Source organism: Streptomyces atratus (genome assembly GCF_040655115.1).
Taxonomy (GTDB): Bacteria; Actinomycetota; Actinomycetes; order Streptomycetales; family Streptomycetaceae; genus Streptomyces; species Streptomyces atratus_D.
The window spans coordinates 74560-132230 of sequence record NZ_JBFAJH010000013.1 but is presented as its reverse complement, the minus strand read 5'-3'; the positions used below and the strand labels follow the sequence as shown (position 1 = coordinate 132230).

General features: G+C 70.4%; 48 protein-coding genes, 2 tRNA genes, 3 pseudogenes and 1 riboswitch. Of the genes and pseudogenes, 33 read left to right on the top strand and 20 right to left on the bottom strand.

Annotated elements, in window-relative coordinates:
* Positions 1-213 precede the first annotated feature (213 nt).
* The 4 genes from AB0I23_RS17615 to AB0I23_RS17600 form a co-directional block, all read right to left on the bottom strand.
* Entirely contained in the window at positions 214-801 is a 588-nt protein-coding gene (locus AB0I23_RS17615) for a 50S ribosomal protein L25/general stress protein Ctc (protein ID WP_359110150.1), read from the bottom strand.
* Positions 802-984: 183 nt separating this feature from the next.
* Positions 985-1959 (bottom strand): ribose-phosphate diphosphokinase, encoded by a 975-nt coding sequence (locus AB0I23_RS17610; RefSeq protein ID WP_359110148.1) that lies wholly within the window; start codon positions 1957-1959, stop codon positions 985-987.
* Between the two features lie 120 nt (positions 1960-2079).
* Positions 2080-3513: a bifunctional UDP-N-acetylglucosamine diphosphorylase/glucosamine-1-phosphate N-acetyltransferase GlmU gene (gene glmU / locus AB0I23_RS17605; protein ID WP_359110146.1), complete on the bottom strand. Its 1434-nt coding sequence runs from the start codon at positions 3511-3513 to the stop codon at positions 2080-2082.
* Positions 3514-3676: 163 nt separating this feature from the next.
* A tRNA-Gln gene (locus AB0I23_RS17600) sits at positions 3677-3747 on the bottom strand.
* 163 nt (positions 3748-3910) lie between these two features.
* Here AB0I23_RS17600 and AB0I23_RS17595 point away from each other — a divergent pair.
* Positions 3911-5227: a sensor histidine kinase gene (locus AB0I23_RS17595; RefSeq protein ID WP_359110145.1), complete on the top strand. Its 1317-nt coding sequence runs from the start codon at positions 3911-3913 to the stop codon at positions 5225-5227.
* A gap of 67 nt (positions 5228-5294) precedes the next feature.
* Here the strand turns inward: AB0I23_RS17595 and AB0I23_RS17590 are convergent, their stop codons facing one another.
* Positions 5295-5831: an SUKH-3 domain-containing protein gene (locus AB0I23_RS17590; RefSeq protein ID WP_359110143.1), complete on the bottom strand. Its 537-nt coding sequence runs from the start codon at positions 5829-5831 to the stop codon at positions 5295-5297.
* Between the two features lie 10 nt (positions 5832-5841).
* On the bottom strand, positions 5842-6366 hold the full coding sequence (locus AB0I23_RS17585) for a YwqJ-related putative deaminase (protein ID WP_359110142.1): 525 nt from the start codon (positions 6364-6366) through the stop codon (positions 5842-5844).
* Between the two features lie 289 nt (positions 6367-6655).
* Here AB0I23_RS17585 and AB0I23_RS17580 point away from each other — a divergent pair, with 289 nt between their 5' ends.
* The 6 genes from AB0I23_RS17580 to AB0I23_RS17555 all read left to right on the top strand — a co-directional run bounded on the left by AB0I23_RS17580 (position 6656) and on the right by AB0I23_RS17555 (position 12908).
* Positions 6656-7633 (top strand): SMI1/KNR4 family protein, encoded by a 978-nt coding sequence (locus tag AB0I23_RS17580; RefSeq protein WP_359110140.1) that lies wholly within the window; start codon positions 6656-6658, stop codon positions 7631-7633.
* A 5-nt stretch (positions 7634-7638) separates the two neighbouring features.
* Positions 7639-10197: an SUKH-4 family immunity protein gene (locus tag AB0I23_RS17575; RefSeq protein ID WP_359110138.1), complete on the top strand. Its 2559-nt coding sequence runs from the start codon at positions 7639-7641 to the stop codon at positions 10195-10197.
* Positions 10198-10397: 200 nt separating this feature from the next.
* Positions 10398-11291: a cellulose-binding protein gene (locus AB0I23_RS17570; RefSeq protein WP_359110136.1), complete on the top strand. Its 894-nt coding sequence runs from the start codon at positions 10398-10400 to the stop codon at positions 11289-11291.
* A 701-nt stretch (positions 11292-11992) separates the two neighbouring features.
* Positions 11993-12262, top strand: coding sequence for a hypothetical protein (locus tag AB0I23_RS17565; RefSeq protein WP_359110134.1), 270 nt, complete (start codon positions 11993-11995; stop codon positions 12260-12262).
* Positions 12259-12669 carry a type II toxin-antitoxin system VapC family toxin gene (locus AB0I23_RS17560; protein ID WP_359110133.1) on the top strand — a complete coding sequence of 137 codons (411 nt, stop codon included), beginning with the start codon at positions 12259-12261 and terminating at the stop codon, positions 12667-12669. Before AB0I23_RS17565 ends, AB0I23_RS17560 begins: the two co-directional genes overlap by 4 nt.
* 32 nt (positions 12670-12701) lie before the next feature.
* A complete protein-coding gene (locus AB0I23_RS17555) occupies positions 12702-12908 on the top strand; it encodes a type I restriction enzyme endonuclease domain-containing protein (RefSeq protein ID WP_359110131.1) in 207 nt (68 codons plus the stop codon).
* Positions 12909-13010: 102 nt separating this feature from the next.
* On the opposite strand, the pseudogene AB0I23_RS17550 reads toward AB0I23_RS17555, so the two are convergent.
* The 4 genes and pseudogenes from AB0I23_RS17550 to AB0I23_RS17535 form a co-directional block, all read right to left on the bottom strand.
* Positions 13011-13237 (bottom strand): annotated as a pseudogene (locus tag AB0I23_RS17550) (DUF397 domain-containing protein).
* A 162-nt stretch (positions 13238-13399) separates the two neighbouring features.
* Positions 13400-15013: a cation acetate symporter gene (locus AB0I23_RS17545; protein ID WP_359110129.1), complete on the bottom strand. Its 1614-nt coding sequence runs from the start codon at positions 15011-15013 to the stop codon at positions 13400-13402.
* Positions 15010-15429 carry a DUF485 domain-containing protein gene (locus AB0I23_RS17540; protein ID WP_359110127.1) on the bottom strand — a complete coding sequence of 140 codons (420 nt, stop codon included), beginning with the start codon at positions 15427-15429 and terminating at the stop codon, positions 15010-15012. Before AB0I23_RS17540 ends, AB0I23_RS17545 begins: the two co-directional genes overlap by 4 nt.
* A gap of 144 nt (positions 15430-15573) precedes the next feature.
* Positions 15574-17190 (bottom strand): MFS transporter, encoded by a 1617-nt coding sequence (locus AB0I23_RS17535; RefSeq protein WP_436846952.1) that lies wholly within the window; start codon positions 17188-17190, stop codon positions 15574-15576.
* A 415-nt stretch (positions 17191-17605) separates the two neighbouring features.
* On the opposite strand from AB0I23_RS17535, the gene AB0I23_RS17530 reads away from it, so the two are divergent.
* From AB0I23_RS17530 to mfd, 3 genes are all read left to right on the top strand, one after another.
* The gene (locus tag AB0I23_RS17530; RefSeq protein ID WP_359110125.1) at positions 17606-18394 is read left to right on the top strand and encodes an ABC transporter ATP-binding protein; all 789 of its coding nucleotides are present in this window, start codon (positions 17606-17608) and stop codon (positions 18392-18394) included.
* Positions 18391-20976 (top strand): ABC transporter permease, encoded by a 2586-nt coding sequence (locus AB0I23_RS17525; protein WP_359110123.1) that lies wholly within the window; start codon positions 18391-18393, stop codon positions 20974-20976. The genes AB0I23_RS17530 and AB0I23_RS17525 overlap by 4 nt, the downstream gene beginning before the upstream one ends.
* Before the next feature lie 478 nt (positions 20977-21454).
* A complete protein-coding gene (gene mfd, locus AB0I23_RS17520; RefSeq protein ID WP_359110122.1) occupies positions 21455-24985 on the top strand; it encodes a transcription-repair coupling factor in 3531 nt (1176 codons plus the stop codon).
* On the opposite strand, the gene AB0I23_RS17515 is transcribed toward mfd, so the two are convergent.
* The gene (locus tag AB0I23_RS17515) at positions 24963-25196 is read right to left on the bottom strand and encodes a hypothetical protein (protein ID WP_436846951.1); all 234 of its coding nucleotides are present in this window, start codon (positions 25194-25196) and stop codon (positions 24963-24965) included. The genes mfd and AB0I23_RS17515 overlap by 23 nt on opposite strands.
* Positions 25197-25338: 142 nt before the next feature.
* Between AB0I23_RS17515 and AB0I23_RS17510 the strand changes: the two are divergent.
* The 3 genes and pseudogenes from AB0I23_RS17510 to AB0I23_RS17500 all read left to right on the top strand — a co-directional run.
* Positions 25339-25668, top strand: a pseudogene (locus tag AB0I23_RS17510) (HNH endonuclease); the annotation flags it as partial.
* A gap of 94 nt (positions 25669-25762) precedes the next feature.
* Positions 25763-26521, top strand: coding sequence for an HNH endonuclease family protein (locus AB0I23_RS17505; protein ID WP_359110120.1), 759 nt, complete (start codon positions 25763-25765; stop codon positions 26519-26521).
* A gap of 159 nt (positions 26522-26680) precedes the next feature.
* Positions 26681-27427: a GNAT family N-acetyltransferase gene (locus AB0I23_RS17500; protein WP_359110118.1), complete on the top strand. Its 747-nt coding sequence runs from the start codon at positions 26681-26683 to the stop codon at positions 27425-27427.
* A 41-nt stretch (positions 27428-27468) separates the two neighbouring features.
* On the opposite strand, the gene AB0I23_RS17495 is transcribed toward AB0I23_RS17500, so the two are convergent.
* On the bottom strand, positions 27469-28200 hold the full coding sequence (locus AB0I23_RS17495; protein WP_359110116.1) for a hypothetical protein: 732 nt from the start codon (positions 28198-28200) through the stop codon (positions 27469-27471).
* 48 nt (positions 28201-28248) lie between these two features.
* Positions 28249-29082, bottom strand: coding sequence for a DUF4190 domain-containing protein (locus AB0I23_RS17490; protein WP_359110114.1), 834 nt, complete (start codon positions 29080-29082; stop codon positions 28249-28251).
* A gap of 223 nt (positions 29083-29305) precedes the next feature.
* On the opposite strand from AB0I23_RS17490, the gene AB0I23_RS17485 reads away from it, so the two are divergent.
* A complete protein-coding gene (locus tag AB0I23_RS17485; RefSeq protein WP_359110113.1) occupies positions 29306-31492 on the top strand; it encodes an N-6 DNA methylase in 2187 nt (728 codons plus the stop codon).
* A gap of 58 nt (positions 31493-31550) precedes the next feature.
* Here AB0I23_RS17485 and AB0I23_RS41690 read toward each other — a convergent pair whose 3' ends face one another.
* Positions 31551-31649: a hypothetical protein gene (locus AB0I23_RS41690; protein ID WP_436846950.1), complete on the bottom strand. Its 99-nt coding sequence runs from the start codon at positions 31647-31649 to the stop codon at positions 31551-31553.
* Here AB0I23_RS41690 and AB0I23_RS17480 point away from each other — a divergent pair.
* From AB0I23_RS17480 to AB0I23_RS17470, 3 genes are all read left to right on the top strand, one after another.
* The gene (locus AB0I23_RS17480; RefSeq protein WP_359110111.1) at positions 31648-32277 is read left to right on the top strand and encodes a hypothetical protein; all 630 of its coding nucleotides are present in this window, start codon (positions 31648-31650) and stop codon (positions 32275-32277) included. The two genes, AB0I23_RS41690 and AB0I23_RS17480, sit on opposite strands and share 2 nt — an antisense overlap.
* A complete protein-coding gene (locus AB0I23_RS17475) occupies positions 32274-33806 on the top strand; it encodes a serine/threonine-protein kinase (RefSeq protein WP_359110109.1) in 1533 nt (510 codons plus the stop codon). The genes AB0I23_RS17480 and AB0I23_RS17475 overlap by 4 nt, the downstream gene beginning before the upstream one ends.
* 446 nt (positions 33807-34252) lie before the next feature.
* Positions 34253-35086: a glycoside hydrolase domain-containing protein gene (locus AB0I23_RS17470; protein ID WP_037694908.1), complete on the top strand. Its 834-nt coding sequence runs from the start codon at positions 34253-34255 to the stop codon at positions 35084-35086.
* Here the strand turns inward: AB0I23_RS17470 and AB0I23_RS17465 are convergent.
* Positions 35083-35307, bottom strand: a complete 225-nt coding sequence (locus AB0I23_RS17465; RefSeq protein WP_359110196.1) for a hypothetical protein — start codon at positions 35305-35307, stop codon at positions 35083-35085. The two genes, AB0I23_RS17470 and AB0I23_RS17465, sit on opposite strands and share 4 nt — an antisense overlap.
* Positions 35308-35542: 235 nt before the next feature.
* Positions 35543-36114: pseudogene (locus AB0I23_RS17460) on the bottom strand (YfhO family protein); the annotation flags it as partial.
* Between the two features lie 132 nt (positions 36115-36246).
* On the opposite strand from AB0I23_RS17460, the gene AB0I23_RS17455 reads away from it, so the two are divergent.
* From AB0I23_RS17455 to AB0I23_RS17395, 13 genes are all read left to right on the top strand, one after another.
* Positions 36247-37203 (top strand): glycosyltransferase family 2 protein, encoded by a 957-nt coding sequence (locus tag AB0I23_RS17455; protein WP_359110107.1) that lies wholly within the window; start codon positions 36247-36249, stop codon positions 37201-37203.
* Entirely contained in the window at positions 37200-37586 is a 387-nt protein-coding gene (locus AB0I23_RS17450; RefSeq protein WP_359110105.1) for a GtrA family protein, read from the top strand. The genes AB0I23_RS17455 and AB0I23_RS17450 overlap by 4 nt, the downstream gene beginning before the upstream one ends.
* A 180-nt stretch (positions 37587-37766) precedes the next feature.
* Positions 37767-38420 (top strand): SurA N-terminal domain-containing protein, encoded by a 654-nt coding sequence (locus AB0I23_RS17445; RefSeq protein WP_359110103.1) that lies wholly within the window; start codon positions 37767-37769, stop codon positions 38418-38420.
* A 33-nt stretch (positions 38421-38453) separates the two neighbouring features.
* Entirely contained in the window at positions 38454-39416 is a 963-nt protein-coding gene (locus AB0I23_RS17440; protein ID WP_359110101.1) for a nucleoside triphosphate pyrophosphohydrolase, read from the top strand.
* A gap of 9 nt (positions 39417-39425) precedes the next feature.
* Positions 39426-40715, top strand: coding sequence for a cytochrome P450 family protein (locus AB0I23_RS17435; RefSeq protein WP_359110099.1), 1290 nt, complete (start codon positions 39426-39428; stop codon positions 40713-40715).
* A gap of 105 nt (positions 40716-40820) precedes the next feature.
* Entirely contained in the window at positions 40821-41732 is a 912-nt protein-coding gene (locus tag AB0I23_RS17430; RefSeq protein ID WP_359110097.1) for a transglycosylase family protein, read from the top strand.
* Positions 41733-42032: 300 nt separating this feature from the next.
* Positions 42033-42204: riboswitch (cyclic di-AMP (ydaO/yuaA leader) on the top strand.
* Positions 42205-42207: 3 nt separating this feature from the next.
* On the top strand, positions 42208-42924 hold the full coding sequence (locus AB0I23_RS17425; protein WP_359110095.1) for a transglycosylase family protein: 717 nt from the start codon (positions 42208-42210) through the stop codon (positions 42922-42924).
* A gap of 300 nt (positions 42925-43224) precedes the next feature.
* Entirely contained in the window at positions 43225-44505 is a 1281-nt protein-coding gene (eno, locus tag AB0I23_RS17420) for a phosphopyruvate hydratase (protein WP_030926869.1), read from the top strand.
* A gap of 102 nt (positions 44506-44607) precedes the next feature.
* Positions 44608-45078 (top strand): FtsB family cell division protein, encoded by a 471-nt coding sequence (locus AB0I23_RS17415; RefSeq protein ID WP_359110094.1) that lies wholly within the window; start codon positions 44608-44610, stop codon positions 45076-45078.
* Between the two features lie 81 nt (positions 45079-45159).
* On the top strand, positions 45160-45768 hold the full coding sequence (locus AB0I23_RS17410) for a DUF501 domain-containing protein (RefSeq protein ID WP_359110092.1): 609 nt from the start codon (positions 45160-45162) through the stop codon (positions 45766-45768).
* 73 nt (positions 45769-45841) lie between these two features.
* Positions 45842-46783: a Ppx/GppA phosphatase family protein gene (locus AB0I23_RS17405; RefSeq protein WP_359110090.1), complete on the top strand. Its 942-nt coding sequence runs from the start codon at positions 45842-45844 to the stop codon at positions 46781-46783.
* 484 nt (positions 46784-47267) lie between these two features.
* Positions 47268-48653, top strand: a complete 1386-nt coding sequence (locus tag AB0I23_RS17400; RefSeq protein WP_359110088.1) for an NAD(P)/FAD-dependent oxidoreductase — start codon at positions 47268-47270, stop codon at positions 48651-48653.
* 292 nt (positions 48654-48945) lie between these two features.
* A complete protein-coding gene (locus AB0I23_RS17395; protein ID WP_359110086.1) occupies positions 48946-50250 on the top strand; it encodes a cyclopropane-fatty-acyl-phospholipid synthase family protein in 1305 nt (434 codons plus the stop codon).
* Between the two features lie 94 nt (positions 50251-50344).
* Here AB0I23_RS17395 and AB0I23_RS17390 read toward each other — a convergent pair whose 3' ends face one another.
* Positions 50345-52870 carry an ABC transporter permease gene (locus tag AB0I23_RS17390; protein ID WP_359110084.1) on the bottom strand — a complete coding sequence of 842 codons (2526 nt, stop codon included), beginning with the start codon at positions 52868-52870 and terminating at the stop codon, positions 50345-50347.
* A gap of 221 nt (positions 52871-53091) precedes the next feature.
* Positions 53092-53862 carry an ABC transporter ATP-binding protein gene (locus AB0I23_RS17385; RefSeq protein ID WP_037697867.1) on the bottom strand — a complete coding sequence of 257 codons (771 nt, stop codon included), beginning with the start codon at positions 53860-53862 and terminating at the stop codon, positions 53092-53094.
* A 687-nt stretch (positions 53863-54549) separates the two neighbouring features.
* On the opposite strand from AB0I23_RS17385, the gene AB0I23_RS17380 reads away from it, so the two are divergent.
* Positions 54550-54635: transfer RNA gene (locus tag AB0I23_RS17380), tRNA-Leu, on the top strand.
* A gap of 147 nt (positions 54636-54782) precedes the next feature.
* On the top strand, positions 54783-55670 hold the full coding sequence (locus tag AB0I23_RS17375; protein ID WP_359110082.1) for a Bax inhibitor-1/YccA family membrane protein: 888 nt from the start codon (positions 54783-54785) through the stop codon (positions 55668-55670).
* A 97-nt stretch (positions 55671-55767) separates the two neighbouring features.
* On the opposite strand, the gene AB0I23_RS17370 is transcribed toward AB0I23_RS17375, so the two are convergent.
* Entirely contained in the window at positions 55768-55995 is a 228-nt protein-coding gene (locus AB0I23_RS17370) for a DUF4287 domain-containing protein (RefSeq protein ID WP_037697864.1), read from the bottom strand.
* Positions 55996-56095: 100 nt separating this feature from the next.
* On the opposite strand from AB0I23_RS17370, the gene AB0I23_RS17365 reads away from it, so the two are divergent.
* Positions 56096-56413 (top strand): hypothetical protein, encoded by a 318-nt coding sequence (locus AB0I23_RS17365; RefSeq protein ID WP_359110080.1) that lies wholly within the window; start codon positions 56096-56098, stop codon positions 56411-56413.
* Between the two features lie 77 nt (positions 56414-56490).
* Here the strand turns inward: AB0I23_RS17365 and AB0I23_RS17360 are convergent, their stop codons facing one another.
* On the bottom strand, positions 56491-57369 hold the full coding sequence (locus AB0I23_RS17360) for a hypothetical protein (RefSeq protein ID WP_359110078.1): 879 nt from the start codon (positions 57367-57369) through the stop codon (positions 56491-56493).
* Between the last annotated feature and the right edge of the window lie 302 nt (positions 57370-57671).

The following is a 57671-nucleotide window of genomic DNA, read 5'->3' as shown; positions in this document are numbered from 1 at the left end:
CGATTCCAAGGCGCCGGGATGGCCTTGTAGCGGAGCTACCAGGGCATTTCGGCAACGCCGGAAGCGTGCGTGCCAGGGCGTGGCCGCCCGATCAGAGCTCACCCGACAGGCTCTTACAGGCGGACGGGGCGGCGGGTCCCCGGGGAAGGAACCGCCGCCCCGTCAGTGAAGCAGGTGAAGCAGGTGAAGCAGGTGGAGCGGGGAGGACGAGGCTCAGGCCTCGGCGCCCTCGGCCTCGGCGCCCTCGGCGGCCGGCTCCTCGGCCTGCGCGGAGACGACCTGCAGCACGACGGCGTCCTCGTCGCCGGCCAGCACGGAGCCGGCGGGCAGCGGGATGTCCTTGGCGAGGACGGAGTCACCGGCGTCGAGGCCCGCGACGGAGACCGTGACGGACTCGGGGATGTGGGTGGCCTCGGCCTCGACGAGCAGGGTGTTCTGCACGTACTCGAGCAGGTTGCCGCCCGGGGCGAGCTCGCCCTCGACGTGCACGGCGATCTCGACGTTGACCTTCTCGCCGCGCTTGACGGTCAGCAGGTCGACGTGCTCGATGCCGCCCTTGAGCGGGTTGCGCTGCACGGCCTTCGGGATGACCAGCGCGTCCTTGCCCTCGAGCTCCAGGCCGATCAGGACGTTGGCGGTGCGGAGCGCGAGGAGCAGCTCGTGGGCCGGCAGCGTGACGTGGACCGGCTCGGCGCCGTGGCCGTAGACGACCGCGGGGACCTGGTTGTCACGACGGGCGCGGCGGGCGGCGCCCTTGCCGAACTCGGTACGGGGCTGGGCGGCGAGCTTGATCTCGGCCATGACTGCACTCCTCGTGGGGTGACGAAAACTGGACGGTCACCCGGCCCACGACAGGCCTGCTACGAAGAGCGCGTCGATAACGGACCGCCGTACCCATGAGTACGGCCTCCCTCGCCGAGCAACTCGCTGAGTCTACCCGGCGGGGAGGCCGCACCCCAAGTGGATCTTCTGCGTCAGGTGTTTCTACTGCTCCTCGAAGAGGCTCGTGACCGAGCCGTCCTCGAAGACCTCGCGCACCGCGCGAGCGATCGTCGGAGCGATCGAGAGCACCGTGATCTTGTCGAGCTCCAGCTCACCCGGGGTCGGCAGGGTGTCCGTGAAGACGAACTCGCTGACCTTGGAGTTCTTCAGCCGGTCCGCGGCCGGGCCGGAGAGCACGCCGTGCGTCGCCGTCACTATGACGTCCTCGGCGCCGTGCGCGAACAGGGCGTCGGCGGCGGCGCAGATGGTGCCACCGGTGTCGACCATGTCGTCGACCAGGACGCAGACCCGGCCCTTGACGTTGCCGACGACCTCGTGGACGGTCACCTGGTTGGCGACGTCCTTGTCGCGGCGCTTGTGGACGATCGCCAGCGGGGCGTCCAGGCGGTCGCACCAGCGGTCGGCGACGCGCACGCGGCCGGCGTCCGGGGAGACGATCGTCAGCTTCGAGCGGTCGACCTTGGCGCCGACGTAGTCGGCGAGGATCGGCAGCGCGAAGAGGTGGTCGACCGGGCCGTCGAAGAAGCCCTGGATCTGGTCGGTGTGCAGGTCGACCGTGAGGATGCGGTCGGCACCCGCGGTCTTCATCAGGTCGGCGATCAGGCGGGCCGAGATCGGCTCGCGGCCACGGTGCTTCTTGTCCTGGCGGGCGTAGCCGTAGAACGGCACGATCACCGTGATGGAGCGGGCCGACGCGCGCTTCAGCGCGTCCAGCATGATCAGCTGCTCCATGATCCACTTGTTGATGGGAGCCGTGTGGCTCTGGATCAGGAAGCAGTCGGCGCCGCGGGCGGATTCCTGGAAGCGGACGTAGATCTCACCGTTGGCGAAATCGAAGGCCTTCGTCGGCACGAGGCCGACACCCAGCTGGTGTGCAACCTCCTCGGCCAGCTCGGGGTGGGCGCGGCCGGAGAAGAGCATCAGTTTCTTCTCGCCGGTCGTCTTGATCCCGGTCACAGCACAGTCTCCTCAGACGTGTTCCTGGCGCTGCACGCATGTGTCCCGATGTGCAACGAGCCAGCCGAAATGGGGTGAGCATCTATCACGGTACGCCGTGCGCGGCGCGGCTGTTTCCGGTCAGCTTTCGCCGTCGGCCTCCTGCGCGGCGGCCTGAGCCGCCTGCGCGGCGGCGCTGCCCGGACGCTTACGGGCCACCCAACCCTCGATATTCCTTTGCTGGCCGCGGGCGACGGCCAGTGAACCGGGCGGTACGTCCTTGGTGATGACCGAGCCGGCGGCGGTGTACACGCCGTCCCCGACCGTGACAGGTGCCACAAACATATTGTCCGACCCGGTGCGGCAGTGCGACCCGATCGTCGTGTGGTGCTTCGACACCCCGTCGTAGTTCACGAAGACGCTCGCGGCGCCGATGTTCGTGTGGTCGCCGATGGTCGCGTCGCCGACGTAGCTCAGGTGCGGCACCTTCGTGCTCTCGCCGATCGTGGCGTTCTTCATCTCCACGTACGTACCGGCCTTGGCCTTCGGGCCGAGCTTGGTGCCCGGGCGCAGATACGCGTACGGGCCGACCGTCGCACCCGGGCCGATCTCCGCCCCGACCGCGACCGTGTTGTCCACACGGGCGCCCGCGTGGACGGTGGTGTCCGTCAGCCGGCTGTTCGGGCCGACCTCGGCGTCCTCGGCGAGGTGGGTGGTGCCGAGCAACTGGGTGCCGGGGTGCACGATCGCGTCCTGCTCGTACGTCACCGTGGCGTCGATCAGCGTCGTCGCCGGGTCCACGACGGTCACGCCGGCGAGCATCGCCCGCTCCAGCAGCCGCTCGTTCAGCAGGGTGCGGGCCTGGGCGAGCTGGACGCGGTTGTTGATGCCGAGGATCTCGCGGTGGTCGGCGGCGACGGAGGCGCCGACGCGGTGACCGGCCTCGCGCAGGATGGACAGCACGTCGGTGAGGTACTCCTCGCCCTGGCTGTTGTCGGCGCGGACCTTGCCGAGGGCGTCCGTGAGCAGCCGTCCGTCGAAGGCGAAGACCCCGGAATTGATCTCGCGGATCCCGCGCTGCGCGTCGGAGGCGTCCTTGTGCTCGACGATCTCGGTGACCGCGCCGCTTGCGGCGTCGCGGACGATCCGGCCGTATCCGGTGGCGTCCGGGACCTCGGCGGTGAGCACGGTGACGGCGTTCGCGTCGGCGGTGTGGACGGCGGCGAGTGCGCTGAGCGTCGCGCCGGAGAGCAGTGGGGTGTCGCCGCAGACGACGATCACCGTGCCCTCGACGGTGCCGCCGAGCTCTTCGAGCGCGGTGCGCACGGCGTGGCCGGTGCCGCCCTGGACGGCCTGGTAGGCGGTCCGTACCTGGCTGTCGACGGTGGCGAGGTGCGCGGTGACCTGCTCGCTCGCGTGGCCGACGACCACGACGAGGTGCTCGGGGTCCAGCTCGCGCGCGGCGGTGACGACGTGCCCGACGAGCGAGCGCCCGGAGATCTCGTGCAGAACCTTGGGGGTCTTCGACTTCATGCGGGTGCCCTCACCCGCTGCGAGGACGACGACGGCTGCCAATGGGGCCTCCCCTGATCGAGCGGCGCCGGGGCCCTGAGGAGGACCGGCGCACACGGATGTGCCCTTCGGCTTCGGATGGTGGACACCCGCAGGATACCGGGGGTGCTCCTGGCCGAAACGGGCGCGGGCCCCGACCGTCATGGTCGGAGCCCGCGCGTGCATGCTCCCCTGCCAGGATTCGAACCCGGACAAATGGCACCAAAAGCCACTGTGCTGCCGTTACACCACAGGGGACAGCAAAGCCGATCGACTGGACAGGCCGTCAGGCCGTCGACCGGGCAGACAACACTATGCCGTACCACCGGCCTTCGACGCGACGGGTCACTGCGCCTCGGCGAGGCGCGCGGTCATCCGCGTAGCCCGAAAATGAGGTGCGAGCGCCCGTACGCTGGATGCCATGACCGTAACGGGGGCATACCGGGAAGGCGTGGGAACGACCACTCGCGGCTATTGGTGGTGGGAACGGCGGCGCAGTGTCGCCCTGGACGTGGGGCTGGCGCTCCTGTCGGCGCTGGAGTGCGCACTGGAAGGCGTGGAGTTCGCGGGGGACACCGGGCTGCCGGTGCCCGTCGGGGTGGTGTTCGGGCTGCTCGCCGGGGCCGTTCTGGTGGTGCGGCGGCGCTGGCCGATCGCCGTGGTGCTGGTCGCGATCGCGACGACGCCCGCCGAGATGGGTTTCCTGATGGGCCTGGTCGGCCTCTACACGCTGGCCGCGTCCGACGTGCCGCGCCGGATCACCGCGGTGCTGATGGGAATGTCGCTGGCCGGGACGTTCATCGTCACGTACGTACGGCTGCGGCAGAGCGTCTCCGTGCAGTCCGGGGACTTCGGGCCGGGCGACTGGTACGTACCGCTGACGTCCCTCTTCATGTCGCTGGGCCTCACGGCTCCGCCCGTGCTGTTCGGCCTCTACATAGGGGCGCGGCGTCGGCTGATGGAGAGCCTGCGGGAGCGGGCGGACTCACTGGAACGGGAACTGTCGCTGCTCGCCGACCGGGCCGAGGAACGGGCGGAGTGGGCGCGCACGGAGGAGCGGACCCGGATCGCGCGCGAGATGCACGACGTGGTCGCGCACCGGGTCAGCCTCATGGTGGTGCATGCGGCCGCGCTGCAGGCCGTCGCTCCGAAGGACCCGGCGAAGGCGGTACGGAACGCGGCGCTGGTCGGCGACATGGGCCGGCAGGCCCTGACCGAACTGCGGGAGATGCTCGGCGTGCTGCGGACGGGGGATCCGGCGGTGAGCCGGGGCGCGAAGGTTCCGCTGGCCGCGGTGGGCGAGGCGGCAGCCGCAGCGGCTGCCGCCGCCACGGAGGACGGGCCGCGGCTGCACGAGGTGGAGACGCTGGTCGGGCAGTCCCGGGCGGCCGGGATGACGGTGGAGCTTTCGGTGGACGGCGAGGCGCGCGCGTACGCCCCCGAGGTGGAACAGACGGCGTACCGGGTGGTGCAGGAGGCGCTGACGAACGTCCACAAGCACGCGGCGGGCGCGAAGACGTGGGTGCGGCTGGCGCACCGGGGCTCGGAAGTCGCGATGCAGGTGGAGAACGGCCCGTCGGACGGCGCCGCGACGGACGCGGGACTACCGAGCGGCGGCAACGGCCTGGTGGGGATGCGGGAGCGGGTACTGGGCCTGGGCGGCGTATTCGTCTCGGGTCCGACGGACGCGGGGGGCTTCCGGGTGTCGGCGGTACTCCCGGCCCGGGGCGCCGCGTAACCCGGCCCTACGGCCTCGCCCGTCCGCGCACGCCGGCCACCCCCGGCCCGCCCGCCCCGGAACCCGCTCAGCCCGTGGTCAACCGCTCCGGCTGGATCCCGCCGACCAGCGTCGCCAGCGCCTGGTCGATGTCCGCGCCCAGGAACCAGTCCCCGGTGTGGTCGATGCTGTACACCCGCCCCTCGGCGTCGATCGCGAGGACCGCCTGGCCGTCCCCCTCCTCGCCCAGCGGGCTGACCTCGGTCTCCAGCGCCCGCGCGAGATCACCGAGGGTGCGGGCCAGGTGCAGTCCGCTCAGCGGGTCGATCCGCACCGACGCCGGTGCGATCTGCCGCCCCGGCGCGGACGCCACGATGTGCAGGCGGCCGAACTCAGCCCACGCCTCCACCGCCGCCGGGAACACCGCGTGCTGGTGTCCGGCCGGCGACGTGTGGGCGCGCAGCGCGTCCGCCCACTCCTCCGCCTGCCGGATGTCCCAGCGCCCCGGCTGCCAGCCCGCGGTCCGCAGGGCTGCGTCGAGGGCGACGGGAAAGCGGGTGGCGGCGGCGCGGTCCGCATGGGTCGCGCGGCCGCTCTGCTGGGGGAGGTCGGTTCGGTCGTGCATCGGCGCGCGATCAGCCCTTCTCGGCGGCGGTCACCGCGCTGGTGGTGGTGAGGTCGACGGGACGCACGCCGAAATGGGCGAGCATCGCCGTGCAGGAGCGGCACGGTGGCGCGTAACTGCCGTGCATCGGGTCGCCGTCCTCGCGGATCCGACGCGCGGTCAGCCGCGAGTGCTTCAGTGCGCGCCGGGCCTCCCCGCCGGTCAGCGGCTTGCGCTGGGCCCGCTTGGACCGGCCGGTCTCCGTGGCGCTGAGCTGCCGGGAGAGCAGGATCGCCTCGGGGCAGCGGCCGGTGAAGCGTTCGCGCTGCCCGCTGGTGAGCGTGTCGAGGAAGTCCTGGACCAACGGGTGCAGTGCGGGCGGCTGGTCGCCCTTGCCCGCCGTGCAGGTCAGCGTCTCACCGCGGACGGACAGCGCTGCGGCCACGGCCGGCAGGATGCCGTCGCGGCGGTGCTGGAGACGAGGTGTGGTGCTCGTCCCGGTGCTGCTCCAGTTGAGGCGCGGATCCCCGGATGTGACTGATTGTGCTGTGTGCATGGTGCGTATGTCCCTCCCGAGCAATCCCCCCGAGTTGCGGTGACAGCCTGCCAAATGTGCCAGTCGGTGGGGAAGCTGGGTCGGTGAAACGTGCCTGCGTGTCGCGGACAGTGGCCCGACCGACGCTCGTCCGTCACTCAGTTGTGACGGTTCGTGACCGAACGGAGGGGAAGGCGGAAGAGAAGCGGAGGGGCGAGACCCCCTGTAGCGCCACCGCATAGGCTGTGCCCGGACCGTCCCCATGGGCAGGTCGGTCCTCACCAGACAGACGCAGCAGGGGGCAACCGCCATGACGACAGGTCGGCTCGGGCAGCAAGCCGCGCCACCGAACGCGGCCTACGCCGGGCAGGTCGTGCACTTCCCGGACCCGGTCCGGGCGTCACGCCACCCCAGAGGTGTGCGTGTGGACGAGAACGGCTGCCCGGTATTCGCGCCGTACGCGCGCGCCGCCGCCGAGATCGCCGAGCCCCCACAGGGCTTCGGCGTCGATGAGCTGCGGCTCACCGACTACGTCTCGGCCAACGCGGCGCTGGCGGCGAGCGGCCACGAACTGTGGGACACGATCCCGGCGGTCGCCACCCCGCACGGCTGGACCTGGCACCACGTGCCGGGCGGTCGGCGGATGGAGCTCGTCCCGGTCGAGGTCAAGGCGCTGCTCCGGCACCACGGCGGTCTCGCGACCACCCCGGTCGACCAGAACAAGCGGGGCACGCGCCCGCTGCAGGAGACCCGGCCCGCGCACTTCCGGCTCCCGAAGGGCGCGGTCTCGGTCAGCGAGCAGCAGATCCAGGGCGTCGAGGAGGACCTCGGCTACCGACTGCCGGGCGCGTACCGTTCGTTCCTGAAGGCGGCCGGCGGCTCGGCCCCGGTCGGTGCGGCGCTCGACGCGGAGCTCGGTCTCCTGGTCGATCAGCCGTTCTTCACGGTGCGTGAAGAGGCCGCGGTGAACGACCTGGTGTACGTCAACAAGTGCCTGCGTGACCACCTCACCAAGGACTACCTGGGCGTCGGCTTCGTCCAGGGCGGCATCCTCGCGGTGAAGGTCCGGGGCAACGGCGTCGGCTCGGTCTGGTTCTGCGCGTACGACGATGCCCGGGACCAGGACGGCTGGAGCGTGCAGGAGCGCGTGGACCGGCTGCTGTTGCCCTGCGGTGCGGACTTCGACGCCTTCCTGCAGCGACTGGCGGGCAACCCGCCGGAGCTGGAGACCGTGGCGAACCTGATGGTGGACGGCGGCTTCGCGCGGGCCGTCCCGGTGGAGGGGTGAGCGCAATGGTGACTTTTGCGCAGGCGCAGGAGCGCGCGGACGAGTGGGTCAACGGTGACGTGCCCGCGTACCAGCACCGCGAGGTGCGGGTCCGCGAGTTCGAGCTGGGCTTCGTGGTGTGGGCCGAGGACCGCGCGGACGGCCCCGTCTCGGACGGCGGCCGGCAGCGGCTGGTGATCGCCCGCGACAGCGGCGAGGTGACGCTCTGGCCCGGACTGCCGGTGGGCGAGGTGATCCGGCGGTACGAGGAGGAGTACGGCGCGGTCGTCGCGGTCCCGCCCCCGGCGGCGGCGCCGGAGCGCGTCGACCTGAACCAGACGTCATTCCTGCTGAGTCCGCCGGAGTGGCTCCAGGAAGCGGCGGACAAGCTCGGGATCCCGGACCGGCGGGCGGAGCGCGACGGGAACCCTCCCCCCGCGCCTTCCCCTTCTTCTGTACCTGCCGCTCTCTCCTCTCCTTCTGTTCCTGGACAGCCGGCCCCTTCCGGGACGTCGTCCGGCGGGCCGTCGTGGCAGGGCGCAGGCGCGCAGGACGAGCACGAGCCCACTGCCCCCGACGGCGTTCCGGCCTCCTCGCCGAACGTGCCCACCGGAGCCACCCCGTGGGCCGGGACCGACACCAACGCGGACTCCGACGACGGGGCGGTCGCGTTGTCGGCCACCGTGTTCGCGCCGCCGCTCTCGGGCGCCGATGACGACGGCACCGCGCCGCCGGTGGTGTCCGCGGACGCGCCGACCGCGCTGATGCCGGGCGGCAGCCGGCTGCCCCGGACGGCGATCGTCCCGGGCCTGAATCCGCAGGGCCCGGGTGCGCCCGGTCCCGGCGTCCCGGTGCCGGGCGCCCCCGGGAGCGGTGACATCGCCGACGCCGCCACCAGCAAGGCCACGAGGCCGCCGCGTGGTGCGCGCGGCGGGTCGACCACTCCGCCGCCGCCGGGCGCCCCCGGCACGCCGGGCGCCAGGCCGGGTGCGCCCGTGCCGCCGCCCTCGGGTCCGGGTGCGCCCGGTGCCCCGGCGGGCGGGTATCTGCCGACGCAGCTCGTCTCGCAGGTCGGCCCTCCCGGTGCGCCTCAGCCCCCCGGGCCTCCTGGACAGCCCGCACCTCCCGCACCTCCCGGGCCTCCTGGACCTCCTGGTCCGACGCCGCCTCCCGGTGACGGCTTCGACCACGCCGCGACGATGTTCGCCGACCCGGGCATGGGTGGCCCGAGCGCGCCCAGGCCCCCCGGTCCGCCCGGTGTCCCGCAGCCCCCCGGCCCGCCCGGTGTCCCGCAACCCCCCGGCCCGCCCGGTCCGCCCGGATCCACCCCGCCCCCGCCCGGTGGCGGAGTGCATCAGGCGGCGACGATGTTCGCCGACCCGGGCATGGGTGGCCCGAGCGCGCCCAGGCCCCCCGGCCCGCCCGGTGTCCCGCAGCCTCCCGCCCCGCCCGGACCTCCCGGGTCGACTCCGCCGCCGCCCGGTGGCGGCGCGCACCATGCCGCCACGATGCTCGCGGGACCTGCCCAGGTCGGCCCCCCCGGTCCCGTACCGCCGAATCCGCACACCCCGCCGCCCCCGGCGTACGGCTATCCGCAGGCGCCGACCGGTCAGCCGACCGTCGGCCCCGGCTACCAGGCCGTGCTGCGCTTCCGCGCGCCCGACGGCAGCGAGCAGCAGCTGATCCGGCGCTCGGCGCCCGGCACCCCGCACCCCGAGTGGCAGATGCTGCACGAGCTGCGGGCCATGAACGTGCCGCCGCAGCAGGTCATCGAGCTCCATACGGAGCTGGAGTCCTGCGAGCTGCCCGGTGGCTACTGTGCGCGGATGATCCGGGAGACCTGGCCGCAGGTGCGGATCACCAGCGTCGCCCCGTACGGCACCGATCACGCCAGCCGCCAGCAGGGCATGCAGCATCTGCTCACCCACCAGGGCGAGCTGCACCAGGTCGCGGACGGTCCGGCGCGCCCGACGCCGGTGCGGGCCCCGCTGCCGCAGATGCCCCCCGCGATACCGATCCCGCCCGAGGCCATCGCGGAGGAGCTGCTGCATGCCTTCGGGCCGCAGGGCGTGCTCCGTTTCGACCAGCGCGCGGTGTCCCGCCAGGGCGTGCCCGAGATCGTGGCGCGGACCCTGGTGTGGGCGGGGCTGCCCGCAGACTTCGGGCCGTTCTTCTGGGCGCAGCCCGGTCACCCGGTGGTGCCGACGCTGGCCGAACTGGCCGTGCAGCGGCAGGTTCAGCCGGCCACCGACGCGGGGTCGTACCTCGTCATGGGGTCCGACTTCGGACGGGCGATCTGTGTCCAGTACGGCACGGCGAACATTGTGGCCGTGCCGGTGGAGGCGGGTCCCGGTGGGCAGCCGGTGCCGCCGCAGTTCGTGAACACCGGCCTGCCGGAGTTCACGCGCTCGATGGCGCTCCTCGGCCGGATGTGGCGGCTCCGCTTCGGTCTCAATCCGGAGCAGGCCGGCCGCTGGACGGTCGACTTCCAGGCGCAGCTGGTGGCCTTGGACCCGGCGGCGCTCGCGTCGCCGGAGAGCTGGTGGTCGGTGCTGCTGGAGCAGATGTGGGACGGCCTGATCTGATCCGACCTGATCGGATCTGATCTGATCCGACCTGCCGAGCACGAGGCGCCCGGACCCCGCCAGGGGATCCGGGCGCTCTGTTGTATGTGACACCTGTCGCTTCCCTCGGGAAACCACCGAATGGATTCGGACTTCTCCGCCAATTGCCGCATCCTTGACGTATTGCTTGGTGGTCGGAGAGTCGGAGAGAGGCTTCAAGGATGAGTGCTGCACCGGTGTCCGCGTACGGCTTCGTCGTGGTGCGAGGACGTGGCTACCGCCCGGAGCAGGTGGACGGAAGAGCGGCCGATCTGTCGGCGGAGCGGGACGAGGCGTGGGCGAAGGCGTCCCGGCTGACCGCGCTGGCGGAGGAGCTGGAGGCCGAGTCGGCACGGCTGACCGAGATCGTCGCCACGCTCGCCCCGCAGACGTACGCCTCGCTCGGCGAGCGGGCCCAGGAGATCCTGGCGCTCGCCGACGCGGAGGCGCAGACCGTACGCGGCACTGCGCAGGACGAGGCGCAGGCGCTGCGGGACGCGGCGGACGCGGCGGCCCGTGAGCTCCGCGACGCCGCCCGCGCGGACTCCGACGCCCTCCGGTCGGCCGCCGGGTCCTACGCCGACGAGACGGTGGCCGCGGCGCAGCGGAGCGCCGACTCCACGCTCGCCGCTGCCCGCAAGGAAGCCGAAGAGGCGCGCGACCAGGCGGAGACCGCGATGGCGGAGACCCGCCGCCGTACCACGAGCGTGCTGGCCAATCAGGACCACGAGCACACCGAGCGGTGGAAGACCGCCGAACGTGAACTGGCGGACGCCGAAGCGGCCCAGGCAGCGCGGCACGACGAGCTGACCGACCGGGCGGAGGCCCGGCTGGCCGAGGCGCGCCGCGCCCTCTCGGAGGCCGAGGAGGCGGCGCGGCACGGCCAGGAGGACGCCGACGCGCGGGGCGCCGAGCTGATCGCGGCGGCCAGGGTGCGCGAGGAGCGGGTGGTCCGGGAGACCGAGCGGATCCTGCGGGAGCACGAGGAGGGCCGCGAGGAGGTGCAGGCGCACATGGCGCACGTACGGAACTCGCTCGCGGCGCTCACCGGGCGTGTGGCGCCTGCGGAGAACTGATCCGTATGCCTCCGGCGACCGTTCAGGCGGCCTGCCTGTCCTTCGCACCGCGCAGTGCCGCGCGCATGGTGTCGACGGACTCGGCTCTCGTGCTCCTGCCCCTGCCGGGTGAGCCGTCGCAGTCGCGGCACTCGCGGCAACTGCCGGGCCGGGTGGCTCGGAAGGCGCGCTCGCAGCCGCCCTCACAGGTCTGCCAGGGCAGGGCATTCGGCCGGTCCGGCGGTGTGGCCGGAGGAGCATCAGCGCGGCGTTGCTGGTGTCGACAGGGATGACACGCATGGAAGGGCGATCTCCTTCGGAGCGTGGGTGCAGGGATGAACAGCCGGGTCACCGGTGGGGTGATCGGCAGGTACGGAACTCACCGCTGAGACCACGGCTGGCCTCCTTGGCACGGACGTCCGGACCGCGCAGCAGGCCCTGAACCTGCTGATCATGGAGCACAAGGCCGCCCGCGTCCGACGAGGCGTCCCCACCAGCGACTACCTCGAACCCGGCCCCTGGCCGCGCAGAGACAGCATTCTGGGGCGGCCGGCAGACCGCAGGACCCCTTGCGTGCCAGCACTCGGCAGACCAGGCCAGCCGTCAGCAAACCCGAGCCGGGCGCGCCTTGGACGGGTCAGTGTCCGGCCGGTGGGCCGGGGCAGAGGAGAAGGAGCTGGAAGACCGGGGCACGACGGGTGCTGCCGTCCTAGACTGGCCAAGTGACCGCAGCATTCGACTACGAGGACATGCACCACCTAGTGGACCGGCTCACGCCGCACCAGGTACGTCGCCTGCGCCTGCTCGTCACCCAGGACGAGGAACTCGCCCAGGCCGCCGAAGCACTCCCACCGCGCCCCACGGAGGAACAGACGGTCCCTGAAGGACTGCTGGCGCTGATCGGGGCGGTCAACGGACCCGAGGACCTGGCCGAGCGGCACGACGACTACATCCGCGAGCGGATGCGCGAGCGGTTCGGCGATCAGGCGTGAACGCGATCATCCTCGACACCGGCCCACTCGCCGCAGCTCTCAACGCCGGAGACCGCCGCCACGCGGAGTGCGCCTCCCTACTCGTCTCGACGACCGGCCGCCGCATGCTGCCCAGCCCCGTACTGACCGAGGTGTGCTGGCTGCTGGAACGCTGGCCCAAACTGGAGGCCGCCTTCCTCGCCGAGGTCGCCAAGGGCACCTTCGAACTGGTCCACCTCACCCCGGCCGACCTGGAACGGATGGGCGAGCTCGTCCTGCAGTACGCGGACTTCCCCCTCGGCGGCGTCGACGCCTCGGTGATCGCCGTGGCCGAACGCTTCGGGGTCGAACGCGTCGCGACCCTTGACCGCAGGCACTTCAGCGTCGTCCGCCCCAAGCACACCCCGGCTCTCACACTGCTGCCCTGACGGCAACGCTGACGGCAACCGGACCCGTCGGATTGCGGGGGCACTCGTACATCCGAGACAACCTGTCCGTCGACCGGCTCTCCCGCGAGCCGGTCCGCGCCGGGCTGCGTGCCCGCATCCGCCGTGTCCTGGCGAAGTTCGACCACCCGTCGGAGGAGGAGCACGAGGCCGTCGACCTGGTGCTCAAGCAGATGGAGACCGTGGCCGCGCTGTGGGCCCCGGGAGCGAAGCAGCCGTGATCAGTGGGCGGGCTGCCGAGCGGCAGCCCGCCTGCGGGGTCGAGCGGAATTCAGGCAGCAAGGTGCACCACGGCTCGGCGCAGGACCCCGAACCCGTGCTCGCTACCGGTCGGGGCGGAAGCGGTAGTTCGCCTTCAACTCACTTATGAATGACGCCCAGGAGGCCGCTGGGAATGCGAGCGCCGGGCCGTCCGCGTTCTTGCTGTCACGGACGGGGACGACGCCGGGGAATCCGTCCGCCACCTCCACGCAGTCGCCCCCTCCTGATTGCTGTAGCTGCTCTTGCGCCAGTCGGCGCCGGTCAGATCGGGACGGGACACTTGCTCCACGGGGGGGGGTGCCCTCCGTCCCTGATCTTGCGTGGGTATCCCCGGCTTCAGCCGGGGAGGGAAACGCATCCTGAGCGCGGAGGCGCGGAGCGCCGGAGTTCTCTGCGTCTACGTCGGTGACGGTCAGGTGGGCCGCTTCTGTCCTTCGATGTACTGGCGGGGTCAGCGGCGCCCCGTCGCCGGCGGCGCGCCCGCGAGGATCCACGGCTCCTCCACCTCGTACCGCCGGCGCGCCTCGGCGGAGGTCCGCCGGGGCAGCACCGTGCCCAGCCAGCCCGCCAGGAATCCGGCCGGGATCGAGACGAGGCCGGTCGTGGTGAACGGGAACCAGTTGAAGTCGTGCCCGGGGAAGACCGACCCGGGCGATCCCGAGACCAGATTGGTGCCGGTGATCAGCACCAGCACGGCGACGGTGCCGCCGATGAGGGTGCAGAGCAGTCCGGTTCGGGTGAAGCGACGCCAGAACATGCTGTAGACGAGCGCCGGGGCGAGCGCCGACGCTCCGACGCAGAAGGAGAGCGTCACCAGCGCCTGGAGATTCCAGTGCCGGGCCGCCACGGCGAGGACGATGGCGAGCAGCCCGACGCCGGCCGCCGCGGCCTGCGCGGCGCCCATCTCGGTCCGGTCCGCGACCTGCCGCCTGCTCCCGTCACGCATCCCGTGGACGAACAGGTCGTGGGCCAGCGAGTTCGCACAGGCCAGGATCATTCCGGCGACCGAGGCGAGCAGGGTCAGGAAGATCGCCGTCGTCATCGCCGTGAGCACCAGTGCACCGATCTTCCCGCTGCCCGCGACCACACCGCTGACCTGGAGCACCGAACCGTTGCCCTGTGCCCCGGCGGCGACGATGAGGTCGTGGCCGACCAGCGCGGCCGCACCGAAACCGATCACGGTGAGCAGCAGAGAGATCCCGACGACCACGGAGACCGCCCAGGACATCGAGCGGCGGACGGCCTGCGCGCTGCGGGCGCCCGTCATCCGCATGGTGACGTGCGGCAGTGCGGCGACGCCGAACACCAGGGTCAGTTCGGAGCTGACCATGTCGAGGCCACTGCCGCCGAACTGGAGCCTCGACTGCAGATAGGCGGTCCCGGCACCACTGCCCCGCTGGGCGGCCGCGAGCAGCGCGGCGACGGACCAGTCGAAGTGGTTCATGACCAGTGCGGAGACGGTGAGACAGGCGACGACGAGAAAGACCGTCTTGACGATCTGGATCAGGGCGGTCCCCTTCATCCCGCCGATCGCCGCGTAACCGATCATCATGATCCCGAGCACGATGATCGAACCGGTACGGAAGCCGGAACTGTCGAATCCCAGGATGAAGGCCATCAGATCGCCGCTGCTGGCGAGCTGAACGACCATCAGCGGCAGCAGGGCGGCGAGGGTGACGCCGCAGGTGGTGATCCGGATCGCGCGGCCGGGGGCGCGGCGGGCGAACACGTCGCCCATGGTGAACCGGCCGGCGTTGCGCAGCGGTTCGGCGAGCAGGAACATCAGGAGGACGAGGGAGAGCGAGGTGCTCAGGCCGACCACGAGCCCGTCGTAGCCGGTGAGGGCGACGAGTCCGCTGGCGCCGAAGACGGTCGCCGCGGAGAGGTAGTCCCCCGCGATGGCAAGGCCGTTGCGGACGGGGGAGAGCGAGTGGTAGCCGGTGTAGAACTCGGCGAGGTCGTCGTGGTCGGGGCCGGTCATCACGCAGAGCAGCAGAGTGACGGAGGCGACCGCGATGAATGCCACGAGGGACATCCCCTGCGCGGACTCGTCGATCCCGTTCATCGGGCCGCTCCTGTTCTTCGGAGTGCGGCGGCGAGCGGGTCGACCGTGCGCCGTGCGGTCCGCTCGTACAGGGCGATCGCGAGCAGGGTCACCGGGAGCTGGCAGAGGCCGAGCGCCAGGCCGACGTTGAGTCCGCCGCCGACCGGACGGGACATCAGCCCGGGGGCGAAGCCGGACAGCACCAGGAAGAGCGTGAAGTAGCCGAGCGCGGTCAGGGTCGCGACCCGCCGCAGCACCCGGTACGCGGTGCGCAGCCGGCGCAGATCGCTGTGCCGTCCGGGAGCGGGCAAGGGCGTGCGTAGTGGCGGCGGACGGCGGGGCGGGGGCGCTGATGGCGGACTCTGCCAGGGGAGAAGGAGATCGGGGTCGTACGGGGGGTGGCGCGGCGGTTCGAGGTGCGAGGGCTCGTACGACATCTGGGTGCTGCTCCTTGCATGGCTCGGGTCCGGGGCGGACTGCAAGGGAGAGCGCGTGAGCGCTGCCGGGACGCGAACACTACTCGCGGGTAGGGCAACAGAGGAGTGGTTGGCGCGAACTGCCCTCCATGAAGAAGAAGTTGGCTAATTCCGTGGTGCTTCGGTGTTGCTTCCGGGGCTGGTTGCGGAGCCGGTTCCGGCGTCCTCGGTGAGGATCGGGAAGCGGCGCGGCGCCACGAACACCAGCACCAGCAGTGCCACCGCCGCGGCCACCGCGGCCCCGACGTACACCTGGTCGACAGCGGCGTCGACGGCCCGCCGCAGATGGTCCGTCGCGGCGGCGGGGAACGCGCCCGGGTCGTCCAGCGCGTGCGAGATCGCGTCCAGGTCGCCCGGCAGCCCGGGGACGGGCGCGTCGGCGAGCCGGGAGGCGAGGACCCCGTTGGCGACGGCGCCGAACAGCGCGGCGCCCAGACTCTGGCCGACCTGGCGGCAGAACAGTACGGAAGCCGTCGTCGTACCCCGTTCGGACCAGCCGACCGTCGACTGGACCCCGACGATCAGCGGCAGTTGGAACAGCCCCAGCGCCGCGCCCAGCAGCAGCATGATCAGGGCCGGCTGCCAGGGTTCGCCGGGGTACGGCAGCAGCGGGAACGAGAGCAGGATCAACAGGGCGCAGCCCATGCCTATGATCGCGGTGCGGCGGAATCCGATGCGGTTGTAGACCCGGTTGGAGAGGGCCGCCGACACCGGCCAGCTCAGCGTCATCACGGAGAGCACGAAACCGGCGGCGATCGGGCCGAGACCGAGCACCGACTGGGCGTACGTCGGCAGGAAGACGGTCGGGGCGACCATCAGCAGCCCCATCGCACCCAGGGCCAGATTGACCGAGGCGATGGTCCGCCGACGCCATACCCAGCCCGGGATGATCGGCTCGGCGGCGCGCCGCTCGATGACGACGGTCAGCACGGCGAGGACGGCGCTCGCGGCCAGCAGGCCGAGCGACGGCGCGGAGAGCCAGGGCCAGGCGACCCCGCCCTGGACGAGCGCGGTCAGCAGCAGGGCGCCGGTCGCGAAGACGGCGAGGGCGCCCGCCCAGTCGATCCGTGGCCGGTGCGCACCGGCCACGCGGGCGCGGTACGGCTCCTGGAGGTGGCGTACGACCAGCCAGAGCGCGAGCGCCCCGACCGGCAGATTGATCAGGAAGATCCACCGCCAGTCGCCGTACGCGGCGAGCAGCCCGCCGATCACCGGCCCGGCGACAGCGGACGTGGCCCAGACGGTGGACAACTTGGCCTGGATCCTGGGGCGTTCCTTGAGCGGATAGAGGTCGGCGGCGATCGTCTGCACCGTGCCCTGCAGCGCCCCGCCACCGAGCCCCTGGACGACCCGGAAGGCGATCAGCGCGGCCATGTTCCAGGCGGCGGCGCAGAGGACCGAGCCGACCAGGAAGAGGATGATGCCGGCGATCAGGACCGGCTTGCGGCCGAACGTGTCGGAGAGCTTGCCGTAGACCGGCAGAGTGACGGTGACGGCCAGCAGATAGCCGGAGAAGAGCCAGGAGAAGACGGCGAAGCCGCCGAGATCGCCGACGATCTGCGGGACGGCGGTGGAGACGATGGTGCCGTCGATGGCCGCCAGCGCCATGCCGAGCATCAGCGCGGCCACGACGGGGCCCCGGCCCCGGGGCGCGACGGGGGAGGGAGCGGGGTCCACTCCGGACCCCGACATCGCTTCGGTGTCGCCGCCCGCGCCGCTCATAAAGATCCCTTCCCCATGCACGTATCTTCCGGTGACACTGTCTCACCCGCCGCCGTGCAGGGCACCGGGACCGGCCCGCAGCCACCCGGGGGCGGAGCCCCTGAGATCCGGCTCCACCCGGAGGCCGAGACCCCTAGGGGGAGCTCCTTACTTCGGTCCAGGGGCGGTTCCTCCCGGCGGAGGACGTCGGGCCGGGGGCCCGTTCCTTAACGTGTTCCTACAGCGCGAATGCGGGTGACCGCAGGGGGCGGGGTGGGGAAAACCCCACCTCAAGACTGCGCTGGGCACCAGCGCGCCGGACCACGTCCGGACACGAGACTTGAGTACGTACACAGCGCCGTCCGTTCAGCGGGCGGCGCCCATCTCGACGCGACGTCCTCACCGATGACGTCTTCACCGACTTAGGAGAATCACCGTGACAACGGCTGTAACCATTCCCAGGCACGGGGGCACTGGAGGGCGTACGGCCGTCGCTGCGCGGGCGCGGCAGGTCGTCAAGGCGTACGGCGCCGGGGAGACCCGGGTCGTCGCGCTCGACCACGTCGATGTGGACATCGCCCGCGGGCAGTTCACCGCGATCATGGGCCCGTCCGGTTCCGGCAAGTCGACCCTGATGCACTGCCTGGCCGGACTGGACACCGTGAGCTCGGGCGAGATCTACCTCGACGAAACCGAGATCACCCAGCTCAAGGACAAGAAGCTCACTCAGCTCCGCCGGGACCGGATCGGCTTCATCTTCCAGGCGTTCAACCTGCTTCCGACGCTCAACGCGCTGGAGAACATCACGCTGCCGATGGACATCGCGGGCCGCAAGCCCGACGCCGGCTGGCTGCGCCAGGTCGTGGAGACGGTCGGTCTCGCCGAGCGGCTGAAGCACCGGCCCACCGAGCTCTCCGGCGGCCAGCAGCAGCGCGTCGCGGTCGCCCGGGCGCTCGCCGCCCGGCCGGAGATCATCTTCGGTGACGAGCCCACCGGGAACCTGGACTCGCGGGCCGGCGCCGAGGTGCTGAGCTTCCTGCGCAAGTCGGTCGACGAGCTGGGCCAGACCATCGTCATGGTCACCCACGACCCGGTCGCCGCCTCCTACGCGGACCGGGTGCTGTATCTCGCGGACGGACGCATCGTCGACGAGATGCACAACCCGACGGCCGACCAGGTCCTCGACCGCATGAAGGACTTCGACGCGCGCGGGCGGACGTCATGACCGTCTGGAAGACATCGAGGCGCAACTTCTTCGCGCACAAGGGACGAATGGCGCTCTCCGCCGTCGCGGTCCTGCTGTCGGTGGCGTTCGTGTGCGGCACGCTCGTCTTCACCGACACGATGAACACGACGTTCGACAAGCTCTTCGCCGCCACCTCCGCCGACGTCACCGTCAGCCCCAGGGCCGCGCAGGGCGCCGACGAACTGCCGGAGAACGGCAAGCCCGTCACGCTTCCCGCCGCCGCGGTCGAGCAGGCCGGGAAGGCGGATGGGGCGAAGACCGCCGAGGGCGCGGTCGTCAGCTTGTCCGTCACCGTTGTCGACAGCCACAACAAGAACATGGGCTCCTCGTCCGGCGGCCCGACGATCGCGGGCAACTGGACACAGAACGAACTGCGTTCCATGGAGATCACCTCCGGACACGCACCGCGCGGTCCGACCGAGGTCATGGTCGACGCCGACACCGCGGACAAGCACCACCTGAAGATCGGTGACGAACTGCGCACCATCGCCGTCACCGGCGACATCAGGGCGAGGATCAGCGGCATCGCCTCGTTCAAGGTCACCAACCCGGGCGCGGCCGTCGTCTATTTCGACACCGCCACCGCGCAGGTCAAGCTGCTCGGCAAGCCCGATGTCTTCACCCACATCTCCGTCACCGCCGAGCCCGGTGTCACTGATACGCAGTTGAAGAAGAACGTCGCCACCGCCCTCGGTGACAGCGCCCCGTACAAGCTCCAGACCCAGCAGGAGGCCGCGGACGCCAACAAGGACTCGATGGGCTCCTTCCTCGACGTGATGAAGTACGCGATGCTCGGCTTCGCCGGGATCGCCTTCCTCGTCGGCATCTTCCTCATCGTCAACACCTTCTCGATGCTGGTGGCCCAGCGCACCCGCGAGATCGGTCTGATGCGGGCCATCGGCTCCAGCCGCAAGCAGGTCAACCGGTCGGTCCTGATCGAGGCGCTGTTCCTCGGCTTCGTCGGTTCCATCCTCGGTGTCGGCGCCGGAATCGGTGTCGCGGTCGGACTGATGAAGCTCATGAACTCCATGGGCATGAAACTGTCCACCGAGGACCTCACGATCGCCTGGGCGACCCCGGTGCTCGGGCTGGCGCTCGGCATCATCGTCACCGTCCTCGCCGCGTACATTCCGGCACGCCGGGCCGGGAAGATCTCCCCGATGGCCGCCCTGCGCGACGCCGGAACCCCGGCGGACGGCCGCGCCGGCCGGGTACGGGCCCTGATCGGCCTGGTCCTCACGCTCGCCGGTGGCGCCGCCCTGTACGTCTCGGCGCAGGCCGACAAGGCGAGCGACGGATCGCTCTTCCTGGGTGTGGGCGTCGTCCTCACCCTGATCGGCTTCATCGTGATCGGCCCGCTGCTGGCCGGCTTCGTGGTCCGGGTGCTCAGCACGGTGGTGCTGCGCATGTTCGGCCCGGTCGGACGGATGGCCGAGCGCAACGCGCTGCGCAACCCGCGGCGTACCGGAGCGACCGGAGCGGCCCTGATGATCGGCCTCGCGCTGGTCGCCTGCCTCTCCGTCGTCGGTTCGTCGATGGTCGCCTCGGCGACCGAGGAGCTCGACAGATCGGTCGGCGCGGACTTCATCGTCCAGCCGAGCGGCAACCCGCCCCAGCCGATCGTGCCGCAGGCCGCGAAGGCCCTGGAGGCCGTTCCGGGCATCGAGCACATCACCGACTACAAGGTCGTCAGCGCCAAGCTCACCGCACCGGACGGCTCGACCGAGGACAAGGTCCTGGCCGCCGTCGAGCCCACGTACCGGGACGACCTGCGCCGCGAAACGGTCTCCGGCAACCTGGCCGACGCCTACGGCAAGGACGCCATGTCGGTCGGCGACGCGTACGCCACCCGGCACAAGATCAAGGTCGGCGATCGGATCACCGTCGCGTTCAAGGACGGCGGGACGGCGAAGCTGAAGGTCGCCGCGATCACCTCGGACGACACGAACGTCGACAAGGGCGCGATGTACACCAACATCACGACCGCCGAGAAGTACGTCCCCGCCGACAAGATGCCGAAGAACATGATCATGTTCGCCACGGCGCAGGACGGCAAGGAGAAGGAGGCGTACGCCGCCCTCAAGGACGCCCTCGTCGCCTACCCGCAGTACACCGTGCAGAACCAGGCCGACTTCAAGCAGGACCTGAAGGACCAGATCGGCCAGCTGCTGAACATCGTCTACGGCCTGCTGGCGCTCGCGATCGTCGTCGCGGTGCTCGGTGTGGTGAACACCCTGGCCCTGTCGGTGGTCGAGCGGACCCGTGAGATCGGCCTGATGCGCGCCATCGGCCTCTCCCGCCGCCAGCTGCGCGGCATGATCTGCCTGGAGTCGGTGGTCATCGCCCTCTTCGGCGCCCTGATCGGCCTCGGCCTCGGTATGGGCTGGGGTACGGCGGCCCAGAAGCTGCTGGCCCTGGAGGGCCTCGGCGTTCTGGAGATCCCGTGGCCGACGATCCTCACGGTCTTCGTCGGCTCGGCCTTCGTCGGCCTGTTCGCCGCGCTGGTCCCGGCGTTCCGGGCGGGCCGGATGAACGTGCTGAACGCGATCGCCACCGAATAGCGGCCGCGGAGATCCACGTAGGATGACTGGTCCGGCTCCGGGGTGTTCCTCCAAACACCCCGGAGCCGGACGCGTACCCGCTGCCGCCCGGTGCAACTCCCGTGCGCTGCCCGAACCCGGCGCCGCGAGGTGCCGGACCCGGCGCCGCAGATCTGCGACCGGCTGGAGGCCCGCGGCTTCGAACGGCGACGGCTGTCCGCGCCGGACGTCGGCTTCGGAGCCGGGGCGCACCGCTTCACGCACCCCCGAGCCGTTGCCGCCCGGGGAACGCATGTTCACCTTCGTCGGGTGCGACGTGCCGGCGGCCACCGGCGTCAGCGGCCGGATCCGACCCGCTGAGCCGGATTGCGGGCGCGGCTGTCGGAGGGGAGTCGTACGCTGGAACCCCCGGCCCGTGATACGTGTCGGGCCCTTCGCGTTGCCCCCTGGCAGCAGCCGGCTGCCGGAACCTCCCTCGTTACCCGGACGGAAGCCCTTCATGAGTCTGCACGGTCTGCTGGATGTCGTCGTACGTGACCCGGCGCTCGCCGAAGCGGTGAGGGCCGCCACCGACGGTCACCGGATGCATGTGGACCTCGTCGGCCCGGCGGCCGCCCGCCCCTTCGCCGTGGCCGCACTGGCCCGCGAGGCCGGGCGGACCGTGCTCGCCGTGACCGCGACCGGGCGGGAGGCCGAGGACCTGGCCGCCGCCCTGCGGACGCTGCTGCCCCCGGACACCATCGCCGAGTTCCCGTCCTGGGAGACCCTGCCGCACGAGCGGCTCTCGCCGCGTTCGGACACGGTCGGCCGCCGCCTCGCCGTGCTGCGCCGCCTCGCGCACCCGAGGGCCGACGACCCGGAGACGGGGCCGGTCAGCGTGGTCGTCGCGCCGGTGCGGTCCGTGCTGCAGCCGCAGGTCAAGGGGCTCGGGGACCTGGAGCCCGTGGCGCTGCGCATCGGCCAGAGCGCCGATCTCGGCGAGACCGTGGAGGCGCTCGCGGCGGCCGCGTACTCCCGGGTCGAACTGGTCGAGAAGCGCGGCGAGTTCGCCGTCCGCGGTGGCATTCTGGACGTCTTTCCGCCGACCGAGGAGCACCCCCTCCGGGTGGAGTTCTGGGGTGACGACGTCGAGGAGATCCGCTACTTCAAGATCGCCGACCAGCGGTCGCTGGAGATCGCTGAGCACGGGCTCTGGGCGCCGCCCTGCCGCGAGATGCTGCTCACCGACCAGGTGCGGGAACGGGCCGCCGCCCTCGCCGAACAGCACCCGGAGCTGGGCGAGCTGCTCGGCAAGATCGCCGAGGGGATCGCGGTGGAGGGCATGGAGTCCCTCGCCCCGGTCCTCGTCGACGACATGGAGCTGCTGCTCGACGTGTTGCCGAAGGGCTCGATGGCGCTGGTCTGCGACCCGGAGCGGGTCCGCACCAGGGCTGCGGACCTGGTCGCCACCAGCCAGGAGTTCCTCCAGGCGTCGTGGGCGGCGACCGCCGGTGGTGGCGAGGCGCCGATCGATGTCGGCGCCGCCTCCTTGTGGGGCATCGCGGACGTCCGCGACCGGGCCCGTGAGCTGGACATGATGTGGTGGTCCGTCTCCCCGTTCGCCGCCGACGCCGAGCTCGACGAAGACACCCTGAAGCTCACGATGCACGCCCCGGAGTCGTACCGCGGCGACACCGCGCGTGCGCTCGCCGACACCAAGGGCTGGCTCGCCGACGGCTGGCGCACGGTGTACGTCACCGAGGGGCAGGGGCTCGCCTCCCGTACCGTCGAGGTGCTCGGCGGCGAAGGCATCCCGGCCCGCCTCGATCCGGACCTGGCGGAGATCTCGCCGTCCGTCGTCCATGTGTCGTGCGGCGCGATCGACTACGGCTTCGTCGACCCGGCACTGAAACTCGCCGTGCTCACCGAGACGGACCTGACCGGTCAGCGGACCGCGACCAAGGACCTGGGCCGGATGCCGGCCCGCCGCCGCAAGACCATCGACCCGCTGACGCTGGAGACGGGCGACTACATCGTCCACGAGCAGCACGGCGTCGGCCGCTACATCGAGATGGTGCAGCGCACGGTGCAGGGCGCGACCCGCGAGTACCTCCTCGTCGAGTACGCCCCCGCCAAGCGCGGCCAGCCCGGCGACCGCCTCTACATCCCGACCGACCAGCTGGAGCAGGTCACCAAGTACGTCGGCGGCGAGGCGCCCACCCTGCACCGGCTCGGCGGCGCCGACTGGACGAAGACCAAGGCGCGCGCCAAGAAGGCCGTCAAGGAGATCGCCGCCGACCTGATCAAGCTGTACTCGGCGCGGATGGCGGCGCCCGGCCATGTCTTCGGCCCCGACACCCCGTGGCAGCGCGAGCTGGAGGACGCCTTCCCGTACGCGGAGACGCCGGACCAGCTCACCACGATCGCCGAGGTCAAGGAGGACATGGAGAAGTCCGTCCCGATGGACCGGCTGATCTGCGGCGATGTCGGCTACGGCAAGACGGAGATCGCGGTGCGCGCCGCGTTCAAGGCGGTCCAGGACGGCAAGCAGGTCGCCGTCCTCGTCCCCACCACGCTCCTCGTCCAGCAGCACCACGGCACGTTCACCGAGCGCTACTCCCAATTCCCGGTCAACGTGAGGGCGCTCAGCCGCTTCCAGTCCGACACCGAGTCGAAGGCGACCCTGGAGGGGCTGCGCGAGGGCTCCGTCGACCTGGTCATCGGCACGCACCGCCTGTTCTCGTCCGAGACGAAGTTCAAGGACCTGGGCCTGGTCATCGTCGACGAGGAGCAGCGCTTCGGCGTCGAGCACAAGGAGCAGCTGAAGAAGCTCCGGGCCAACGTCGACGTCCTCACCATGTCCGCGACGCCCATCCCCCGTACGCTCGAGATGGCCGTCACCGGCATCCGTGAGATGTCGACGATCACCACTCCCCCCGAGGAGCGCCACCCGGTCCTCACCTTCGTCGGCCCGTACGAGGAGAAGCAGATCGGCGCGGCCATCCGCCGTGAACTGCTGCGTGAGGGACAGGCGTTCTACATCCACAACCGTGTCGAGTCCATCGACCGGGCGGCCGCCCGCCTCCGTGAGATCATCCCCGAGGCCCGGATCGCGACGGCCCACGGCCAGATGTCGGAACAGGCGCTGGAGCAGGTGGTCGTCGACTTCTGGGAGAAGAAGTTCGACGTCCTGGTCTCCACGACGATCGTCGAGTCCGGCATCGACATCTCCAACGCCAACACCCTGATCGTGGAGCGCGGGGACAACTTCGGCCTCTCCCAGCTCCACCAGCTGCGCGGCCGCGTCGGCCGTGGCCGCGAGCGAGGTTACGCGTACTTCCTGTACCCGCCGGAGAAGCCTCTCACCGAGACGGCCCACGAGCGCCTGGCCACGATCGCGCAGCACACGGAGATGGGCGCGGGCATGTACGTGGCGATGAAGGACCTCGAGATCCGGGGCGCCGGAAACCTCCTGGGCGGCGAACAGTCCGGCCATATCGCCGGCGTCGGCTTCGACCTGTACGTACGCATGGTCGGCGAGGCCGTCGCCGACTACCGGGCCTCGCTCGAAGGCGGTGTCGAGGAGGAGCCGCCGCTGGAGGTCAAGATCGAGCTCCCGGTCGACGCACACGTTCCGCACGACTACGCCCCCGGCGAGCGGCTGCGCCTCCAGGCGTACCGCGCGATCGCCTCCGCCACCACCGAGGACGACATCAAGGCGGTCCGTGAGGAACTCACCGACCGCTACGGCAAGCTCCCGGAGCCGGTCGAGAACCTCCTCCTGGTCGCGGGCCTGCGCATGCTGGCCCGCGCCTGCGGCGTCGGCGACATCGTGCTCCAGGGATCGAACATCCGGTTCGCCCCGGTGGAGCTGCGCGAGTCGCAGGAACTGCGCCTGAAGCGCCTCTACCCGAAGACGGTGATCAAGCCGGCGCTCCACCAGATCCTGGTCCCGCGCCCGACCACGGGACGGATCGGCGGCAAGCCGGTCGTCGGCCGCGAACTCCTCGCCTGGACCGGGGAGTTCCTCACGACGATTCTGGGGTCGTGAACAACAGCCCGGTGAGCGACCGGAACACCTCCTCGGGGTTCCGGTCGCCCAGCGGGCCGCTCGGATTGCCGCTCAGCGGCAGGGTGGCGAAGCCGTGGGTGAGGGCTCGGGCGGCCACCCCTGTGAGGCGGGCGTCGTCACCCCGACCGGCGGCGGGGAGTCCGATGGCGCCCGCGCCCAGCACCTGCGCCGCGCGGGTCCTGTGAGGCACTGCGCGGTGTGATTCGGGCCGCATCCCACACCTGTCGCGGCCTTGAACGCCCGTCAGCGGGAAGACGTCCGTAGGATCACCGGGTTCGGCTTTCTCCCCGTCAGGACGGTTTCGAGTGATATCTTCCCGCGCGTACCGAGTGATGCTGCCCGCCCTGAGCGCGGCGACCGTGCTGTCCCTGGCGGGCTGCGATCCCGAGGGCGTGACCGCCGAGGGCGGCAGGAGTGGGCGGCAGGGCGGCGGTTCCGCGGGCGGCTTCGGCGTCAGCCCGCTGAACAACCCCGACGGCACGAAGCCGGGCCTCGCACCCCTCACCGCCGAGGCGGACCGGGCCGCCGCCCGGAAGGTCATCGAGAAGGTGACCACCAAGGGGCGCGGGCCGAAGACCGGTTACGCGCGAGACGAGTTCGGCTACGCCTGGAAGGACTCGGTCGACGGCATCCCGCTGTCCCGCAACGGCTGCGACACCCGCATTATCTCTATGCTTCGCGCCGTGATGAGACTGTTCTCGCAGCGTATGCAGGGTGTGGTCGGCTGTGCGTAGTGAGAGGCACGTGAGTCACAGGATGCTGTCTACTCGCGGCAAGAGGGCCGTCCTTACGGTCGCCGTTGCCGCCGCGCTCGTCGCGGGCTGCGCTGACCTGGAGTCGGGCGGCAGCTCTGAGGGGTCCGGACCGGACGTCGCTGCCGGGCGGGCGGCGAGCCCGCTGACGAATCCGGACGGAACGAAGCCGGGGCTCGGCGCGCTCACGTCGGAGACGGACAAGGCGAACGCGCGCAAGCCCGTCGAAGAACTCACAGTCAAGGGACGTGGGCCGAAGACGGGATACGAGCGGGACAAGTTCGGCTATGCGTGGATGGACACGGCGGATGGGGTGCCGCTGGCGAGGAACGGTTGTGACACGCGGAACGACTTGCTGAAGCTCCATGGCCGGAACGTCCAGTTCCGAGCTGGTTCCGACTGCGTGGTCGTGTCGATGGACCTGTACGACCCGTACACCGGCAAGGAAATCGCCTGGAAGAAGGAGAAGGCCACCGAGGTCCAGATAGATCACGTGGTGCCGTTGTCGTACGCCTGGCAGATGGGGGCTTCTCGCTGGAGCAAGGACAAGCGGGAGCAGTTGGCCAACGACGTGCTGAATCTTCTGCCGGTCTCGGGCTCCACGAACTCCGCCAAGCGCGACTCCGGCCCGGCATCCTGGCTGCCGCCGAACAAGTCGATCCGGTGCTCGTACGCGGTGCGGTTCGCGCAGGTGTCGCTGAAGTATGCCCTTCCGGTGACAATGGCCGACAAGCGGGCGATGCTGGCGCAGTGCGGCGGCTGACGAGGCCGGGTGGCTGAGAAGCCGTCGCGGACGAGGCCCCCGGGCGGACGCTCTGCCGGGAGGGCGGGGCGCCGGGTGCAGGTCGGCCGGTCGGCCGCCTCCATGCCGCACCGAAGAATTCGGTGGCCGGCAGGAATACCGGCACCTAGCGTGGGGCGGATGGAGCTGACCATCACCACGCTTGCCGCGCGCCCCGAGCTCGCCGGGCCCATGAACGCGATGCCCGAAACCTGGCCGGAGTTCGTCGTGGAGGATCTCGTCGCGTGGGCGAACTACCCGCGGATCGCTGTTGAGTTCCCGGAGTATGTGCTCGTCGCGACGGACCCTGACGGCACGGTCGTCGCACGGGCCTACAGCGTGCCGTTCGCGCTGAATGCCCCCGGCCGAGGAGAGTTGCCCGAGGGCGGCTGGGACCAGGTGCTGCTGTGGGCGTTCTCCGACCTGCGGCGCGGGTCCACGCCGGACACGGTCAGCGCGATCGAGATCTGCGTCGCCAAGGGGTGGCAGGGGAAGGGCATTTCGGGGCGGATGGTCGCCGCGATGCGGGAGAACGCCGGGAGGCTCGGGTTCCGGGAGCTCGTCGCTCCGGTGCGGCCGAACGCCAAGCACCTGGACGCCTCGGCTCCGATGGAGGAGTACGCCCGCCGGACCCGGGCGGAGGACGGGCTGCCGTACGACCCGTGGCTGCGCGTCCATGTGCGGGCGGGCGGGGTGATCGAGGCGGTGGCGCCGGTGTCGATGACGGTGTCCGGCTCCCTCGCGCGGTGGCGGTCCTGGACCGGGCTGCCGTTCGACGAGGACGGTCCGGTGGAGGTGCCGGGGGCGCTGGTGCCGGTGCACGTTTCGGTGGCGCACGGATACGCGGTGTACGTGGAGCCCAATGTGTGGGTGCGGCACAGCGTGTGAACACAACAGGAACCCGCTCGGGCGAGCGGGTTCCTCAGGTGTCAGACGGCCGGTCTCTTCACCGTGAACGGTTGGTCGAACTCGGAGAACTCGACCGTGACCGGGGTTCCGGTGCTGAAGCTCAGCTTCAGGATGTGGGGTCGGCCCTCCGCGGCGATCGCCGCCGTCCATGTTCCGCGGCCCGCCGTGCCGGTGAGGGACAGCACGGGCGTGGAGCCGACAGTGGCCGCCCGGCCCTTGTGGGCGGTGGCACTGTTCCCCGCCAGGCGGTCGAGGAACACCTTCCGGTCGCAGTAGCTCAGGGCCTCCGCCGTGTACCGGTCGGAGGGGCGTGCCTTCACCCAGCGGCCCGTCAGGTTCTTGACCTCGGTGTCCACGGTGGTGCGGGATCGGCCCGCGCCCGCCGCCCGCAGCATCGCCTCGTCGGACTGGGTGTAGACCGTGCCGCCGGTTCTGACCAGCTCCATCGTGCCCGCCGCGCCCATGGACAGGGTCACCGTGCACTCGCCCCTGATGTCGGTGGCGACGTACGTCTGGACGGGGGCGCCGTCCGGCGACTTCGTCCCGACGGCGATACGTACCGACTTGGCCGCCCGGGTCGCCGCGAGGGCCTTGTTGACGACCTCGGGGCCGCTGAGCCGGGCGAACGGCGCGGGGTCCTGCTGCTGGGCGAACACCGTGTCGCAGGCCGTGACTCCCAGGGCGGCGACCACGCAGAGGGACGCCGTCGCGGTGCGGAGAGCGGTTGCGGCGATGCCGGCTGGGGGGCGCATGGGCGGGCTCCGTCCTGGGGGAGGGGCAAGGGAGGGGGAGGGCCGGGATCAGAGCGCGAGGTCCCACTGGGTGGCGTCGTACGTGAAGCCGGGGTTGACCTCGACAGTCAGGTTCTTGGCGTCCGCCGGAGCGTCGAAGGCGAACTGGACGGTGACCTTCTTGCCGGGCAGGACCGTGCCGCTGAAGCCCTCGCCGACTTTGCCGTCGAAGATCTGCTCGGCGTCCACACCGTCCTTGCCGGCCCGCGCCTCGACGTTCACGAGCGCCGCGTCGAACTTCTCCTTGCCCGCGTTCTCGATGACGACCGCGATCCGGTACGCCTTGTTGCCCTTCGTGTGACCGGCGGCGTACGAGTCGGGGGTGTACGAGGTCGCGTCGCCGACCGTGACCGTCAGGTCGTCGTCGTACACGGCCGAGTCGCCGGCCTCCAGCGCCTTCCCGGCGTCCTTCTTCTTGTCCTTGCCCTCGGCGGTGTCCGTGCCGCCCGCCTTCGGCCGGGCGGAGGCAGTGGTGTCCGACACCGCCTTGTCGAGTTCGTCCACCGCGTCGCCCACCGCCTTGAAGGTGATCACCGCGCCGACCACCGAGAGGATCAGCGCGATCAGGCCGAGGACGGCGCCGAACGTGGCCATGCCCTTGTTGGTGGCCTCGCCGCGCTTGGCGCGGCCCCGGCCGACCAGACCGAGGATCAGGGCAATGAGGCCGAGGACGCCCGCCAGCCAGAAGAGGAACGGGATCAGGCCCGAGACGGCTCCGATGATGCCGAGGATCAGCGCGGAGATGCCGAGCCCGTTGCGGGCCGGGCGCAGGCCGGGCGTCTGGGCCGGGGCGTACGGCTGCTGGGGCTGCGGGGACTGCGGCGGCTGCGTGAACTGGGACATGGCTGTGCCCTCCGGCGTGCAGGGATGAATGGTGAGCGGTTCGTTGCGCCACCTGACGTAGCGACAGGTCAATAAGACCAGAGCTTGTGAACCGGGTCAACATGATTCACGGAAAATGGGTGTGTGCACACTGTGAATCCGTCGCGGGTGAAGGGGTCGGTATGCTCGAGGACACAGCAGGCAGCGCGGATCCGTATGGACGCATCAGGACCAGGGAGAGCCAGTGCCGGAGAACTCGACAGAGGTGACCGCGGCCGGAATCGCCCGGCTCGCCGGGGTGGGGCGCGCCGCCGTCAGCAACTGGCGCCGCCGCCACGCAGACTTCCCCAAGCCGGTCGGCGGCACCGAGACCAGCCCGTCCTTTGCCCTTCCCGAGGTCGAACAGTGGCTCCGGGACCAGGGGAAACTCGCTGAGGTCCCGCTCCGTGAACGGGTCTGGCAGCAGCTGGCCGGACACCCGGCCGGCGCCGTTCCCGCCCTCGTGCACACGGGCTGCGCCCTGCTTCTCGTCCGGGACAGGCCCACCGCCTGGCTGGAGATCACCGCCGTGCCGGACGCGCGGATGGCCAAGGTGCTCCACCTCGCCCTGAACAGCCTTCTCACCGCACGCTTCGGACCTGCCACCGGCGACGCGGAAGGAAGCGACGCCGGAGGCGGAACGGGATACGCGCGGGCTGTTCACACTCCCACCGCCGACGAACTGCTCGCGTCCGTCCCTCTGCTGCGGGCCGCCGCCGAACTCGCCGCCGAGACAGGAACCCGCCAGGCCCTCGAGTTCCTCCTCGGCCGTCAGCTCGCGGCGAATCCGCGCCAGTTCACCCTCACTCCGCCCGGCCTCGCCGACCTGATGGCCGAGCTGATCCGGACCGGCGACCGGCCCGCCCGTACGGTCCTCGACCCGGCCACCGGGACCGGCGCCCTGCTGTGCGCTGTCAGCGCTCCGACCGCCCTGTACGCGCAGGACGCCGACCCGGATCTTGCCGCGCTCAGCGCCCTCCGCCTCGCCCTGCACTCCGAGGGCCGCAATCCCACAGCGCTCGCCGTGCGGACCGGCGACACGCTGCGGGCCGACGCGTTCCCGCAGCTCGCCGTCGACGCCGTGCTCTGCCACCCGCCGTTCAACGAACGCAACTGGGGCCACGACGAGCTCGCCTACGACCCGCGCTGGGAGTACGGCCTCCCCGCGCGCGCGGAGTCCGAACTCGCCTGGGTCCAGCACGCCCTGGCCCATCTGCGCGAGGGCGGCACCGCCGTCCTGCTGATGCCGCCGGCCGCCGCATCACGCCGCTCCGGCCGGCGGATCCGCGCCGATCTGCTGCGCCGCGGCGCGTTGCGTGCCGTCGTCGCCCTCCCGGCCGGCGCGGCACCCCCGTACGGCATCCCGCTCCACCTCTGGGTGCTCCGAAAGCCGGGCGCCGGTGTCCGCCTCTCGCCCGAACTGCTGCTGGTGGACACCGCCGAGCCCGCGGAATCGCCGACGGCGCCCGCATCCGCCCCCGCGTCCGGCGGGCGCGACCGGCTCGACTGGCAGGCGGTGCGCAGTGCCGTGCTGGATGCCTGGGAGCCGTTCGACGGGCGGACCGGTTCCGAGCCGGACGTCCCCGCCCAAGGGGCCGGCCAGGACCGGCCGGGCGTCAGCCGGGTCGTCCCCGTCATCGAACTCCTCGACGACGACGTGGACCTGGCCCCCGCCCGCCATCTGCCGTCCCCGACGGCCGGTGGCGGACCGGGTGAACTCACCCGCGTGCGGGACCGGCTCACCGAGACGCTGCGGCTGACCGCGACCCTCACCCCGCCGCCCGCGGACGTCTCCGGCGCGGCGCACTGGCCGCTCACCACCGTCGGCGAGCTCGCCCGCGCGGGCGCCCTTCACCTCCGTACCGGAGGTTCCGGTACCGGCACCGGATCCGCCCCCGTCCCCGTCCTCACGGAACACGACGTCCTCGGCTCCACCGCCCCCTCCGGAACACTCCCCTCCGCCCCCGCCGGCGCGGAGGGACCGCTCGAGGAGCCGGTCCTCGTCGAGCCGGGCGATGTCGTCGTCCCCGTACTCGGCGGCGGCTCCGTCGCCCGAGTGATCGACGAGGCGACCGCGGGCGCCGCGCTCGGCCGCAACCTTCAGCTGCTGCGCCCCGATCCGGCCGCCGTCGACCCGTGGTTCCTCGCCGGTTTCCTGCGCGGCACCGCCAACAACCGTCAGGCCAGCAGCTATGCGTCGACCGCCACCCGGCTCGACGCCCGCCGTCTCCAACTGCCGCGGCTGCCACTGGCGGAGCAGCAGCGGTACGGGGAACGGTTCCGCTCCCTGGCCGCGTTCGAGGACGCGCTCCGGTTGACCGGCAGGCTCGGCGGACAGCTGGTCCAGGGGATGTACGACGGTCTGACGGACGGCACGGTCACGCCGGAGTGAGCTGAACCACAACGGTTCCGTACAACCCGTGGGCCGTTGTCGGTGTCGCCCCTTACGCTCAGATCTGCCAGATCTGCATGCGCACGCGTACACATACCCGCACGGGTACGTACGCGTGCGCGCGGGACCTCCACGACCACGTACCAGGAGCAGCCATGTACGCGCCGGGTCATCCGCCGACGCCGCAGCGCCGGGTCCCCAGCCGGGCCTGGATCGTGTCGATGCGTGTGCTGTTCGTCGTGCTCGCCGTGGGCTCGATCGGTCTGCTGCTGTGGACGCCGTTGCTGCGGCTGGCGATCGTGCGCCGCCGGGCGTCCGACTGGTGGCTGACCGGGGCCGGCTTCGTGCTGGTCTGTGTGCTCCTGCCGATCATCGGCAGGGACGACACCAATCCCGATCCCAACGGCGTCGACTTCTTCTTCATACCGCTGCTGCTCGTGGCGATCGTCGCCGCCTGCGCGTACTACCTGTACGGGGACATCCGCCACTACGAGCAGCTCACGAAGCAGCAGTTCGGCGCCGGGTATCCGCCCCCGGCGCCGGGGTACGGGTACGCGACCACCGCGCCCACGCAGCAGCCGCTGTCCGTTCGGCCTCAGCAGTACGCACAACCCCAGCCGCCTCAGTACCAGCCGCAGCCGCAGCCGCAGCCGCAGCCGCAGCCGCGGTCGCACCCGCAGCCCGTGCAGCACGCGCCCGCGCCCACCCCGCCCCACCGCATCGACCAGGTCCGCGCCGAGCTCGACGAACTGAGCGACCTCCTCCGTCACGAGGAGGACCGATGAGCGGGCGCGTCATCGCCGGACGGTACGAGCTGGCGACCATCCTCGGCCAGGGCGGCATGGGCCAGGTCTGGACGGCGTACGACCAACGCCTCGACCGCCGGGTCGCGGTGAAACTGCTCCGGCCCGACCGGGTCGCGGGCCCCACCGGCAGCGAAGCGGTCGAGGAGCTGCGACGCCGGTTCGTCCGCGAGTGCCGGGTCACCGCCCAGGTCGACCACCCGGGCCTGGTCACCGTCCATGACGCGGGCAGCGACGGCGACGACCTGTTCCTCGTCATGCAGTACGTCGAGGGGTCCGACCTCGCCGACCATCTCGCCGAGCACGACCCGTACCCCTGGCAGTGGTCCGTCGCCGTCGCGGCTCAGCTCTGCGCCGCGCTCTCCGCCGTGCACGCGGTGCCGATCGTCCACCGCGACCTCAAGCCCCGCAATCTGATGGTGCGTTCGGACGGCACGGTCACCGTCCTCGACCTGGGCGTCGCCTCCGTCCTGGACAGCGACACCACCCGCCTCACCCACACCGGTACGCCGATCGGTTCGCCCGCCTACATGGCGCCCGAGCAGGCGATGGGAGGCGTCGTCGGCCCCTACACCGATCTGTACGCGCTCGGCGTGCTCCTCCACGAGCTGCTCAGCGGGGACGTGCCGTTCGCCGGCTCCACCGCTCTCGGGGTGCTGCACCGCCACCTCTACGAGCCGCCGCTCCCGGTCCGTCAGATCCGGCCCGATATCCCGGAACCCCTCGAAGCGCTTGTGCTCCGGCTCCTCGCCAAGGACCCGCAGCACCGCCCTGCGAGCGCCCAGGAGGTGTACGAACACCTCACCCCGCTTCTGCCGTCGAGCGGCACGGGGCTCCCGGCCGGCCCGCTCGACCCGACCCGACCCTTCCTGCGGCCGCACGCACCGTGGCCCGACCGCGTCACCACCCCGCCCGCCGCGCAGCCCGCGCCGGTGGCCGCGAAACCCGATGTCGCGGCCGCGGTCGACGAGGTCAAGCAGCTGCTCGGGCAGGGCCGGATCACCCAGGCCGTGGACATCCTCGGCGGCATTCTCCCGGCCGCCGCCGAGCAGCACGGCGAGGGTTCGCCGGTGGTCCGCATCCTGCGCAAGCAGTACGCGGCGACCCTGATGGACGACGGGCAGTACCGCCGCGCCCTGCCCGAACTGCGGCGCCTCGCCGACGACCGCGCGGCGGAGGCCGGACCGGCCGACACGCAGACGCTGCAGTACCGCTACGACGCGGCGCACTGCCTGGAACAGCTGGGCGAACCGGCGGCCGCGCTCGCGGAGTACCGGGCGGTCCTGCCGTACTACGAGAACCGGTACGCGACGGGCAACGACCCGGCACGCTCCTTCGAGATCCGTCAGCGCATCGGGTATCTGCTGCTCGCGGTCGGCGACCACGCGGCGGCGCGCGGACAGCTTCAGGCGCTGCTCTACGACACCGAGCGGATGTACGGGCCGCACCACCCGCTGCCGGTGGAGCTGCGTCGTCAGCTCGACCGGCAACTCCAGGTCCGAGGCGGGTAAGTAACCATGTCCACTCTGATCGATCATCTCGAATCACGTCTGGGCCAACTTGTCGGGGCGTGGTCGGTCAGAGATGGCGCGCCCGAAGGCGGCGCGCAGGTGGGGTACTTCACCGGCGGCATCTTCGGGGGCGTCCAGTCCCACGCCACCATCACCTTGCACAAGACATATCCGGTCTCGCCGATCTGGTTCCGGACGGCGTCGTGCAGTGGCAGGTTGCGCAGGCCGGGGGAGCGGGCGGCGACCCCGGCTCCCGTGGGCTTCGGCGCGGGACCTGAAGGTAGGAAGGCAATGAGCACGCCAAATTTCTGCAACGGCTGCATGAGATGCCCCTTTTGTCAGTGAACTGTCGATCAAGGCATGAGACCGTGATCTGCCGCCGGGGCGGCTGACGACTCGCCTGCCCCGTCGGCCTCTCACTTCTTCCGAGCACTGTCGAGGTCTCTGTGCCCTCTCACCGCATATCCAAGAAGCGTCGCCGCATCTCCCTGGCCGTGGCCGGCGTCGCCGTTCTCGCCGGTGGCGCGTTCGCCGCCGAGGCCGCCACCGCCACCACCGTCTCCAGGCCCGCGCCGAAGATCTACACCGGGCATGTCTTCGACACCTGCACCGCACCGTCGCTGACCACCATGAAGGGCTGGTACAGCTCCTCCGTCTACCACGGTGCCGCCGTGTACGTCGGTGGGAAGAACCGCGGCTGCGCGCAGCCCAATCTCACCGCGTCCTGGGTGAAGTCCGTCAGTGCCACCGGGTGGAAGCTGGTCCCGCTGTACGTCGGCGCGCAGCCGCCGTGCCAGACGAGCGCCAACCCCGAGAAGATGACCGCCACCAACGCCGCCTCACTGGCCGTCACCGACGCCAACGACGCCGTGGCGAAGGAGGCCGCGCTCGGTATGAAGCCGGGCAGCCCCGTCTACCTCGACATGGAGTACTTCGACCCGAAGAACACCTCCTGTGTGAACACGGTGCTCACCTACATCCGGTCGTTCGACAAGACGGTCAAGGCCAAGGGGTACTGGTCCGGCTTCTACGGCTTCAGCAACTCCAGCGCAGCCGTCGTGGCCAACGCGACGAACCGCACGGACCTGCCGGAGATCCTCTGGTACGCCCGCTACGACGACGTGTACTCCACCACCACGGGCTTCCCGTACGCCTCGACGCTGTACACCGGGCACCGTCGCGGCCACCAGTACGCCGTCAACAAGAAGGTGACGCACACCGGCGGCACGCTCACGATCGACCGGAACGCCTGGGATGCCCCGGTCGCGATCGTGGGCTAGTGCCGGCCCAGGTAGTTGTCGGCGGGGCGGTTCCGGCAGGTCCAGCCGGCGATGCGGGGCGCGGCGATCACGACCGTTCCGGTGCTGCCGGGCGGTAGTTCGGCCCGTATGCCGTCGGCGGTGACATGGACGGCGGTCGCACCGGTGCGCTTGAGGCCGGCGACCGCCGAGGCCGGCCGGTCCGGGTTCGTTCGGGAATGGTCCGCAGGTCTGCGCCGCACGCCGGCAGCGGGCGTTCATGGGATCGGAAGGCGCCACCGCCGTCCCGCTGCGGCGTGCGGTCCGGACAGCGCTGCGGGTTCATATCCCTGCCGGAGATCCTCTGGTACGCCCGCTACGACGACGTGTACTCCACCACCACGGGCTTCCCGTACGCCTCGACGCTGTACACCGGGCACCGTCGCGGCCACCAGTACGCCGTCGACAAGAAGGTGACGCACACCGGCGGCACGCTCCCGCGACGAGCAACGGTGCGGCGATCCGGTGCCGCCCCGTCCGGGCCCACTCCCCGGCCAGGCAGAGCAGCGGCAGCGAGATCAGACCGTCCAGCCACATCGGGTTCACGACGCCTCGACGACCGACCAGCCGCACAGCGCGTACGAACCACAGGGCAACCCCGCCGCCCACCGGCGCCCGCCGCGCAGCGTCAGGAGCAGCAGGGCCGTCAGCGTCGCCGCCGACGCCATTTTCAGGACCGTCACCACATGGACCGCGAGGTCGATGCGGTCCCGCGGAAAGAACCCGAGGAGCAGCGCGAACGGGCTGGTCAGACAGGTGCCGAGGCCGGGCAGGAAGCTGGTCCCGTATCCGGACGACCCATTCAGGAACAGCCCGCCGTCGGCGTTTCCGTGCAGCAGGTCCCAGCGTCGGGTGTGGAACGGAACGAACTGATTTCCGAGGTCATGGACACTTCGGGCGTGCGGTCCGAACGGAAAGCTGCGGGCCGCCGCATCGCCCGCGCACACGGTGACGACGGTGATCAGTGCGGCGAGCCAGGCCGCGGCCGGGCGAGGGCGGAAGGTCGGCATACGGAGGAATATGGCAGTCACGGATGAGTGAATAGTGTTGATCTGTTTCCTTGCTCGCTCAATTCGCGAAATGGTTGCTCATCATCCATGTGAAACATCTTTAACCGACTGACCGACAGGGTGAGATACTCCGTGCTGATCTCGCTGGTGGTGCCTTGTTTCAACGAGGAGGAGATCCTCGGACGCTTCCATGCGCGCGTCGCGGACCACATGACGCGGCTGGGACATGAATTCCAGCTGGTCTACGTCGATGACGGCAGCACGGACGGCACGCTTCCGTTTCTGGAGGAGCTGGCCGCCGCCGACCCGCGGACCCGCTACCTCTCCTTCAGCCGGAACTTCGGCAAGGAGGCCGCCATGCTCGCAGGTCTCCAGCACGCCGACGGCGACGCGGTCGTCATCATGGACGCCGACCTCCAGCACCCGCCGGAGCTCATCGGCCGCATGCTGGACGAGCACGCCCACGGCTACGACCAGGTCATCGCCCGCCGCACCCGCAAGGGCGACCGTGTCACCCGCACCCTGGGCGCCCGCGCCTACTACTGGCTGATCAATCGCCTGGTGGACGTCGAGCTGATCGACGGCGTCGGCGACTTCCGGCTGCTGTCCCGGCGTACGGTCGACGCCGTCCTCGACCTCACCGAGTACAACCGGTTCTCCAAAGGACTGTTCGCCTGGGTCGGATTCCGGACGACGACCTTCGGTTACGAGAATGCGGTCCGCGAGCAGGGCCGCTCCGCCTGGACCTTCGGGAAGCTCCTCAACTACGGACTCGACGGACTGCTCTCGTTCAACAACAAGCCTCTGCGCGCCGCGTTGTACCTGGGCTTGGTGCTGATGTCCGTGGCCTTCGCCTATGCCGCCTGGATCGTCGGATTCGCCCTGGTGAAAGGTGTGGACACGCCCGGCTACGTCACGCTCGTCGTCGTGGTCACGGCCCTCGCCGGGGTACAGATGGTGATAGTGGGTGTGGTCGGTGAGTACGTCGGCCGCATCTATTACGAGGTGAAGCGGCGCCCGCACTTCCTGGTGAAGGCCGGCAATACCGGCGTACCGAATCAGCAGGCCCGGGAGTTCGTACGCCGATGACGGTCCGGGCGCAGATGATCCGCTTCGCACTCGTCGGCGTCGTGAACACCGTTACGTACTACGGCTGCTATCTGGCCCTGCTGACCAGACTGCCGTATCTGGCCGCGCATGTGATCGCGTTCGCGTCGAGCATGACCGGCTCGTTCCTGCTGAACTCGTATTTCACCTACCGGACCCGCCCCACCTGGCAGAAGTTCCTGCTCTTCCCGCTGACCAACGCCGCCAATGTCGTCATCACGACCGGGGGTGTCTGGCTGCTGGTCGACCTGGTGGGATTCAGCAGTCGTTACGCACCGCTGGTCGCGGCGGTGGCGGCCATCCCGATCACGTTCGTGGTCTCGCGCGCGATCATGCTGCGGCCGGAAACGGCCGTGGAGGGGTGATGAACAGGCCCACATCCCCGGCTCCTGCCGAATCGTTGGTCGAATCAGTGGCCGGGATCACGTCCACTGCCTAACATCGATCACCGCAAGGTCTTGTGCGCCCGCCCGTCGCCCGGCCACCACCTCTCAACGGGGCGCGGCGCGCCGCACCTGCTGTCGCAATCTCCCCGGGAGGCTCCTTTGCACCGCCGTCGCACCGCGCTCGCCGTCTCCGCCGCCATGCTCGTCGCGGCGCCGCTTCTCTCCGCCTGCGGCAACCAGGCCCATCCAGGTGCCGCAGCCGTGGTCGGCGGGGACCGCATCGAGGTGTCCACCGTGCAGGCCCAGGTGGCGGACGTGCGCACCGCGCAGAACGAGTCCGACCAGTCCGTCCAGCTCATCAACAAGTCCGGGCAGCTCAGCCGGGCCAAGCTGCACGGGCTGATCTTCGACCGGATCCTGGACAAGGCCGCCGCGGACGCGGGAGTCACGGTCAGCCGCAAGGAGATCCAGGAGATGCGGCAGTCGGCGGTCTCCCAGTCCGGGGGAGAGGCACAGCTGCAGGCGATGATGCTGCAGCAGAGCTGGGTCGCCCCGGACCAGATCGATGCCGTCCTGCGCGAGCAGGTCCAGCTGTCGAAGCTCGCCCAGGCGTTCGGCGTCGATCTGCAGCAGCCCGCGGGGCAGAAGGCCCTCGGCGATGCGCTCAGCGCGGCGTCGAAGTCGCTGCACATCGACGTCAACCCGCGCTTCGGCACCTGGGACAACAAGCAGACCCAGCTCGCCAACTACAAGGCCCCGTGGATCACCCAGGTCACCAAGCCCGCCCAGCAGGAAGCCGCAGCCGGCGCTTAGGGGGTGCCGCACACCCCCTAGTAGGTTGGTGGGGTGAACGCTGAAGACCCCGGTCGTATCGTCCTGCTCACCGCCAGCCACCGGGTCGCGCCCGGACTGCTGTCCTGGCCCGCCTGGCAGGCGCTGCACGCAGCCGACCGGGTGCTCTGCGCCGAACCCGACCACCCCCAGCTGCCCTACCTGCGCGAGGCGGGCGTCACCGTCGAGCACGCCGCGCCCGCCGCGCAGGAACTCGTCGACGCCTGCGCGGGCGGCCGGACCGTCGTGGTCGTGACCGGTGGTGAGGGCAATCAGCCGCTGACCGACGGGCTGGCCCGGCTGGCCGGCTCGGGCCGGGTGCAGATGCCGAACCTGGAGCTGCTGCCCGGTTCGTACGATCTTCCCGGCGCCCGCCTCCTCGACCTCGTCCAGGTCATGGACCGGATCAGGGTCGAGTGCCCGTGGACCTCGCAGAAGACCCACGAGGGGCTCGCCAAGTACGCCATCGAGGAGGCCTACGAACTCGTCGAGGCGATCGAGGACGGCGACCGCGGCGAACTGCGCGAGGAGCTCGGGGACGTCCTTCTCCAGGTCGTCTTCCACGCCCGGATCGCGGAGGAGGACCCGGACGAACCGTTCTCCGTCGACGATGTCGCCGCGACCCTCGTCGAGAAGCTGATCCACCGCCATCCGCATGTCTTCGGCGACGAGACCGCCGAGACCCCGGAGGACGTCCACGCGCACTGGCTGCGCACCAAGGCCCTCGAGAAGCAGCGCGACTCGGTCACCGACGGCGTGCCGCTCGGCCAGCCCGGACTGGCGCTGGCCGCGAAGCTGGCGAGCCGGGTCCGTGCCGCCGGACTCGATGTGCCGCTCCCGACGGGTGACGGCATCGGGTACGAACTCCTCGCCCTCGCCGTACGCGCGGAACGGGACGGCACGGACCCCGAGGCCGCCCTGCGCGCTGCGGGCCGCGCCTACCGGGACGCGATCCTCGCCGCGGAGGCCGGCGGATAACGTCAGGGGGTGAACGACAGCCCCGCCGACAGCCCCGCCGACGCCCCCGAACTCTTCACCTGGGAGTTCGCCACCGACCCGTACCCTGCCTACGCCTGGCTGCGCGACCACAGCCCCGTGCACCGCACCGCGCTGCCCAGCGGGGTCGAGGCATGGCTCGTGACGCGGTACGAGGACGCCCGGCAGGCCCTCGCCGACACCCGGCTCTCCAAGAACCCTGCGCATCATGACGAACCGGCACACGCCAAGGGGAAGACCGGCATCCCCGGCGAGCGCAAGGCGGAGCTGATGACGCATCTGCTGAACATCGATCCGCCCGACCACACCCGGCTGCGCCGGCTGGTCTCGAAGGCGTTCACCCCGCGCCGGGTCGCCGAGTTCGCCCCGCGCGTGCAGGAGCTGACGGACCGCCTCATCGACGACTTCATCGAGGAGGGGTCCGCGGACCTCATCCACGACTTCGCGTTCCCGCTCCCCATCTACGCGATCTGCGACCTTCTCGGCGTCCCGCGCGAGGACCAGGACGACTTCCGGGACTGGGCGGGGATGATGATCCGCCACGGCGGCGGTCCGCGCGGCGGGGTGGCCCGGTCGGTGAAGAAGATGCGCGGCTATCTCGCGGAGCTCATCCACCGGAAGCGGGAGAACCCGGGGGAGGACCTGATCTCGGGGCTGATCCGGGCGAGCGACCACGGCGAGCACCTCACCGAGAACGAGGCCGCCGCCATGGCCTTCATCCTCCTCTTCGCCGGATTCGAGACGACGGTCAACCTCATCGGCAACGGGGTGTACGCCCTGCTGCGCAATCCGGAGCAGCGGGAGCGGCTGCAACGCTCGCTCGACGCGGGGGAGACAGGGCTGCTGGAGACCGGCATCGAGGAACTGCTGCGGTACGACGGTCCGGTGGAGCTGGCGACCTGGCGGTTCGCCACCGAGCCGCTGACGCTCGGCGGCCGGCGGATCGCGGCGGGTGACCCCGTACTGGTGGTGCTCGCCGCCGCGGACCGGGATCCGGCACGATTCGCGGACCCGGACAGACTGGACCTCGCACGGCGTGACAATCAGCACCTTGGATACGGGCACGGCATCCATTACTGCCTGGGAGCACCGCTTGCCCGACTGGAGGGACAGGCTGCCCTGGCCACGCTGTTGAGGCGCCTCCCGGACCTGCGGCTTGCGGTGGAACCTACCGATTTGCGGTGGCGTGGCGGACTCATCATGCGTGGACTGCGCACGCTTCCGGTGGAGTTCGGTCCCGGCCCGCGTTCCGACGTGGGTGACACTCTGTCAACTCTGTGACTTTCACGTGATCTGCGCTGCATCGACTTGTGACAGGCGTTCGAGTGCCGCTACGTTCACCGTTCGACTCACCAGTCACTTGTCAGTCACACGGAAGGCAACCCCATGGGCTCCGCGAACGGCAGGCACCGTCGCCCTCGCCAGGCACCCGCGATCGTCGTCGCCGCAGGCGTGACCGGTTCGGCCATCGCCATCCCCCTGCTCGGCGCGGCCGGTGCGCACGCCGCCGACGCCACGACCTGGGACCAGGTCGCAGAATGCGAGAGCGGCGGCATGTGGAGCGCCGACCTCGGCAACGGCTTCTACGGCGGCCTTCAGTTCTCGCAGGACGCCTGGAAGTCGTACGGCGGTGAGGCGTACGCTCCGCGCGCCGACCTCGCCAGCCGCTCGCAGCAGATAGTGGTCGCCGAGAGGGTCCTGGACGACCAGGGGCCGCAGGCGTGGCCCAGCTGCGCGGTGATTTCCGGGCTCACGGCGGACGGGCCGTTGCCGGGGGTCGACCCGGGAATCGTGCCGTCGGCCGAACCGGCGGAGAGCGCGGCTGCGTCCGCCGCGCCGTCGGGCAAGGCGTCGCACCAGCGCTCGGCCGAGTCTTCCGCCACGCCGTCGTCCAAGAAGTCCGACTCGTCCGACTCATCCTTCGACTCCTTCGACTCCTTCGAATCCTCCAGTTCGACTGGTTCGACTGGTTCGTCCGGCTCGTCCGACAGCGAGGCGGGTGGCAAGCACCGCGGCGCGCCGGCCCCCGAGGTGGGTCGGGGCACGGGCAGGGGCGTCGACCGCGACTCGGGCCGGCATGCTTCCCGCGGTAACAGTGAGGGGCGCGACACGCGCGCGACGGCGGCCGAAGGCGATTACACCGTCCGGCCGGGCGACAACCTCTCGGCGATTGCTGACGCACAGAAGGTTCCCGGTGGATGGCCCGCCCTCTATGAGGCGAACAAGGGTGCGGTCGGCGGCGACCCGGACCTCATCCTGCCTGGCCAGAGCCTCGACCTCGACGGGAAGTCGAAGTGAGAGCGGTCTGATAAGCAGCTAAAAATGCCCCAAAAATCGGGGTAGTTCAGGGACCTATGTCCGCTTATGCGTAAGTGAGACATGGGTCTCTTTGCGTTAACTGGCGTGTCGCGGCTGTCGGGCCTGTCCGTATCGCCCCCCACCTGCGAAAACGCTGCGCGGTCCGATGCAGGTAAGGACTGATTGTCCGTTATGCCCATCTTTGAATGTCGAGGTTGCGTACGTTTACGGTCGGAACCGCTCGCACCGCGGGCCCCGTCGACCGTCACGCCGAATCCTGCCGTCGGTCGTAGGGAACAGACGCGTAAAGCGCCGTAGGCAGGAGCGGGGGACCCAGGTAAGCCGCCGGGACCGATGGCCGAAAGGCCGTCAGGACCGGCTCGGGGTGAAGTCGCGTGCTAGGACATGCGACCGGGCAACTCACTTGGCCCGAACCCGACAGCTCACCTCGTAGGCGTCGGTGAGGAGAAGTTCCATGCTGCTGAACAGCAAGGGCAAGCACCGTCGCCCGTCCAGGGCCGTCCGTGTCGTCACGCTCGCCGGTGTCGCCGGTGCCGCCATCGCCGCTCCCCTGATGGGTGCGACCGGCGCCTCCGCCGCCTCCGTCGCCACATGGGACGCCGTCGCCCAGTGCGAGTCCGGTGGCAACTGGTCCATCAACACCGGCAACGGCTACTACGGCGGCCTGCAGTTCTCGCAGTCCAGCTGGGCCGCCGCCGGTGGTACGCAGTACGCCCCGCGCGCCGACCTCGCCACCAAGGCTCAGCAGATCGCCACCGCCGAGAAGCTCCTCGACATGCAGGGCCCGGGAGCCTGGGGCTGCGCCGGCGCCGGTGGCCTGACCAACGACGGTGTCGACCCGGGCGTCAACACCGGCTCCACCGCGCAGCAGAGCGCCCCGGCGCAGGAGTCGAAGCAGGCCGCGCCGAAGCAGGCCGAGCGCACCGAGGCCCCCGCCGCCTCCCGCGCGGACCGCGGCACCGCCCCCAAGAAGACCGTCACCACGCCGACCGGCGGGAAGGTCGCCAAGGGTGACGGCGAGTACAAGGTGAAGTCCGGCGACTCGCTCAGCAAGATCGCCGCGCAGCACAAGGTGAAGGGCGGCTGGCAGCAGCTCTTCAAGCTGAACAAGGACATCGTCAAGGACGCCGACCTGATCTACCCGGGTCAGCAGCTCCACCTGACGAAGTAGGACGGGCGCTCGTGCACACGGACTCTCCGTGGATACGGGCTCTCTCCTCCCTGAGCACCCCGATCCGGCGCGGATTCCCCCGTGCGCGCCGGATCGGGGTTTCCGCATCCACTGTTCAGCCGTTGTCGTTATCGGCCAGTAGGCATGCGGACCTTTGCGCGACTATGAGTGCCCTTGGGTCCTTTTTCGTCCCAGGAGGCGGGCGGTCGGCGGACCGGGACGGCCCAGCCGGTTAGGCTCTTGGCGCAAGGCCAAAGCGACCCTGCACAACCAGCGTCATATCCCAGAAGGAGATGCCTCGTGCCGTCCATCGACGTCGTCGTAGCCCGGGAAATCCTCGACTCCCGCGGAAACCCCACGGTCGAGGTCGAGGTCGGCCTCGACGACGGCAGCACGGGCCGTGCTGCCGTCCCGTCCGGCGCCTCCACCGGTGCGTTCGAGGCCATTGAGCTTCGCGACGGTGACCCCAACCGCTACCAGGGCAAGGGCGTCGAGAAGGCCGTCCTCGCCGTGATCGAGCAGATCGGCCCGGAGCTCGTCGGCTACGACGCCACCGAGCAGCGGCTGATCGACCAGGCCATGTTCGACCTGGACGCCACCGAGAACAAGGGCTCGCTCGGCGCCAACGCCATCCTCGGCGTCTCGCTGGCCGTCGCGCACGCCGCCTCCGAGGCCTCGGACCTGCCGCTGTTCCGCTACCTCGGTGGCCCGAACGCGCACCTGCTGCCCGTCCCGATGATGAACATCCTCAACGGTGGGTCGCACGCCGACTCCAACGTGGACATCCAGGAGTTCATGATCGCCCCGATCGGCGCGGAGTCCTTCTCCGAGGCCCTGCGCTGGGGCGCCGAGGTCTACCACACGCTGAAGAAGGTCCTGAAGACCAAGGGTCTGTCGACCGGTCTCGGCGACGAGGGCGGCTTCGCGCCGAACCTGGAGTCGAACCGCGCCGCCCTGGACCTCATCCTCGAGGCCATCAAGGAAGCCGGTTACGCCCCGGGCAAGGACATCGCGCTCGCGCTCGACGTCGCCGCCTCGGAGTTCTACAAGGACGGCAAGTACGAGTTCGAGGGCAAGTCCCGCTCGGCCGCCGAGATGACCGAGTACTACGAGGAGCTCGTCTCCGCGTACCCGCTGGTCTCCATCGAGGACCCGCTGTACGAGGACGACTGGGCCGGCTGGAACGTCATCACCCAGAAGCTCGGTGCCAAGGTGCAGATCGTCGGCGACGACCTGTTCGTCACCAACCCGGAGCGTCTGGCCCGTGGCATCGAGGAGGGCTCCGCCAACGCCCTGCTCGTCAAGGTGAACCAGATCGGTTCGCTGACCGAGACCCTGGACGCCGTCGAGCTCGCCCAGCGCAACGGCTTCAAGTGCATGATGTCCCACCGCTCCGGCGAGACCGAGGACGTCACCATCGCCGACCTCGCCGTCGCGGTGAACTGCGGCCAGATCAAGACCGGCGCCCCGGCCCGCTCGGACCGTGTCGCCAAGTACAACCAGCTGCTGCGCATCGAGGAGATCCTCGACGACGCGGCGGTGTACGCGGGCCGCTCCGCGTTCCCTCGCTTCAAGGGCTGATCGCAGGCCCGGCACCGGGCAAAGGCCCGGGCCTCCGTCCGTCCCCGCACTCGGTCCCGTACCGTGTGCGGGGACGGACGTGCGTAGTGGGGAGGCGGAGACATGGCCGCGAAGGACCGGGACCGGTTCTCCACCGCGACCCGGCTGCGACTGCTCGGCGAGCAGACCGCCGCCCGCGTCTACCGGTCCCAGAACCGCCGCCAGGACCGCCGCTCCCGGCTCACCGGCCGGGCAGCTTTCCTCGCCCTGGTCGTCTGCTCGCTGGTGGTGGCGCTCGCGTATCCGATGCGGCAGTACGTGTCGCAGCGCGACGAGATCGCCGACCAGGAGCGGCTGGCACGGGAGGCCGAGAAGCACACCGAGGAGCTGCGCGACGAGAAGGCGCGCCTCCAGGACGACGCGTACATCCGCCGACTGGCCCGGGAACACCTGCACTACGTGAGTCCCGGGGAGACCAGCTACACGGTGATCGACCCCGACGCCGCGAAGGAACGCAGCGGAGGGGCGAAGGAGACCGACCGGCCCTGGCACTCCAACCTGTGGGACGGCGTGGACAGCGCCGACCGCAACTGACTTCTCCTTTCTTTGTTCACCTCGTCTCCGCAGCACTGTGCGGAGCCGTAGTTCACGCATCCGAGTAGATCCAAGGCAGGCATGGAAACGCCCCCTCCCCAGACCGAGTCCACCGCGCCCACCGAGGCGGACATCGCCGCGTTCCAGCAGCAGCTCGGCCGCCCGCCGCGCGGGCTGCGCGCGATCGCGCACCGCTGCCCGTGCGGCAACCCGGACGTGGTCGAGACGTCCCCGCGGCTGGAGGACGGTACGCCGTTCCCGACGACGTACTACCTGACGTGCCCGCGCGCGGCTTCCGCGATCGGCACGCTGGAGGCGAACGGCGTCATGAAGGAGATGACGGAGCGTCTGGCCACCGACCCGGAGCTGGCGGCTGCGTACCGTGCCGCGCACGAGGACTACATCGCCCGGCGCGACGCCATCGAGGTGCTGGAGGGCTTTCCCAGCGCGGGCGGCATGCCGGACCGGGTGAAGTGCCTGCACGTGCTGGTGGGGCACTCGTTGGCGGCGGGGCCGGGGGTGAACCCGCTGGGCGACGAGGCGATCGCGATGCTGCCGGAGTGGTGGCGCAAGGGGGCATGCGTGACGCCGTGCGGCGCGCCGGCGGAGAAGGACGGCCAGACCGTCGAGACGTCGGAGGGCGGGTACTTCGCGTTCCGGCCGGCCGACGGGGCGCCGGACGAGGGCTGATCGTTCCCCGGGGGCTCCGCCCCCGGACCCCCGCTCCTCAATCGCCGGAGGGGCTTGATTTCTAGGAGCACCTATGACCCGCGTTGCCGCCATCGACTGCGGAACCAACTCCATCCGACTGCTCATCGCCGATGCCGACCCCGCCACCGGTGAGCTCACCGAGCTCGACCGGCGGATGGAGATTGTCCGGCTCGGCCAGGACGTGGACCGCACCGGCCGGCTCGCCCCCGAGGCGCTGGAGCGTACCTTCGCGGCCTGCCGCCGGTACGCGGCCGTCATCAAGGAGCGCGGCGCGGAGAAGATCCGCTTCGTCGCGACCTCCGCCTCCCGCGACGCGGAGAACAGGGACGAGTTCGTCCGCGGCGTGCTGGAGATCCTCGGCGTCGAGCCCGAGGTGATCAGCGGCGACCAGGAGGCCGAGTTCTCCTTCGACGGCGCCACCAAGGAGCTCGAGGGCAGCGACCACCTGCCGAAGCCCTACCTGGTGGTGGACATCGGCGGCGGTTCCACCGAGTTCGTCGTCGGCGACGACCGGGTCCTGGCCGCGCGGTCGGTGGACATCGGCTGCGTACGGATGACCGAGCGCCATCTCGTACGCGACGGCGTCGTCACCGACCCGCCCACACTGGGTCAGATCACCGCGATCCGCGCGGACATCGACGCCGCCCTCGATCTGGCCGAGGAGACGGTCCCGCTCAACGAAGCCGCCACGCTCGTCGGTCTCGCCGGCACGGTCACCACCGTGGCCGCGATCGCGCTGGGGCTGGAGGAGTACGACTCCGAGGCGATCCATCACTCCCGGATCTCCTTCGAGCAGGTCCAGGAGATCACCGGACGGCTCGTCACCTCGACCCACGCCGAGCGTGCCGCGATCCCCGCGATGCACCCGGGGCGGGTCGACGTGATCCCCGCCGGGGCGCTCGTCCTGCTGGGCGTGATGAAGCGGACCGGGGCCCGCGAGATCGTCGTCAGCGAGCACGACATTCTCGACGGGATCGCCTGGTCCGCCGCGTAGCCCGGGGCCACCGGCAGCCCGTTCGAAAGGGCGCCCGAAAGGCCGTTCGCGGGGGTGCGGCAGGAGGCGCCGAAAGCGTGCTCATGCGCACTCCCGCCTGCACTTTTGAGCCTTCGCGCCCCCCTCCGGAACCTCTTCGGGAGGGGGGCGCGACGAAGTTCGTGAACTTCTTCACAAGGAATTCGGTTCCTCGGCGCACACTTCTGCCCCATATGGGGCTCCGTGGCCGTCCGCGGGCACGTTCGCTGCGCATGCGGACGGTTCCGGACATGTCGCCGGAGGGGCGGTCGACGGGGTGGTTCGCGCCGCTCGCGGGGCTCAAGGGCCAGCTCACAAGCGGTGAACAACGTTCGCCACCGCATCGCGGTTCCCTGGCGGCGCCATGACATCGGTCACGCGGGCGGCGAAGTGTAGCAGAGGGTGGGGGATACCTTGTGAAGGGGCTCACGAGCATGCCCCCCGAGCGGGGTGGATACTCGATGGCATGAGCACCACGGAGCGTCCCAGGATCCTCGTAGTAGGCGGTGGGTACGTAGGCCTGTACGCAGCTCGGCGCATTCTGAAGAAGATGCGCTACGGAGAGGCGACCGTCACGGTCGTCGACCCCCGGTCGTACATGACGTACCAGCCCTTCCTTCCCGAAGCCGCCGCCGGCAGCATCTCCCCGCGGCATGTCGTCGTCCCGTTGCGACGCGTGCTGCCGAAGGCGGAGGTTCTGACCGGTCGGGTCACCACCATCGATCAGGACCGCAAGGTCGCCACGGTCGCGCCGCTCGTCGGCGAGGCCTACGAGCTGCCCTTCGACTACCTGGTCATCGCGATGGGCGCCGTCTCCCGTACCTTCCCGATCCCCGGCCTGGCCGAACAGGGCATCGGCATGAAGGGCATCGAGGAGGCCATCGGCCTGCGCAACCACGTTCTCGAGCAGCTGGACAAGGCTGACTCGACGACCGATGAGGACGTCCGCCGCAGGGCGTTGACGTTCGTCTTCGTGGGCGGCGGCTTCGCCGGTGCGGAGACCATCGGCGAGGTCGAGGACATGGCCCGTGACGCGGCGAAGTACTACACGAGCGTGAAGCGCGAGGACATGCGCTTCATCCTCGTCGACGCCGCCGACAAGATCCTTCCCGAGGTCGGCCCGAAGCTGGGCACCTGGGGCCGGGAGCACCTGGAGTCCCGGGGCGTCGAGGTCTTCCTCTCGACCTCCATGGACTCCTGCGTCGACGGTCACGTCGTCCTGAAGAACGGCCTCGAGGTCGACTCCAACACCATCGTGTGGACGGCCGGCGTGAAGCCGAACCCGGCGCTGGCCCGCTTCGGCCTGCCGCTCGGTCCGCGCGGTCACGTGGACACCTCCGAGAAGCTCCAGGTGCAGGGCACCGACTACATCTGGGCCGCGGGCGACAACGCCCAGGTTCCGGACATGGTCGGTCGCAGGGCCGGTAACCCGAACGCCTGGTGCCCGCCGAACGCCCAGCACGCGCTGCGTCAGGCCAAGGTCCTCGGCGACAACGTCATCTCCGGGATGCGCGGCTTCCCGCAGAAGGAATACAGCCACGCCAACAAGGGTGCGGTCGCCGGTCTCGGGCTGCACAAGGGCGTCGCGATGATCGTCATGGGCAAGATGAAGATCAAGCTCAAGGGCCGCCTCGCCTGGTACATGCACCGTGGCTACCACGGCATGGCGATGCCGACCTGGAACCGCAAGATCCGGATCTTCGCCGACTGGACCCTTGGGATGTTCCTCAAGCGCGAGGTCGTCTCGCTCGGCGCCATGGAGACGCCGCGCGAGGAGTTCTACGAGGCCGCCAAGCCGGCCCCGGCTCCGGCCGCAGCCAAGGCCGAGGGCGAGAAGGCCAAGGCCTCCTAGCGCGGGCTCCGGTCCGCCGGATCCTCTCCGTACGACGCCCGAAGGGGCCGTCCGCCATCCGTGGTGCGGGCGGCCCCTTCGGCGTGTCCGGCGGCCGGGAGCGGCCGCCCGGTAAATGCGTGTGATGTACAGATATTTTGCCGTCCCGTTGCGCCACTGCGGGATGGCGTTGGCGCCGGAGAGTGTTGACGGGGGTGTGCCTCGTCGTGGCACCACGGGTGTATGGCGTGGTTCGAGGCATGTTTGGGCATGTTTGGGCATGTTGGGAAACACCATCACGGAGGTGTACGCCATGGCAGACGCCGCGTTGCGGCTGACCGCTCTCGCCGAGGAGTTGCTGGGAGAACCCCTGCCGGTCCGGATCCGGTCCTGGGACGGCAGCGAATCCGGACCGCCCGGCGCCCCCGTTCTCGTCATCCGGAACCGCCGCGCACTGCGCCGACTGCTCTGGAAGCCGGGCGAACTGGGCCTGGCCCGCGCCTGGGTGGCCGGCGAGCTCGACATCGACGGCGATCTCTACGAGACGCTGGATCTGATGGCCGGACTGCTCTGGGAGCGCGGCGCGGACGCGAAGGACACCGTCCACCCGATCCGGGACCCGAAGCTCCGGGCCGCCGCCCGGAGCCTTCTGCACCTGGCGGGCCCCTGGCCGCCGCCGCCGCCGCCCGCCGAGGAGGTCCGCCGCCGCACCGGCCCCCTCCACACCAAGCGCCGCGACAAGGAGGCCATCAGCCACCACTACGACGTGGGCAATGACTTCTACGAACTGGTCCTCGGCCCGTCCATGGTCTACTCCTGCGCCTACTGGGAGGACGACGGAAGCCTGGAGGACGCCCAGCGCGACAAGCTCGACCTGGTCTGCCGCAAGCTCGCGCTGAAGGAGGGCGACCGCCTCCTCGACGTCGGCTGCGGCTGGGGCTCCATGGCCATCCACGCGGCCCGCGAGTACGGCGCCCAGGTCACCGGGGTGACCCTCTCCGTCGAGCAGGCCGCATACGCCCGCAAGCGCATCGCCGAGGAAGGACTGACCGACCGGATCGAGATCCGTGTCCAGGACTACCGGGACGTCAGGGACGGCCCGTACGACGCCATCTCGTCGATCGGCATGGCCGAGCACGTCGGCTCGGCCCGCTACCGCGAGTACGCCGACGACCTCTACGCCCTGCTGAAGCCGGGCGGCCGGCTGCTGAACCACCAGATCGCCCGCCGCCCCGAACGGGACGAGTCCGCTTACCACGTGGACGAGTTCATCGACGCCTACGTCTTCCCCGACGGCGAACTCGCCCCGTTGGGCCGGACCGTCGCCATGCTGGAGGAAGCCGGCTTCGAGGCCCGTGACGTCGAATCGATCCGGGAGCACTACGCACTGACCCTGCGTCGCTGGGTCGCCAATCTGGAGAAGCACTGGGACCGGGCGGTCACGATGACCTCGCCCGGCCGGGCCAGGGTCTGGCGCCTCTACATGGCGGCCTCCGCCCTGTCGTTCGAGCACAACAAGATCGGGGTCAACCAGATCCTCGTGGTGCGCCCGGCGGACGGCGGGGCGTCGCGGATGCCGCTGCGCGCCCGTGAGTGGAAGGCGTCCGCGGCCGGCTGAACCCGTACGAGGGCAGAGAGGGCCGGTACCCGCAGCTCCAGCTTGCGGGTACCGGCCCTCCGTATCAGGGGCTCACTGTCGGGGGGCTCACTCGCTACTCGGTCTTGATCGCCGTCAGCATGTTCAGCTTCGCGGCGCTGCGGGCCGGCCAGAGCGCGGCCAGCACGCCCACCAGCGCCGCCAGTACCAGGAAGACCGCGATCCGGTCCCACGGGATCACCAGGGTGTACTCCGGGATGGAGGCGGCCAGCGTCCGGCCGATCGCCCAGCCGAGGAACGTACCGAGCGCGACCCCGACCACCGCGCCGAACACCGAGATGACCACGGCCTCCAGCCGGATCATGCGCTTCACCTTGCGCCGGTCCAGACCGATCGCCCGGAGCATGCCGATCTCCTGCTGGCGCTCGAAGACCGACATCGCCAGGGTGTTGATGACCCCGAGCACCGCGATGATCAGGGCCATCGCCAGCAGCCCGTACATGATGTTCAGCGCCATGCTGATGAAGCCGCCGAACCTGTCCCGGATGTTCTGCCGGTCCATGACGGACATCGCCGGGTTGTCACCCAGGGCGTCGACCACGGCCTGCTCGTTGGCCTTCGACGCGCCGCCGTCCGTCTTCAGCCAGATCTCGCGGATGTCCGGGTGGCTCTGATGTGCGGTCAGGATGTTCCGCGGCATCAGGACCGGTGAGAGGAAACCGTTCTCCTCGTAGACCGCGCCGACCTTCAGGGTGCCCTTCTTGCCGTCGTCGTACGTCACCGGGAGGGAGGTGCCGGGCTTCCAGCCGTTCGACTTCGCGGTCCTGTCACCTACGGCGATCTCGCCGTCGCCCAGCGAGTCCAGCGAACCGGAGACCGTCTTCAGCGAGAAGACCTTCTGCACATCGCCCGGCGTGACCCCGGAGACCGAGTGGTGCGTGCCCTTGACCCTGATGGAGGCGGCCTGCTGAGGCGAGACCGCCACGACGGCGTCGGACTTCTCCAGGGCGGCGAGCGCCGACTCGTCGAGCGAGTCGCCGCTCGCCATCGAGATCATGTAGTCGGCCCTGATGTTGTCCGTCGTCATCCGGTCGACCGCCTGGCCGAGCGTGACCCCCAGCACCGAGATACCGGTGACCAGGGTGAGACCGATCGCCAGCGCGGAGGCGGTCGCCCCGGTACGCCGCGGGTTACGGACCGCGTTCTGCGCAGCCAGCTTGCCCGAGACCCCGAACAGCTTCAGCAGCAGCGGTCGCACCAGGGCGATGACCGGCCGCGACAGCAGCGGGATCAGCACGATGACACCGATCAGTGCCACGAAGGCACCGATTCCGATGATCGTCCGGCCGTCCGAACCGGTCGCCGCACCCGCGACGATCCCGGCCGCACCGAGCAGGGTGAGCACCCCGCCGATCGAGTTCCGTACGACCAGCGACCTGGTGGTGGCCACCGCGTGGACGCTGCTCATCGCGGCGACCGGCGGGATCTTCGCGGCGCGCCGGGCCGGCAGCCAGGCGGCCAGCACGGTGATCAGGATGCCGACGCCGAACGCGGCGCCGACCGCGACGGGGGAGATCACCAGCGGTCCGGCCGGGATCTTCCCGCCGATCAGGCTCATCGCCGAGCGCAGTCCGGTGGCGAGACCGAGACCGAGGAGGAAGCCGATCACCGAGGCGAGTGCGCCGACCACGGCCGCTTCGAGGAGTACGGAGCGCTTGACCTGACGGCGGGAGGCACCGACGGCACGCAGCAGCGCCAGCTCCTTGGTGCGCTGGGCGACCAGCATGGTGAACGTGTTGGCGATCAGGAAGATGCCGACGAACAGGGCAATGGCCGCGAACGCGAGCAGCATCGTGTTGAGGTTGCTCAGGCCGCTCTCGATCTGCTTCGCCTGGTCAGCGGCGAGGACCTGACCGGTCTGGGCGGTGGCGTCCTTGGGCAGCAGCGGCCTCACCGCGTCCAGCAGCTTCTGGTCGGAGGTGCCGGCCGCGGCGGTGACGGTGACGTCCTGGTACCACCCGGGCTTGAGGTAGAGCTGCTGGGCGACCGGGGTGTCGAAGAGGACCAGGCTGCCGCCCGCGTTGACCGCGCCGTCCTCGGTGGTGAAGACACCGGAGAGGGTGTACTGCTTCACCGGGCCGTTCGTGGCGACCCGTACCCGGTCGCCGACCCGGTACTCGCCCTTCTTCGCAGTCTCCTTGTCGAGCGCGATCCGGTCGTCGCCGGCCGGACCCGCGCCGTCGACGAAGGTGTACGAGGCGTCCTTGCCGTTCTTGCCGGGGGAGAAGTTGGCGCCGGTGTTGGACCAGCCGTTGCCGATCAGCTTGCCGTCCGGGTCGGCGACCCCGGCGAAGCCGGAGACCCGGCCGGTTGCGGTGGCCACCCCGTCCAGGCCCTGGAACTTCCCGAGCGTGGCGGCGTCGATGCCGGAGGTCTTGTCGTCGCGTCGGTCGGCGTGGGTGGTGACGGCGACGGCGACGTCGTCGTAACTCTTCGCCGACTGGTTGCGGAAGGCGTTGCCGAGGGTGTCGGTGAAGACCAGGGTGCCGGAGACGAAGGCCACGCCGAGCATCACGGCGAGAACGGTCATCAGCAGCCTGGCCTTGTGCGCGAGCACATTGCGCAGGGCAGTACGGAACATGTCTGTCAGTCCTGGGATGAGGGGTTCCGGAAGGGGGCGCGGGGGCGGTCCTGGCTCAGAGCCTGTCGGGTGACCTCTGATCGGGCGGCCACGCCCTGGCACGCACGCTTCCGGCGTTGCCGAAATGCCCTGGTAGCTCCGCTACAAGGTCATTCCGACGCCTTGGAATCGCACGCACCATGCCGCGTCCGCTCTCCGATCGAAGGTCACCCGACAGGCTCTCAGCTGGTACGGCCCTTGGCGTCGAACGCCTTCATCCGGTCGAGGACCCCGTCAGCGGTGGGGCGCGTCATCTGGTCGACGATCGCCCCGTCCGCCAGGAAGATCACCCGGTCCGCGTAGGAGGCGGCCACCGGGTCGTGGGTCACCATCACCACGGTCTGACCCAGCTCGCGCACGGAGTTGCGCAGGAAGCCCAGTACCTCGGAGCCGGAGCGGGAGTCCAGGTTGCCGGTGGGCTCGTCACCGAAGATGATCTCCGGCTGCGAGGCCAGGGCGCGGGCCACCGCGACGCGCTGCTGCTGGCCGCCGGAGAGCTCGGTGGGCCGGTGCTTCAGCCGGTCGGACAGCCCCACCATCTCGATGACCTTGCGGAGCCACTCGGCGTCGGGCTTGCGGCCCGCGATGTCCATCGGCAGCGTGATGTTCTCCGCCGCGGTCAGCGTCGGCAGCAGGTTGAACGCCTGGAAGATGAACCCGATCTTGTCCCGGCGGAGCTGGGTGAGCTGTTTGTCCTTGAGGGACCCGAGCTCCGTCTCGCCGATCCGTACCGAACCGCTGCTGAAGCTGTCGAGGCCGGCCACGCAGTGCATGAGGGTGGACTTGCCGGAGCCGGACGGTCCCATGATCGCGGTGAACTCGCCCTGCGGGAAGTCCACGGTGACCCGGTCCAGGGCCTTCACCTGGGTCTCGCCCTGTCCGTAGACCTTGGACAGATCCGTGGCGCGGGCAGCCACCGCGGTGGCGCGGTGAGCGGTGGAGGTGATGGTCACGGGGACACTCCTGTTCAGGACTTCGGTTCGGTGCCCGGAAGCGGACTACTCCATCATCGGCGCCGATCCGCCGCCGTTCGTCAGTCCCCATGCCCGTTCCGGAGGGCCACTTGAGTCGCACCGAAGGGGCGATTCGTCCTCCTCGGGTATGACACGGACCCTGAGCCGGTCGTACGCCGAACCGGTTTCTCCGCAGTGCGCGCACCCGACTGTGATGATCACACAGAGTGAGGGGCGGGCGAACCGGGCCGGCACCCCCGCTCACCCCTCGCACAGCTGTGCCGGCGCATGGCTGCGTCGCTCGATCGGCTGATTCCGTCTGCCGGGGCGGATGAGTCACCAGGTGCGTCGCGGCCCGAGGGCGGCGCTGTGATCCGGGTGACACGTGCGCGCCCGCGGCCCCGGAGGGCCGGAGATCGTCCGGGAGCAAGAAGCGCCGGTGAGGCCGTTGCCCGGCGGGTGGCGGACCCACGGCGCGCAGGGCCTTCCCGGGGGAGGCGAGTTTCCGTCATTCCCGATTGCGGGTCTTGGTGCCCATCGCCCCGCCCAGGCATGTGGCTACGCCTTCCATGCTGTGCTGACGGACCCTCAAACGGTCAATAAAATAAGACAACATCGCGCCACTGTTCCGCTGATCGGGCGACGCCCCCGGATAGGGTCATGTGCCAATGCGGAGCCGCGCGCCAAGCCCGGATGGTGGAATGCAGACACGGCGAGCTTAAACCTCGCTGCCCCTCGGGGGCGTGCCGGTTCGAGTCCGGTTCCGGGCACCACTGCGACGATCAGTGACGGTGCCGGTCGACCGGACGTCACTGCAGCGGTCAACTTCCATAAAGATCCTCCCCTGGCACTACGGTGCTTCTTTTGCCTACCCATTACTCTTGTGCCAAGGCCACGCAGGGTGGCCATGGAGGAGTGAGATGAGGAGCAGCAACCCGGTCTTCTCGCGACGGGGGTTCAGCCGCGACAACGGCTACGCGGGCTTCAACGCGGCGCCGCAGGCCGGGGTCCCCACCGCGGGCGCCGGCCCGTACGCGCAGGGCACCGCCGCCAACCCGTACGCCACCAACCCCTATGCCCAGCCGGACGCCCAGTACGGCGCCCCGCAGGCCCCCGCGCGCACCGGCGCGATGACGATCGACGATGTCGTCTCGCGCACGGCCCTGACGCTGGGCACCGTCGTCCTCACCGCCGCGCTCGCCTGGGCGCTGCTGCCGGTCGACCCAGCCAACATCGGCAAGTCCTACGGCATCGCGATCGGCGCCGCCCTGGTGGCGTTCGTCCTGTCGCTGGTCCAGTCCTTCAAGCGTCGGCCCGTCCCGGCGCTGATCATCGCGTACGCGGCCTTCGAGGGCGTCTTCCTCGGGGTGATCTCCAGCGCGGTCAACGCCGCCCTGGGCATGGACGTCGTGGTGCAGGCGGTGCTGGGCACCATGTGCGTCTTCGCCGGTGTGCTCGTCGCGTACAAGATGCGCTGGATCCGCGTCACCCGTCGCTTCTACGGCTTCGTGATGGCCGCCGCCGTGGGCTTCATGTTCCTGATGGTGGTCAACCTGCTGTTCTCCGTCTTCGGCGGAGGCGACGGCCTGGGCTTCCGTACCGGCGGTCTCGGCATCCTCTTCGGCGTCATCGGGATCATCCTCGGTGCGTGCTTCCTGGCCCTGGACTTCAAGCAGGTCGAGGACGGCATCACGTTCGGCGCCCCGCGCGAGGAGTCGTGGCTGGCGGCCTTCGGCCTCACCATGACCCTGGTGTGGATCTACCTGGAGATGCTGCGCCTGTTCTCCATCCTGAGCGGCGACGACTGACCGTACGCACGCTCCGTCCAACGGAACGGCCCGCAGGCTCACCGCCTGCGGGCCGTTTCCGTCGGTCCGGGTCTCGTATGGTCCGGGTCGCGTTCGCCTAGAGCAGTTTCCGCGCCGCCCGCCTCAGGTCGTACTCGTGGACGAGTGCCTTCGCGTGTCCGTAGGCGAGGTCGTGTTCGCTCCGCAGCCAGCTGACCTTCTCGTCGAACCGGAGGGCAGGGCCGTCTTCGACGGTGCGGAGCCAGTCGGAGACTTCACGACCGGTGCAGTGAGGGATTCTGGAGAGCAGATTGCGATGGGTCTCTTCGGAGAAGACATGGGTCATCGGCGCCTCCGACGCATTGCGCGTTGCTGGTCCTTCCCGACACCGTGCCTGAGCGTCGGCCCGTTGGCAACCATCACGGGAGGGCGCGTAGGGTCGCGGAATGCTCGATACGACCCCATTGGTCATCGCCGTGGACCGATTCGCCGACCGGCTGCGCGCCACCCCGCAGAGCAGGCTGCAGCGCGGAACGGCCGCCGAAGGACTGGCCGCGGCCAGGGAATTGGCCATACGGGCCCAGCGCATCGAGGCGCCGGACCGCGAGCCGCGCATCATGCCGGACGCGGGGATGTTCGCGATCGGCGACCAGGTCGCGGTCGCGGGCCGGGACCTGGCGGTGGCACTGGAAAAGGCCTCGTCCGCCGAACTGGACGAAGCCGTGCGATTCGTCGAGGAAGCGACCGCCCGGGCTTTCGCGTAACCGTCGCCCCGTACAGGAGGTCGTGGCAGGCAGCGGTCGACGAGGGCCGCTGCCCGGGAACCGGCTGTTCCCGCGGGTCAGAACGAGGCGATGACGCGGTCGGCGAGTATGTAGACGTTCTCCTTGCCGCAGGAGAAGGTCAGCGCGTACGCGCCGGAGACACCGGAACCGCCCAGCAGCACCGGGTGCTCACCCGCCAGCAGGGCCTCGGCGAGCCGCTCGGCCGTCTCGCGGTGGCCGGGGGTCATGCAGAGCGTGGTGCCGTCGGCGAAGACGTAGACATCGAGCGTGCCGAGCGGGCCGGGGCGGACGTCGGCGAGCTCGGTCCGGCTGTCGGCGAGCTCCTCCAGCCGGCTCACGGTGCGCTCGTGGTCGGTGGCGACCGGGGTCTGCACCGGCACGAAGTCGGGGTGCGAGGGGTGACGGCGACGGGCCGCCGCCAGCTCGGGGGAGTCCTCGGCGAACTCCACTATCTCCGGAAGCTCGGTTATGTCGGCCAGCTCGGCCAGCTCGGCCAGCTCGGCCAGTTCCGTCAGCTCTTCGAGCGCCTCGGTGGCGTCGAGGTCCATCGCCTCAAGGCCCGTGAAGTCCGCCTGGCGCGGCATGAAGAACGGCGCGTCCTCGCCGATCCCGGACAGACCGCCCAGCAGGGACGGGGCGTCCGCGGCATCGCGCGCCTCCTGGGAGGCCCAGAACGCGCGGGCCTCGGCGAGCTCGCGCTCGCGCTCCTCGGCGAGTGCCTCGGCGACGGCCGCACGGATCTCGGCTGCGGGGGTGGCGGTGCTGCGGATCTGCTGGGGCACGGCGGCGGTACGGGCGCGGCCCGCGGCCAGCTCCCTCCGCAGGGCCGTCACCTGTTTGCGCAGCCCGTGAGCAGCGTGCAGAGCAGCAGCGCCCACGGCCGTGGCAGCGGCGGTGGTCAGCAACAGGGCAAGAGGCATCGTGCTCACTGACATACTCCCGGTTTCAATCGATCCCCCGACTTCCTACATCAGCTTGTCCCCTACCTGCGCCCGGTGTCAGTGCATTACGTCACGAATTGGACAGTCCTTTGTGCCCGGGGTTTACCCCCGATGCAGGTGTGACCTGCGAAAACGACTCTCCCCCAGGAGATAGGTCACATCCTGGGGGAGATTCGGTCACGGTTGGGGCTCGGAGCCGGCCGGTGTCGGCTCGGGGCACCCGCTCAGTGGCTCGGGGCCGGCCGTCCCGCAGGTTTCCGGCGGGACGCGGCTCAGCTCAGCCGCTCGATCCCGTG

Coding starts and splice junctions, on each gene's coding strand:
- AB0I23_RS17535 (WP_436846952.1), bottom strand. CDS start 17,190: ATGAGCGGCGCGGGCGGCGACACCGAAGCGATGTCGGGGTCCGGAGTG.
- AB0I23_RS17525 (WP_359110123.1), top strand. CDS start 18,391: ATGACCGTCTGGAAGACATCGAGGCGCAACTTCTTCGCGCACAAGGGA.
- AB0I23_RS17590 (WP_359110143.1), bottom strand. CDS start 5,831: ATGCACGACCGAACCGACCTCCCCCAGCAGAGCGGCCGCGCGACCCAT.
- AB0I23_RS17450 (WP_359110105.1), top strand. CDS start 37,200: ATGACGGTCCGGGCGCAGATGATCCGCTTCGCACTCGTCGGCGTCGTG.
- AB0I23_RS17500 (WP_359110118.1), top strand. CDS start 26,681: ATGGAGCTGACCATCACCACGCTTGCCGCGCGCCCCGAGCTCGCCGGG.
- AB0I23_RS17490 (WP_359110114.1), bottom strand. CDS start 29,082: ATGTCCCAGTTCACGCAGCCGCCGCAGTCCCCGCAGCCCCAGCAGCCG.
- AB0I23_RS17580 (WP_359110140.1), top strand. CDS start 6,656: ATGACGACAGGTCGGCTCGGGCAGCAAGCCGCGCCACCGAACGCGGCC.
- mfd (WP_359110122.1), top strand. CDS start 21,455: ATGAGTCTGCACGGTCTGCTGGATGTCGTCGTACGTGACCCGGCGCTC.
- AB0I23_RS17575 (WP_359110138.1), top strand. CDS start 7,639: ATGGTGACTTTTGCGCAGGCGCAGGAGCGCGCGGACGAGTGGGTCAAC.
- AB0I23_RS41690 (WP_436846950.1), bottom strand. CDS start 31,649: ATGGCTGCTCCTGGTACGTGGTCGTGGAGGTCCCGCGCGCACGCGTAC.
- AB0I23_RS17390 (WP_359110084.1), bottom strand. CDS start 52,870: ATGTTCCGTACTGCCCTGCGCAATGTGCTCGCGCACAAGGCCAGGCTG.
- AB0I23_RS17585 (WP_359110142.1), bottom strand. CDS start 6,366: ATGCACACAGCACAATCAGTCACATCCGGGGATCCGCGCCTCAACTGG.
- AB0I23_RS17480 (WP_359110111.1), top strand. CDS start 31,648: ATGTACGCGCCGGGTCATCCGCCGACGCCGCAGCGCCGGGTCCCCAGC.
- AB0I23_RS17570 (WP_359110136.1), top strand. CDS start 10,398: ATGAGTGCTGCACCGGTGTCCGCGTACGGCTTCGTCGTGGTGCGAGGA.
- AB0I23_RS17375 (WP_359110082.1), top strand. CDS start 54,783: ATGAGGAGCAGCAACCCGGTCTTCTCGCGACGGGGGTTCAGCCGCGAC.
- AB0I23_RS17505 (WP_359110120.1), top strand. CDS start 25,763: ATGCTGTCTACTCGCGGCAAGAGGGCCGTCCTTACGGTCGCCGTTGCC.
- AB0I23_RS17370 (WP_037697864.1), bottom strand. CDS start 55,995: ATGACCCATGTCTTCTCCGAAGAGACCCATCGCAATCTGCTCTCCAGA.
- AB0I23_RS17400 (WP_359110088.1), top strand. CDS start 47,268: ATGAGCACCACGGAGCGTCCCAGGATCCTCGTAGTAGGCGGTGGGTAC.
- AB0I23_RS17425 (WP_359110095.1), top strand. CDS start 42,208: ATGCTGCTGAACAGCAAGGGCAAGCACCGTCGCCCGTCCAGGGCCGTC.
- AB0I23_RS17475 (WP_359110109.1), top strand. CDS start 32,274: ATGAGCGGGCGCGTCATCGCCGGACGGTACGAGCTGGCGACCATCCTC.
- AB0I23_RS17410 (WP_359110092.1), top strand. CDS start 45,160: ATGGAAACGCCCCCTCCCCAGACCGAGTCCACCGCGCCCACCGAGGCG.
- AB0I23_RS17360 (WP_359110078.1), bottom strand. CDS start 57,369: ATGTCAGTGAGCACGATGCCTCTTGCCCTGTTGCTGACCACCGCCGCT.
- AB0I23_RS17405 (WP_359110090.1), top strand. CDS start 45,842: ATGACCCGCGTTGCCGCCATCGACTGCGGAACCAACTCCATCCGACTG.
- AB0I23_RS17545 (WP_359110129.1), bottom strand. CDS start 15,013: ATGAACGGGATCGACGAGTCCGCGCAGGGGATGTCCCTCGTGGCATTC.
- AB0I23_RS17495 (WP_359110116.1), bottom strand. CDS start 28,200: ATGCGCCCCCCAGCCGGCATCGCCGCAACCGCTCTCCGCACCGCGACG.
- AB0I23_RS17540 (WP_359110127.1), bottom strand. CDS start 15,429: ATGTCGTACGAGCCCTCGCACCTCGAACCGCCGCGCCACCCCCCGTAC.
- AB0I23_RS17595 (WP_359110145.1), top strand. CDS start 3,911: ATGACCGTAACGGGGGCATACCGGGAAGGCGTGGGAACGACCACTCGC.
- AB0I23_RS17615 (WP_359110150.1), bottom strand. CDS start 801: ATGGCCGAGATCAAGCTCGCCGCCCAGCCCCGTACCGAGTTCGGCAAG.
- AB0I23_RS17430 (WP_359110097.1), top strand. CDS start 40,821: ATGGGCTCCGCGAACGGCAGGCACCGTCGCCCTCGCCAGGCACCCGCG.
- AB0I23_RS17365 (WP_359110080.1), top strand. CDS start 56,096: ATGCTCGATACGACCCCATTGGTCATCGCCGTGGACCGATTCGCCGAC.
- AB0I23_RS17395 (WP_359110086.1), top strand. CDS start 48,946: ATGGCAGACGCCGCGTTGCGGCTGACCGCTCTCGCCGAGGAGTTGCTG.
- AB0I23_RS17415 (WP_359110094.1), top strand. CDS start 44,608: ATGGCCGCGAAGGACCGGGACCGGTTCTCCACCGCGACCCGGCTGCGA.